The sequence below is a fragment of the Ruminococcus sp. AM43-6 genome, assembly GCF_003461785.1.
GTDB classification, from domain to species: Bacteria; Bacillota; Clostridia; order Oscillospirales; family Ruminococcaceae; genus Hominimerdicola; species Hominimerdicola aceti.
In genome coordinates this window covers 288,358-346,028 of record NZ_QTXU01000001.1, presented here as the reverse complement: position 1 = coordinate 346,028, position 57,671 = coordinate 288,358, and the positions used below count along the sequence as shown (strand labels likewise).

Sequence of the window (57,671 nt, the reverse complement as noted above, 5' to 3'; positions counted from 1 at the left end):
ATTTTGAGCAAAATGGTTTATTATTAATAAGCACCCTTTTGGAAAGGTAATGATGTAATGAGCGATAAAATTAAGGAATTGCTTGCTAAAGACAGCTTTGATATCAATGATCTTGCGGATATCGTGGTAATTCTCAGAAGCGAGAACGGCTGCCCGTGGGATAAGGTCCAGACCCATAAGTCTATCAAGAAAGATTTTCTTGAAGAAGTCTATGAGGTCATGGAAGCAATTGACTGTGACTCTCCTGAAATGATGAGAGAAGAACTTGGCGACGTTCTTTTGCAGGTGGTTTTCCATACAGTTATCGAGACTGAAAACAACAATTTCAGACTTGACGATGTGATAACCGATATCTGTAAAAAGCTTATCATCAGACACCCACACGTTTTCGGAAGCGTAGAAGCTGACAACGTTGAAACAGTGCTTAAAAATTGGGACACTATCAAGAAAGAAACCAAGGGACAGGAAACTTATTCCGATACCCTTAAAAGCGTCCCAAAGAACTTTCCTGCACTTATGAGAGCTCAGAAGTTAAGCAAACGTGCCGCAAGAGCAGGTGTCGAGTATGACAATGCTCATGATATCAGCGCACTTGAAAATGCTGTTAAGGCTCTTGAAAACAGTGCTGACAGTGATAAAGCCGTAGCTGCAAAACAGCTTGGTGAGATAATGTTCACTTGTGCTTCACTTGCAAGAAAGCTTGACCTTGACGCTGAAGAAGTGCTGACGGATACAAATAATAATTATATCGAAAAGTTTGAGAAAACAGAAAATGCTGTAAGGCAAAACGGGCAGGATATGACCGCCCTGAGCATAAATGAGCTTGACGCTTATTGGCGAGAGCAAAATGAATGAATAACTTTATTCGTTAAAAATAATTTGGAGGTAAAAACAATGACAAAGGCAGAACTGATCAATCTTATCGCAGAAAAGGGCGATTATTCAAAGAAGGACGCTGAGAAGGCACTTACAACTGTTATTGATTCTGTATCAGAGACACTTGCTAACGGCGAGAAGATCTCACTGGTAGGTTTCGGTACGTTCGAGGTTAGAGAGAGAGCTGAAAAGACAGCTATCAATCCTCGTACAAAGGAGCAGATCACTGTTGCAGCTAAGAAAGTTCCTGCATTCAAGGCAGGCAAGGCTCTTAAGGACGCTGTAAACAAGTAATCTAAAGCTTATGCCACTCAGACCTAGCCTGCGGGTTAGGTCTTTTTTACTACAAAGGAGGAAAATATGCGGCTTGATAAATACCTGAAAGTCACAAGACTTATTAAACGACGTACCATTGCAAACGAAGCTTGCGATGCAGGCAAGGTGCTTGTGAACGATAAGATTGCAAGAGCTTCATATGACGTGAAAGTTGGCGACATTATCACCATAAATATGGGTCAGAAGCCTGTCAAGGTGGAAGTTCTCAATGTCACCGAGTATGTAAAAAAAGAAGAAGCAACCGAGAATTATCGTGTTATCAGCTAAAAAAAAGAGGACCGCTCAATGCGATCCTCTTAATTTTTTATCTATTATGCATTTGCGCTCAGATCATAATCTGACAGATCAATATCAGAGAGATCGTAGTCATCATAATCATCATAATCACCATAGTCATCATAATCCGACTCAAGATCACCCTCTGCATTTACAAGCATATTGTAGACCTCGTCACCAAGAACTTTCTTTACATTAGCAACAAATCCATCACTGTCACAGCCTGCAAGGTATGTATTCATCTGATCGTCATTTGTGACGTCATAGATCTTGTCACCTGACGGAACAGTGATGTCAGAAGCCTCTGTCTTATTTCCTGTAACTGACATTGTAACAAACTGCTTGCCGTTCATGCCAAACTCAACAGAAAGGTCAAGCTTGTCAGCAGTTGAAGCAGAAGCAAGCTCTACCCAGCCTGATACAGCCTGAGAATCAGATGTACCATTCACATCAAATCTGATAGTACCTGAGAATGCGTCACCCTCTTCTTTAAGGTCTTTGAGAGTCACCTCAGCTTCCATTGTGTCAAAGTTTATGCTCGGTGAAACTGCCATGGTAGGCTCAAGGGAAAGTCCACCGTCAGCAGAAGTCTTGTCAGCGTCTATATCTGAATCAGCTGCAGTTTCCATTTTCATTGTGAACTTGCCATTTGTAACACCGTCAACAGTATTTGCAGAACCCTTGAATGATGCACTGCCCTCACTGCCCATGTTAAGGCTAAAATCAACAGCCACAACGTCGTCCTTAAGAATGGTGTAAAGAGTTGCACCCTCGCCGTCTTTTTCAAAGCTAAAGCCCGCAAGGTCGTCACCGCTGTAGTAAGCGTCAAATTTTACAGTTTCGTCAAGATTATCGCTTGCAAAAAGTGAATCCATAGAATCAGCATACTGTGAGATTATCTCATCATATGACATACCAAGCTCTTCAGCAACACCTGACTTGCTGAACATATCTTTAAGCGTAGCGTCGTCCTTAGCCTTGTCAAGAACAGCCTTAAGAGCAGCCTTTACATCATTGCCTGAGATAGTGTATTCCTTAGTTGTATAGCTGTACTCGTTTCCGTCAATGTCACCAGTCTTTTTCTCGCCGTCAACAGGCTTAGGGAAAGAGTCCTCCATAACCTTCTTGTATTCCTCCAGATCCTTTTCAAGTGCGTCAGTATCAAAATCAACATCAGCGCCCTCAGCAGAATCAAAGAGAGAATCAAGGTCAATGCCCTGTGAAGAAAGCTCACTGCCTACCTTGTCTTTAAGGCTGTCAACGTTAACCATAAGATAAGCGTCAGAAAGCTCAGGTATCTGAACATAAGCCGACTTGTTATCTCTGGAATATATAGCATTAGCAGACACAAGATTATTTCCGCCATATGTTAGCGAAACATCTGCTGCAGTGTTGCTTCCCTTCTGCTTTGTAACAGTTGTCACAGAAATAGGCTGTAAGCTGACACCTGCCTGCTCTGTGAAGCCCTCACCGAATGAAACAGTAGCCGTTGCGTTGTAGGCAAAATCAAGTTCGCCCTTGATAGCCTTTTCAGCCGTGCCAAGAGTGTTGTTTATATTATCTGCCACCTGAGTAAGCTTAGCCTTTCCGCCCTCAGTTTTACCATCATTACTGTCTTTATTTACAAAATAATAGCCAAGACCTGAGCCAACTATGCTAAGACCCAAAACGCCTGCCAATACAGGTGTAAGCACTTTATTTTTTACCATTTTATTTCCTCCTTAAAGAAACTCATGTTTCTGTTCGTATTTAAAATATAACATACTTTTAACAATTTGTCAATAGACTAACATATTACAAATCAGCTACAAATGTCCCTAAAATAACAAAAAGAGAGGCACAAGGCCTCTCTTCATCATATTCTCTTATCAGCCAAATTCAAATCCGCCAGCCCTCACTCTGTCGATAAAGTCCCCGAGGATATCAGTATTGGTTTTCGATACCGAGTGAAGCAAATAAATAGCCCCCGGGTGAGCCGAATTCACAAGCTTTTCAAGTGCCTGCCCTTCATCAGGCTGATCGTTCACGTCCCAATCAGCGTAAGCAAAGCTCCAAAGCTCAGTCTTATAACCGCAATTTGCCGTCACTCCAAGAGAGAACTCCGAAAACTCGCCCATAGGCGGTCTGAACACTGTCATGGTATAATCATAGTTATCCTCCATATACTTATGGAAATCCTTTATCTCCGACTCACATTCCGCCTGTCCAAGCGTCGGCATAGAATAATGGTGTACCGAATGATTTCCCACAATATGCCCCTCGTCTATCATACGCTTCACAAGCTCAGGATTTTTCTCTGCATAATCCTGCAAAAGAAAAAACGTCGCCTTGACCTTTTTCTCTTTCAGCACATCGAGAATCTTTTCAGTGTATCCGTTCTCATAACCCTGATCAAAGGTCAGATATATCTTGTCATCATTATTTATAGCCTTTGCGTTAAGCTTGCCGTATTGTGCATTAAAATCAAGCGCACCAGTCGTCCTGTTCTTTTCATCCACAAGAACGCCTTGACCATATCCGACCTTGTCATGTGAAAGCCCCAAAAGATCTATCTTTTCCTTTGCGGTTTTCTTTCCCACAGCCACAGGCTCAATGACCGCCGAGCTTGTTCCCTCTGACGAATTTTCCTCACGCATTATCACTGTCCTGCCACAAGCACTGAGTGCAACAACTGCACAAATAAGTGCCATGCAATTTCTTATCTTCATATGAAGCCCTCCGTTTTCTTATCATCTTATACTATTATGTTCAGAAAACGGCTTTATACAAAAATACGTTTCAGGTAAATTCTGACGTAAAACAAAAAAGGCGGTAAAAACTACCGCCTTTAAATATCAGTTATGACTCAAGATAGGACTTCACCAATGCCTGCAAAAGTTCATCTCTGTCAATATGACGAATAAGACTTCTGGCATTATTGTATGTTGTTATGTAGGTCGGGTCCTCAGAAAGAATATAACCTACGATCTGATTAATAGGATTATAGCCCTTCTCTTTCAGAGCGTCATATATAATTGTAAGTGTCTTTTTCAGCTCAGCCTCCTTGTCGTGCTGTACTGAAAATTCCATAGTTTGTTCGTGCATTATGCTCAGCCCCTTTGCAATGTATTAATATCAGCAATACGCCTGATATTATTATACTCCATTTGTTTCAAAATAACAAGTCAAAAAGCAAAATTTATGCACATTATACAAATCAAGCACTATATTTTTTACATTCTGAGTTCAGCACCGATAGCCTTGAGAGCTTCAAGAACTTTCTTCATAGCCTTGTCAGCCTGCTCGTCAGTAAGCGTGCCGTCATGTGAACGCATTGAAATGGAGTATGAAACAGACTTCTTGCCCTTTTCGATCTGCTCGCCCTTGTAAACGTCAAAAAGCGTTACCTTTTCAAGTATCGAGCCAACAGCCTTGCTTATAGTCTTTTCAAGAAGAGCCGCAGGGATATCGTCATCACAAACGATAGACAGATCTCTTGTTGTAGCAGGATACTTAGGCAGTGGCTTATATGTCTTCTGAGCAACACAGCTTGCCATAAGCTCAGGAACATTTATCTTGCCCACATAAGCTCTTGCATCAATGCCGTAGTTCTCCAGAACTCTCGGATGAAGCTCGCCAAAAATGCCGATCTCCTCACCATTTACTTTAACAACAGCAACCCTGCCTGGGTGGAAAGCGTAGAACTCGTCAAAGCTACATTCAGCAGTAGCCTTTTCAAATTCAACTTTCTGTGCGCCAAGCTTAGAAAGCAGACCCTCAACAACGCCCTTGATGTCATAGAAATCAGCCTTCGTCTCAGTGTCATAGAAACCAAAACCTAGTCTTTCAGGCTCGTTAGGAAGCACCTCTCCCTCAACAGGTATATACTCGTTTCCTCTCTCGAAGATATAGCACTCAGGGTTGCGGTAGCTGTAGTTTCTTGCAAGCACTTCACATACAGACGGAATGATAGTCGTTCTCATAACGCTGGTGTCCTCGCCAAGAGGGTTTGTGATAACAACTGTCTTTCTCAGTTTTGAGTCAGCAGGAAGATTTATCTTGTCAAAATACTTAGGCGATATGAATGAGAATGTAGATATCTCGTTAAGACCCATAGCGAGCATAGATCTCTGTATATGTCTGTCAAACTTCTGCGCCTCGGTGAGCTTAGCCTGTGCAACGCCTCTAACGATAGTGTTTGGAATCTTGTTGTAGCCGTAAAGTCTAGCAACTTCCTCTGCCACGTCAGCCTTGCAGGCAATGTCCACTCTGTACCATGGCGAAACTACCTTGCCGTCCTTTATCTCAAAGCCAAGCCTTGTGAGATATTCAACCATGTCGCTCTCAGGTATTTCAGTACCAAGGAACTTATTTATCCACTCAGGATCAAAATCAACCGTCTTAGGTGTCTCGTCCTCGTAATTCTCGTCAATATAAGTCTTTACGACCTCACCAGCACCAAGCTCTTCAACAAGCTGGAAAGCTCTCATAAGAGCCTCATAGCACTCATGTGGGTCAAGACCCTTTTCATATCTTGCAGATGCGTCAGTTCTCATGCCAAGCTTCTTGGCTGTTGTTCTTACGCTTGCACCGTCAAAGCAAGCTGACTCAAATACAACAGTAGTTGTGTCGTCCATGATTCCGCTGTATTCGCCGCCCATAACGCCTGCTACTGCAACTGGCTTTTCAGCGTCAGCAATGACCAACATCTCTTCGGAAAGCTCTCTTACCTCGCCGTCAAGAGTTGTGATAGTTTCTCCTGCCTTAGCGTTTCTGATGTTGATAGATGCGTCCTTGACATATTTAAGGTCAAAAGCGTGCATTGGTCTGCCGTATTCAAGCATAACATAGTTTGTGATATCAACAAAGTTGTTGATAGGTCTAACGCCGCAGCCTCTCAGCCTTTCTCTCATCCAACGAGGTGAAGGACCTATCTTTACATTCTTTACGATACCGGCCATATATCTCTTGCAAAGATCAGTGTTGTGTATCTTTACCTTGAGCATATCGTTGATATCCCCGTCAATGCCCTTGAACTCAGGCTTCTTGACCTTCAGCTCTGTGCCGAAAGTAGCCGCAGTTTCTCTTGCAAGACCGATAACAGAAAGGCAGTCAGGTCTGTTTGAAGTTATCTCGAACTCAACAGTTGTGTCATTGTATCCAATAGCCTCATGTATATCCTTGCCTACAGTCTTGTCGCAGTCATCGCCAAGAATGAAAATGCCGTCCTCTATAGCATATGGGAAATCGTGAACAGAAAGTCCAAGCTCGCCCAGAGAGCAAAGCATACCATTAGAAGCAACGCCTCTCAGCTTGCCCTTTGTTATCTTCACCTGCTTGCCCTCATGAAGTACAGATGACTTGTGCTTTGCAACAGGAACAAAATCGCCCTCATGAACGTTCTGAGCGCCTGTAACTATCTGAACAGGCTCGTCCTCTCCCACGTCTACCTGAGTGATGAACATATGGTCAGAATCAGGGTGACGCTCCATAGAAACTACCTTGCCCACAACAACGTTAGAAATATCTTCGCCCTCCTGCTCAAAGCACTCTACCTTTGAGCCTGAAAGCGTCAGAGCGGAAACAAAATCCTTTATCGGCATATCGCAGTCTACATAGTCTGCAAGCCATTTCATTGACAAATCCATTTATTATTCCTCCGTAATCTTATCATTTACCGCAGTTTTGTATCTTCTCGTCCAAGTCCTTTAAAAACAGCGGTCTATAAATATAGAAATCCTTCCACCGCTTTATGTTCACAGTATATTTTATCCCGAAATTATCAGTTATCTCAGCTTTCATGCTGTCATTGACACCATTTGTGCTGTGAACTATGGTCTTGAACTCTCTAATATCCGTATATTTTATAAGCAGTTTAGCCTTAGGCACATACATATATCTGTCAAGTAGATAAAAGGTCTTGTATTTGAACTCGCTTCCCTCTATCTCGCTTTCCAAAGCCAGCATATCCTGAGCGTCAAATTGCTCCAGCCTTGCAAGGTTCCCTCTGTATTGTTTTACCTGCCTTTTAAATCCTCTTATTCCGATAAAAAGCAGGATACCCAGAAAAATCATCAGAAACCCACATAGCATGAGCATATCCCATGCACTCTGCTGTTCTTTTACAAGCATGACCGATAACCCACCGCCAACGCCTACTATCAGCGCCATAAGTGTGCTGATAGCCGCCGACGTTACAAGCTTAGCCTTTGACGGCACAAGCTTTCTGTAAAGCCTGCTCTTGCTCATAACTTCATTCATCAGAACTGCTCTAAAAATCTCATATCGTTCTCATAAAGCAGACGCATATCGTTGATGTTGTATCTGCCCATTGTTATTCTTTCAAGACCGATACCAAATGCAAATCCGCTGTAAACCTCAGGGTCAATGCCACAGCCCTCAAGTACCTTAGGGTGTACCATGCCTGCGCCGAGAAGCTCTACCCAACCCTCCTGCTTGCACATTGAACAGCCCTTGCCGTGACAGTTGAAGCACATAAGATCGACCTCAGCAGAAGGCTCTGTGTATGGGAAGTGGTGCGGACGAAGTCTTATCTGAGTATCCTCGCCGTAAAGACGCTTCATAAGAAGCTCCAGCGTACCTTTAAGGTCAGCCATAGTGATGCCCTTGTCAATAACAAGACCCTCTATCTGGTGGAACAGCGGTGAATGTGTAGCGTCCACTGTGTCAGAACGGTAAACTCTGCCCGGTGAAATGATTCTGATAGGCGGCTTTCTCTTCTCCATAGTTCTTATCTGAACGGAAGAAGTCTGTGTTCTAAGAACAACGTTCTCATTGATGTAGAATGTATCCTGCGTATCTCTTGCAGGGTGAGATTTAGGCATATTCAACGCCTCAAAGCAGTAATGGTCTGTCTCTACCTCAGGGCCGTCAACGATGTCAAAGCCCATACCAAGGAACACTTCCTCTACCTCTTCAAGAGTAGCGTTCAGAGGGTGAGGTCTGCCTATTCTTGTTTTCTTGCCCGGAAGCGTAACGTCTATAGCTTCCTCTGTAAGCCTTACCTGCTCCATTTTGCTTTTAAGTTCTTCCTTACGCTTGTTGAGAGCATTCTCGATATCAGCTCTTACCTTGTTTGCAAGCTGACCGATAACAGGTCTTTCCTCTGCGGAAAGCTTACCCATTTGCTTAAGTATGGAAGTTATCTCTCCCTTTTTGCCAAGAAATCTTACTCTGAAATCTTCCAACAGCTTGGCGTCATCAATATGTGAAAGTTCTTCTTTCGCACGCTCGTCAATGCTTTTCAACTGTTCTTTCATTACTTATCCTCCTATAAAAATAAGCCCTGCCCCGACTAAACAGGACAAGACTTTGAAATTCTTGTTTATACCACCTATCAGTAAAGAGCCAACACTCTTCCGTCCTTAACGCAGACAAACGTTCACGCTTACTAAAGACTATCTCTCATTCGGCATGACCACTCGCAAGTGAACTTCATTTTGTCAGGATATAAAGCCGCTTTCAGAAAACGCACACACGCCGCAGCTTCTCTCTGAAGACCCTTAGCAAAACTACTCTCTCGGTCATAGTGTTTCAAGTGTATTGATATAATAATATGTTATCACATTCCGCACCACATTTCAAGGGCTTAACAAAAAGTTTACAACTACAGCCCATGCTTATGAAGCCTGTCCCACTTCATATCCTCCTCAGAGTAATAATCGTCCTCCTCGTCCTCTATCTTGTTGTATTCCTTGTGTGGATAACCTATCTTCTCATAAAAATCATTGATAAGCACAACCTTGCCCTTAGTGTCCTGAAAGCTCAGAGCTATCATACCGTCCTCAGGCACAAAAGCTTTCTCCCTGCCCTCTTTGTCCTTTACCACAAAGCTTGACTTCTCCACATTTTTCAGCACGCAAACGAGTCTGCCCTTGTTTGTCTGATAAGACTTCTCTACTTCCTCATAGTAAAGGCATATGTGCAGATAGCTTTTAGAAAGCCCCATGCGTTGAGAGTGTTCAATGTGATCCTCATATATCCTCGTGTAAACATCAGCGTCCCGTGAAAGCGAGTAATACCAGTACATAAGCCCGCCCACAGAACAATTGCAAGCCCCCAGCAGTATAAGCAGAACCTTTGCAAAGACCGCACTTGCAAACACCGCACCAATTATGATGATAACGACCCCAAGCAGGATATTCTTATACATATTCCTCTGCATTTTCCTGTGTTCTTCAATATCATGTGCCGCCTTGACCTGCCTCTCCGCCCTTGACAGCTTCGGAGGATATTCATAAACCGCCTGCAAAACATTCACCTCACAATTAGGATAACCATATGATACAAAAAATGCACAACACCCATAAGAGCATTGTACATTTTCTTATCAGTTTTCAGTTTTATTATACACCCACAGTGTACAAAAGTCAACACATTTTACACTTATAGTGTTATCCGTTCTGTTTAGTATAAGAAATAGATAGCCCAACAAGGTTTTGAGTTTATTCTGTGTCCGTTAGGACAAGTTTCTATATAAACCACATAATAAACATCGTTTCTTTCTTTATATTCAAAATCCAACTTTCTTTTGAACAAATCAGTCACTTCGTCTATGTTGGTTTCTCCAAAAGGAATAGTATACACGTCGTCATAACTAGACTCTTCTGGTGTACAATCTTTTGCATAATAATCAAAAAATTCTTCTAGCGTATTATACTCAATGCCATACTTCCAAAATTCCGTGTAATGTTCCTTTACATAAGTCGCTTTACTCTTTGAATACTCCTGCAATTCCTTTTGCATAGCATCAATATCTGCCTGTGTTATCTTATCACTTTTCTTAGTTGTCGCCGTCACGACCCCCGAATACTTGCCATAGTGATTATTATTCGTCTTTTTGTCGTCCTGCTTGCAAGCCCTTATCTTGAACTGATACTTTGTCGCAGGCGCAAGCTTCTTCACAGTGTAGCTTGTCCCTGTGGTCTTGCCTATCTCTTTCCATTTGCCTTTTATGTTCTGATAAATGCGGTAATTTGTACAGCCTATCTTCGTCCAAGAAAGCTTAACGCTGTCAGTGCCAACACTGCTTACCTTTAGCCCCTTGCAAGCCTGCGGATTGGTCGCCGTGTTCCAGTTTGCGGAATATTCTCCGTAAACTTTCTTGCCCTTTACAGTCTTGAATGCCCTTACTTTAAAATTCTCTCTCGTTGCATTAGGCAGCTTCTTAACTGTGTAGCTCGTACCCTTGCAATCCCCAAGCTTGTTGTACTTGCCGTTTTTTCGCATATAAACAGTGTAACCGCTCACACCCTTTACCTTGCTCCAGTTGAGCTGTATCTCACTGTTTGAAAGCGTCTTAGATTTAAGCCCCGTTACCTTGCCAACACTCGCCGCTTCCGCAACGATAGCCGTCTGTGAGAATATCCCCATATTCTCCGCCGCAGGTACAACAGCCCCCGTGCCCATAAGCATTGCCGCCATAACAACAGCCGCCGTTTTCTTCATACCATTCTTCATAAAAAGCACCTCTCCCGATTCTCTATAATTTCCCATATGTCATGGTAATATTATATAATACCATAAAGCCAAATATTTGTCAATACTTTTACAAAAAAATATAACATTTCGTAGGGGCGAACACTGTTCGCCCGTCGAAGCAACAAACCATATGCCACATCTTTACCCAATAAAAAAGCACAGCCCTCATTAAAAAGAGCTGTGCTATTTTTTTTTACATCACCTAGATGTAGGAAACAGCGCAATTCCTGTTTCACAGAAATGCGACGTCCCACATATCACCATATCTAAGTCTTAAAATCAGCTATTCTTCTTGCTGTCATTCTCTCTTATCTCAACACGGCGTATCTTACCGCTGATAGTCTTAGGCAGCTCGTCCACGAACTCAACTATTCTAGGATACTTGTAAGGCGCAGTTGATTGCTTAACATAGTTCTGAAGCTCCTTGGCAAGCTCAGGAGAAGCAGTGTAGCCCTTTGCAAGCACGATAGTAGCCTTTACTACCTTGCCTCTGATAGCGTCATCAGCCGCCGTGATAGCACACTCCAGTACAGAAGGGTGTTCCATAAGGATACTCTCTATCTCGAAAGGTCCTATACGATAACCCGAAGCCTTGATAAGGTCGTCCGTTCTTCCAACATACCAGTAGTAGCCGTCATCGTCCATGTAAGCCGTGTCGCCTGTGTGGTACATACCAAATCTCCAAGCGTTGTCCGTTGCCTCAGGGTTTCTGTAATACTCCTTGAACAGCGCAGGGTTTTCGCCCCTCTTAGCGTAAACAACGATCTCGCCTGTCTCGCCTACCTTAACAGGCTTGCCCTCGTTGTCAACTATACCGATATTGTAAAGGGGTGTAGGCTTACCCATGGAGCCCGGCTTTGGCTCCATGCCGTAAAGATTGCCCACAAGCACAGCGCCCTCTGTCTGACCGAAGCCCTCCATAAGCTTAAGACCTGTGTACTCATACCACTTGTTGAATACCTCAGGGTTAAGAGCCTCACCGGCGATACAGCTATATTTCAGTGAAGAAAGGTCATAGTTTTCAAGACCTTCCTTGATGAAAAATCTGTACATTGTCGGAGGTGCGCAGAAAGAAGTCAGCTTGTAATCCTGAATTACTTTCAGCACGTTTGCAGGAATAAATCTGTCAAAGTCATATACAAAAGTTGTTGCACCGCAGATAAACTGACCGAACATCTTGCCCCATGCACACTTTGCCCAGCCTGTCTCTGAAACAGTAAGGTGCAGTGAGTTCTCGTCAAGGTGGTGCCAGTGCTTAGCAGTGATAATGTGTGCCGCAGCCAGTGAATACTTGTGCAGTACCATTTTAGGATAACCGGTAGTACCGGAGCTGAAATACATGAGCATTGACTCAGTAACGTGTGTTTCGATCCTCTCAAAAGTCTTTGGATACTTGTCCATTTCGCTGAGAAAATCTATCCAACCCTCTTTAGCACCGTGAGTGATAAACTTCTCTTTCATGCCGCTGTACTGTTCAAGAGCTGAATCCACCTGATTAGGAACATCGTCCTCCGCAGTTGCCACGATGTAAGATATAGAAGCAGCGTCAAAACGGTAAACATAGTCTTTTTTCTTGAGCTGACAAGTTGCAGGCACAAGGATAGCGCCTATCTTCATAAGACCGTAAGCAAGGAACCAGAACTCATAATGACGTTTAAGAACAGCCATAACAAAATCGCCCTTCTTAACTCCGTGTGCCAGCATCATGTTAGCCACCTGACTGCTCTTTTCAGAAAGATCCTTGTAAGTGAAGATATGCTCCTCACCCTCCTCGTTGACCCACTGCATAGCCACCTTATCAGGCACGTTCTTAGCCAGCTCGTCTATAACGTCATATGAGAAGTTGAAGTTCTCAGGCAGGTCAAGCTTAAAGCTTTTAAGTCTGCCCTCGCTGTCAAGCTCCTCGTCAACAAACCTCTTGTAAAAATCAGCCATTACAAAACTCATATATGAAATCCTCCGTTTTAATTATATCCTGTTTATCTCATGACAAATGCTCACTATGTCCTGCGGAACCTCCGCAATATACTTCGCACCTGCATTTTCAAGTTCTTCTCTGCCCCTGAAGCCCCATTCACAGCCAATGCAGTCAAGACCCGCATTTTTTGCCGTCATAACATCAACATCAGAATCTCCGATAAGCATAGCTTCCTCAGCCTTGACCCCAAGCGTGCCAAGAATATTGTATATTATCTCAGGCGCAGGCTTTGTCGGAACACCGTCCTTTTTGCCCTCGATCAGGTCAAAATCTTTCTCACCGAAAATATTCTTTACAATGTAGTTCACAAAGCCGTCAGGCTTGTTTGAAGCCACCGCCGTCATAATGCCCTCATTGCGAAGCGTGTCAAGCACCTCGCAGATATGCTCATAAGGCTTGGTCTTGTTCACACATCTCTTGTTGTATTCCTCAGAGAACTCAGCATGATACTTTTTGATGTTCTCCTCGCTTCTCAGCTTCTCAGGCAAAGCCCGCTCAACAAGCTTCAAAGTACCATTTCCCACTAAATGCTTGTAGGTATCATAATCAAACACAGGAAACCCATATCTCTCAAGTACCGCATTCATGGCGTCCCCAAGATCATAAATAGAATTTACAAGCGTTCCGTCCAGATCAAAAATAAATAGCTTTTTCATAAAACCAGCTATAAAAAAAGCCTTTCCTCCCTCCGACTTTCCATAAACTTGTCGGTCACCATGCACTAATTTTTACACTTATCGCAAGTTTATACACATATCATAACTTTGTACACTTATCATAAGTTTGTACATCAATCGCAAATTTATACACTTGTCTAAAAATCACGAGATTTATTATACACTGATATTGTGGCTTGTTTATGAACATACACACCTGTAATTGTTAAATTAAAATTCACAAAGATATCTATGTGATACATATTTATGTGAATAAGAAAATTGTTTTAAGCAAATATAGTCTGTTCAGCGAATATTTTAAGCCCTATACATATTAAAATAACTCCCCCAACTATCCTTGCCTTGCTTTTGAGTTTTCCGCTGAATTTGTTACCAAGCATAAACCCACAGAACGATACGACCGCAGTAACAGCACATATAAACGCTGCCGACCTGACTATGCCCACACCAAGTGCCGCAAAGCTTATGCCCACAGCCAGTGCGTCAACCGAAGTCGCAAATCCCTGCACAAGCACCTCCCCGAAAGTAAGCCTGCCCCCTGTCTGGATCTCATCGTCCCCCGAACCGCATATCATGTTCAACCCTATGAATCCAAGCAGTATCAAAGCTATCCAGTGGTCGAACCTCTCTATGTACTCCGCAAAATTCATGCCCAGCGCATAGCCGATCGCAGGCATTATCCCCTGAAAAAGCCCGAATATGATACTGCACATCAATGCTCCCCTGACTCTCCCCTTTCTGACACAAAGCCCATTAGTCACCGATACCGCAAAAGCGTCCATAGAAAGTCCACACGCAGTAAGAAAAAGCTCAAAAATACTCATATAATCCCCCTGTATAATTTATAAAAACAGCTTCACATTCAATCTTGACTTCCCTTATATTTTTATCTGCACCCACACTTTTTACACCTGCTACCACACCTTTTCTGCAGGGGCGATTAGCGTTCGCCAGTCGAAGCAACAAAACCATGCTTTCATCAAATAAAATAGCCTCCACTCAACGAAAAAACGCCATCTCCGTAAAATACAAAATAACATCTTTGCATTTTCCGAAAACAGCGTCATACCGTTATATTTTGTTAATCCTCACACTTTGAAGCAAGAAGCGAGCTGTATTGATTTCTGAACTGCTCAAATCTGCCCTCGTCAAGAGCCTCTCTTATCTTCTCCGTGAGCGTGTTGTAGAAATACAGATTGTGCATAACTGCCAGCCTGCCGCCCAACTGCTCCTCAGACTTGAACAGATGACGAATATACGCCCTGCTGTGATTACGGCAAGCAGGACAATCGCAATGCTCGTCAATAGGTCTAGGGTCAGTTTCATACCTTTTATTAGTGATGTGCATAATGCCGTTCCATGTGAACAGCGTTCCGTGACGTGCATTTCTGCTTGGCATTACGCAATCAAAGAAGTCCACGCCTCTGTAAACAGCTTCGATTATGTTTGTCGGTGTGCCAACGCCCATAAGATATCTCGGCTTATCCTTTGGCATAAAAGGTTCGACCTTTTCTATAATGTTATACATTACCTCAGTCGGCTCACCCACCGCAAGACCGCCAATAGCAAAGCCCGAACAGTATTCCATTTCTCTTATGCGCTTCATATGCTCGATACGCAGATCCTCATAAGTACAGCCCTGATTGATACCGAACAGCATCTGATGCTTGTTTATAGTATTCTCAAGCCCGTTGAGCCTTTTCTGCTCAGCGATACATCTCTCAAGCCACCTTACCGTTCTGTCGCAGCTTGCCTTTGAATAGCTATGCTCAGCAGGATTTTCCACACACTCGTCAAACGCCATTGCAATAGTAGAAGCAAGATGCGATTGTATCTGCATACTCTCCTCAGGACCCATAAAAATCCTGCGACCGTCAACATGAGAGTTGAAGTACACGCCTTCCTCTTTGATTTTACGCAGCTTGGCCAAAGAAAATACCTGAAATCCACCGCTGTCTGTAAGAATAGGCTTGTCCCAGTTCATGAACTTATGAAGTCCGCCCATTTTGTATATAATGTCGTCACCCGGTCTGACGTGCAAATGATAGGTATTGCAAAGCTCCACCTGCGTTTTAAGCTCGTTTTTTAAATCAATGGAAGAAACTCCGCCCTTTATTGCCGCCGAAGTTCCCACGTTCATAAAAACAGGCGTCTGTATAGTTCCATGAACAGTTTCAAACTGCCCCCTGCGTGCAGCACCCTCTTGTTTAAGTAATGTAAACATAAATTCTCCTTTATCATTCTATTATATCAGACGGCAGCCAGCCGACTGTGGCCTTTTCCGTAATTACCAAAGACATTGTTTCATCTTCGTCAAAGACCGATACCCGCTCACCTTTTCTGACAGCAGGAAACGATGACAAAAACTGATATACATGAGGCTTTTCATCAAAAAAATATATTTCACGGTCAGGAATAAGACCCTCGCCCCCTGAATACTCATCTCTGACCTTTGTCATATATCCATTTTTCTCAATTATCGTTAAATTCTGCTTTTCCCAATCAATATAAACAGGTTTCATGTCACATGAAAAATCCTTTAAGACAGTTTTCTTTGGCACATCTGTATCCCAAATTATTCTATGAGAATAATTCTCGCCGCACTTATCAATGATAAACAAATTCATCTGACAAGCCTTCTTGATAGTCATTCCGCCGTCAATACATATCATTTTCTTTTTGCTGTCAATTATCGGAAGATTAGTCACATTTGAACGCTTATAATTGTATGTGGGATAATGCCCGAATACAAGCTGCTTTCCTGTTGGATTTTCTTTCCGTAAAAACCACGGAACAGTTATAGCATAAATATCATCTGTATTTCTCCAATCAGGACGGTTTTCAAGCCCTCCATGAACAAAAACATATTCCTCTGTTTCAAGGCACGTTGGAAGCTCTCTGATAAAAGATAACAGCTCGCCATACTTCTCTACAACTTTTTCTCTTATCTCAAGCCAGTTGCCCTCCCAGCAGTCAACATATCCCAGCGTATTAGCCATTTGCCTGAACGTGTTATGCTCATTGCGGTAAAACTGCTGCTGGAACCGCTTGAACTCATAGTGATAAGCCATTCTTGAACACATTATGTCATTATTGCCCATTAATAATATTGCCTTGTCACTTTTATCGCAAAGAGCCTTGACATATTCAAGGGTCTTTATATTGTCACTGCCATGTTCAAGTATGTCGCCGACTATCACAAGATAGTCATTTTGCGGATCATATTTTGCCTTTTTCAGCAGTCTATCAAAAAGCTGCCAATGGGTATGGATATCGCTGACAGCAAGAATCCTGCATTTTTCAGGCAGCGAAAGATCAATGATCTTATCCATTAATTCTCACCATTTCTAAGATCGTACATAGCCATACTTTCTCTTGTTCTGTACTCATGCTTTTCATAATATCCAATAAGCTCTCCCTCATCATTTCTGAGAGCTATCATGTAAACGTCCTTATTTTCCTTTTCGTTGCGGAAAGTATACACCTTGTTGTTGCCCTTGTCCTTTTTGAACCATGCAATGACCTGTTCTATCTTAGCATTAGAATCCCCGTTGTGACAGCCCTTTATTGATCTGCCCACAAGAGCCGCTCCTCCGCGCTTTTCATATCTTTTGACCGCTGTCGGGTTCATATATACTATCGTATGCTCAAGGTCACAAATAACCACAGGTGCATCGTCTGCGTCAATAACGCTCTTAAAAAAGTTATTTTCCATTTCCGTTCTCCTTTATGATATCATTCCTGCCCCTTATCCCTTTAAGCACCATATCCAGAGGCACACCAAATATTTTTATGCAAAGCACCAATACAATAGGTATCGCTGTAAGTGCCAGATAAAGCTCCCAACGTTCAGGAAAAGCCTTTGCAAGATATGCCTGATAACCATAGTATGTGAGCATATAAACAATAGTCCTGTGCCAGAAGTACACCTGCAAAGTCCTGGAACCGCACTTTGTTATCAGTGGAATCTTCACATCAAGCCCAATACCAAGCACCGCCAAACAAAGCAGTGCCGAGATACCCATAACAAGAAGCCTGCTCAAAAAAGTGCAATCCATGTCCGTTGCTTCAGATATGGAAAAATAAGAGTTTCTTCCCGTAAGAAGCATTCTCAGCGGATAAACAAGCTTTGTTTTTCCAAAGCAGAAATAAGTCCAAATGCCTATCACTCCCAAGGACAGCACCCTTACATACCACTTCTTCACAAAATCAGCCACCTTTTCAGGGTCAAGCACATATCCGCAGTAGTAAAACGGGAAAAACACCACTATCCTGGATAGCTCATATTCATCGCCCACGCTAGGGTCATACCCTGCCGCAAGTGCCGTCACCACAGCCGCCGTAAGCACCGCCCAAGGTCTGCTGTTTCTTAACAGATAGCAAAGCACCATAAACGCTGCCATTGCGAACATATACCAATATACACCGTCGCCGCCTAAAAGGTCAAAGAAAATCTCGCCATCACTGTTTTCCTTGTCAAAATCCGTCTGAAATCTCACCTGCGACCAATAATTCAGGCATTTCATTAACATTCCGATAACAACAAATCCAAGCGTCTTTCCAAGCACTTTCCTGCCGTCATCATGCCCCCTGTTGAAAAGTCCTGATATGAATATAAACAACGGCATATGAAAAGCATACAGAAACAGAAATGCGCCGCTAAAAACCTTTGCCTGCGGTACGCCTGTTTCACCGCCGCCGTCACCAAAAAGCTTGACAGTGCTGTCGTCTATCAAATGCCCCAAGACCACAAGCACTATAAGCAGAAATTTCAGATTGTCATATAAATACAGTCGTTTCTTCTCCCCTGACTTAACGTCATTCATATAGAAAAAACCTCCGTAAAACAAAGTTTGAAATGAGATATCATCGCCGCAGGCGATACCTTAATTCCTCACTCAGATATTATGAGCATACAATCACCAAAGCTGAAAAATCTGTATTTCTCCTCCACAGCTATCTTGTAAGCGTTCATAGTGTTCTCGTATCCCATAAATGCAGAAACAAGCATAATGAGCGTGCTTTCAGGCAGGTGAAAATTAGTAACAAGTCCGTCAAGCACCTTGAACTCAAAGCCCGGATAAATAAATATCTCCGTGTAACCGTCACATGGAACTATCTTTCCGTCATTGAATGCCGCCACGCTCTCCAGCGTCCTGCATGAAGTAGTACCCACCGCAATAACACGTCCGCCATTTTTCTTCGTTTCGTTTATCATGTCTGCGGTTTCACGGCTAAGCTCATAATGTTCCCTGTGCATCTTATGGTCAAGGACCTTGTCCTCCTTAACAGGTCTGAACGTGCCAAGACCAACGTGCAGAGTAACATACGCAATGTTCACACCCATTGCCTTTAAGTCCTCAAGCTGCTGCTCAGTGAAATGCAGACCGGCAGTCGGCGCAGCAGACGAGCCAAGCTCATGAGCATAAACCGTCTGGTATCTGTCCTTGTCCTTCAGCTTTTCAGTAATATAAGGCGGCAAAGGCATCTGACCTATCTCGTCAAGTGTGGCAAAGAAATTCTCCTCGCACTCAAATCGTGCGATACGGTTTCCGTCCTCCAACACATCAATTATCTCCGCTTTCAGCTTACCGCCGCCAAAAACAAATCTTGTGCCTATCTTGGCTTTTTTGCCGGGTCTGCAAAGAATCTCCCAGACCATGTTCTCTTTCTGCTCCACAAGCAAAAACTCAATGAACGAGCCTGTGTCCTCACGCTCGCCGTATATCCTCGCAGGAAGCACCTTTGAGTCGTTAAGCACAAGCAAGTCACCTTTTTTGAGATAATTGCATAGATTATAGAAATGGTCATGAACCACCTCTCCCGTCCGCCTGTTTATCTTCATCATTCTCGAAGCATTTCTAGGCTCGACAGGGGTCTGTGCAATAAGCTCCTGTGGCAGGTCATAATAAAAATCCGATCTTTTCATGTTGTTGATATCAAGCATTTTAAATATCTCCTATTTATAATAATATAATAATGTACATGAATAACTTTGTAGGGGACGGCGCCCCCGACGTCCCGATGTAAAATTCCCGACCCAATAGCCGTCACCGCTCTGTAAGTCTAATTAATTTCATATAAACTTATTAATTTACAGAAAATTAAAATATTTTTATCTATATGTATTGACAGAACGCTAAATATTTGTTATCATTAAACAGAACAGATAGAGGTGCAGTTGAAATGAGTATCATTTTTCGTGTGACCCCACACAACAGCGTCCCAACGCCTATGGTAAATGAGAAAGGTAAAACTGCCGAAGCGGAGTATCGGGAACACTCCTGCTGACTGTTAGTTTAATAGACTATCAGTTGTCATCATTACAAATGGTGGAGTGCTATCGGCATAAATTTTTATGTCAACATTCTTATTATATTGTATGATGAACTGGTTTTCAACCAGTTTTTTTATTATTTGTTTATTTTTTATGTTTTGTGCAAAATAACATTTGAACAGCGGCATATTTTAGTGTATAACGCCAAAGAAAATTGTTACCATGGCACAGGAAAAGGAGTTTTAATATGAAAAAGTACAATGTCGGTATCATCGGTGCAACAGGAATGGTAGGTCAGAGATTTTCTCTGCTTCTTGACAAACACCCATGGTTCAATGTAGTATGCGTTGCCGCTTCACCGCGTTCGGCAGGCAAAAAGCTCAAGGACGCAGTTGCAGGTAAGTGGAAGCTTTCAGAGCCTCTGCCGGAAGCTATCGGTGAGCTTACAGTTCTGAACGCCGAGGAGGACGTTGAGAAGATCGCTTCAATGGTAGATTTCGTATTCTGCGCAGTTGATATGAAGAAAGACGAGATAAGAGCCCTTGAAGAAAAGTATGCAAAGGCTGAATGCCCTGTTGTATCAAACAACTCCGCACACAGACATACTCCTGATGTTCCAATGGTCATTCCTGAGGTAAACCCTGAGCATATCGAGATAATCGCTTCACAGAGAAAAAGACTTGGTACAAAGAGAGGATTTATCGCAGTTAAGTCTAACTGCTCACTCCAGTCTTACGTTCCTGCTCTTGCTCCTCTCATGGATAAGTATAAGGTAACAAAGGCTCTTGCCTGCACATATCAGGCAATTTCAGGCGCAGGCAAGACATTTGAAAGCTTCCCTGAGATCCTTGACAACGTTATCCCTTATATCGGCGGCGAGGAAGAAAAGTCTGAGAAAGAGCCTCTTAAGATCTGGGGTCATATCGAGGGCGACGTTATCGTTGACGCAACAGCTCCGGCTATCACAACACAGTGCCTGAGAGTTCCTGTTTCCGACGGTCACACAGCGGCAGTTTTCGTATCATTTGAGAATAAACCTTCTAAGGAAGAGATCCTTCAGGCTTGGAAAGATTTCAGCGGTGTTCCACAGGAGCTTCAGCTTCCAAGCGCTCCAAAGCAGTTCCTTAACTACTTCACAGAGGACGATCGTCCACAGGCTAAGCTCGACAGAAACCTTGAGGGCGGCATGGCAGTTTCTATAGGCAGACTTAGAGAAGATTCACAGTATGACTATAAGTTCGTTTGCCTTTCACACAATACACTGAGAGGTGCGGCAGGCGGAGCAGTTCTGCTGGCTGAGCTTCTTGCAGCAAATGGCTATTTTGACTAATATAACACATATATACGCACGAAAGGAGTGCTGTTTATGAAAAAGACTATTTTCACAGGTGCAGGCGTTGCTATCGTTACACCTATGAACGCTGACGGCTCTATCAACTTTGACAAGCTGGGCGAGCTTATCGATTTCAACATCGATAACGGCACAGACGCTATCATAATCTGCGGAACAACAGGCGAAAGTGCTACCATGACAGATGAGGAGCATATCGAGTGTATCCGCTATGCTGTTGAAAAGACAAATCACAGAATTCCTGTTATCGCAGGCACAGGCTCAAACCATACAGAGTATGCCGTAAACCTTTCTAAGAAGGCTGAGGAGCTTGGTGCTGACGCTCTGCTTTGTGTTACACCTTATTATAATAAGACTTCACAGGCAGGACTTATCGCACACTTCTCCGCTATCGCAAAGGCTGTTACACTGCCTATCATTCTTTACAACGTACCGTCAAGAACAGGTGTGAACATTCTTCCTGAAACCTGCCGTGAGCTTGCAAAGATAGACAATATCGTTGCTATCAAGGCAGCAAGCGGAAACATCAGCCAGATAACACAGGTGGCAGCTCTCTGCGGCGATGACCTTGATATCTATTCAGGCAACGACGATCAGATAGTTCCTATCATGGCTCTGGGCGGAAAGGGTGTTATCTCAGTTCTTTCCAACTGTATGCCATTTGAAACACATGAGATCACACAGCTCTGCCTTGATGGAAAGTACGAGGAAGCAAGAGAAAAGGTATTCAAGACCCTTGGTTTTGCAAAGGCACTTTTCAGCGACGTAAACCCTATCCCTGTCAAGGAAGCTCTTAATCTTATGGGCTTTGAGGTCGGCGAGTGCCGTCTGCCGCTTGTAAGAATGAGCGATGATAAGATAGAAAAGCTGAAAGCGTCAATGAACGCTCTCGGACTTATCAAGTAAAAAAAAATACAAAGGGCGGAGAAATTCGCCCTTTATGTTTACCGTTATAAAATTGTACTAATGTAAGGGTTGGCGTCCCCGACAGCCCAAACGCTGTCTTTGACATTATCACTTACGTTTATCTACAAATCAAAAAGAAAAGGAATGATATAAATGACAAAGGTCGCAATATGCGGTGCCTGCGGAAAAATGGGCAGGTTCATATATGACGTTATATCAGAGCGTGACGACTGCACAGTAAGCGCAGGTATCGACAAATTTGGCGAGGCTTATGCAGACTTCCCTGTAGTAAAAGAGCCTGCCGACCTGCCTGAAAAGCCTGATGTAATAATCGACTTCTCACACCCTTCCGCACTGGACGGACTTCTCAGCTATTGCCTTTCAAACGGCACTGCCCTTGTAATAGCTACCACAGGCTATACAGAAGAGGATACAGCGAAGATACACAAGGCTTCCGAGCAGATACCTGTTTTCTTCACATTCAACATGACCCTTGGTATCAATCTTCTTGCAAATCTTGCAAAAACTGCCGCAAAAGTTCTTGGCGGTCAGTATGATATCGAGATAATCGAGAAGCACCATAACCAGAAGATAGACGCTCCGTCAGGCACTGCTATCATGCTTGCAGACGCAATAAACGAGGAGCTTGACAACAAGTATCACTATGTTTACGATCGTCATTCTGTAAGAGCAAAGAGAGAAAAGACCGAGATCGGTATGCACTCTGTCCGTGGCGGCACTATTGTCGGCGAGCATGAGATAATCTTTGCAGGCAGAGATGAAGTCATCTCCCTCAAGCACGAAGCTCATTCAAAGCAGGTTTTCGCTGTTGGTGCAGTGAATGCAGGCGTTTTCCTTTGTGGAAAGCCGGCAGGACTTTACGCAATGAGCAATCTTCTTGCTTCACTTTAATTAAATATCAGATACAGTAGGCGTCCTTGACGTCCTGCTCTTTCGGAGATTTTTTACACTCTCAGGCTGCTGTTTTATACGGCAGCCTTTTTTTATACAAAAAAATAGCCGTGCGTGATTTTTTCCGCACAGCCATTTCATTACATATTCTTATCAAGCTCCAAAGAAGTTTTCTCACGCTTTGTGAGCTTTTTCCATTGTGCTTTGTACTCTGCATAGACCATTTTCCACTCGGCTTCATCAGGAACATATCCACCGAAGCAGGTCTTTTCAAAAAGATCTATAAGACCGCCAAGCTCAACTCCACGCCTCTTAACAAGATATTCTCTTATCATTTCAGGCGTGTATCCCAATAGCTTGTCATTAGAAGCTATGGTCAAAAGCCTTACCACCCGCCTGTAAAGCCTTATGACCTTTTCTCCGTTATCTCTGAATTTAAGTGACAGTCGGAAAAATACCTCGATAATTCTATTAAGGAATACGAAAACCACAAGCACAAACGCTACACCGATAAACAGTGCGATCCTGCTGAAATAGCTTACAAAAGTTGAAACATCAAAGTTCGTACCATTTGCACTGTAGTCACGCTGATAGCCCGGAACTGTCGGGTCAAAAGTCATCCAGCCAATGCCTGTGATAAAGACCTCTACAAAAGCGTGAGCATGGCTATCTCTTACCACAAACTCTCCACGTTCATTCTTTTCATATGCTGCAAAGCCCTCAACATACCTTGCTGGAAGTCCCAGCATTCTCGCCATAAGCGTCATGCTTGTGGCATAGTTTGTGCAGTTTCCTCGCTTGCTCGTGAAAAGAAAATATGCGATAGACTCATCGTCAGGCTCATACTCATTGTCGTATACATAACCATTTTGTTCAAAATAATCCACAAGTGCCTGAGCTTTCTCATAATCATTTTTGCAGTTTTCCGTTATGCTCTTTGCAAGAGCCTCCATTTTTCCACCTTTATCGTCATATGCAGAAACGTCTGTGTACAACGCATATATCTTATAAATATTCACCGATTGATTTGATGTGACATCTCCGTTTGTCAAGCCGTAAGAAAGCAGCAGTTTGAACTGATTTTCGGTCATATCAAGATTTGCCGCAGCCTGTCTTTCGCTCTCCGTTTCAGGGATATACTCAAAGCTGATGCCAAGCTTATTTCCTGCGGTGTCATATGGTCTGTAGACCTCGCTGTGAGTTGTTTTGATATAAACGTTGTTCTCCCCTGGGGTTATCATCAGCGGAGCAGGGATATAACTAGGGGCAAAGCTGTCGCTGAACTGATTCATGACTGCCTTTTCACTGAACAGATCATCAGGAAACTGTGACTTGTCCACGCCAAGATCCTTGGTGTAATCCTTATCTGCAAGTGACTTTGCTATGCTGTAAACATAGCTCGGTGAGTTCACCTCGTTGTCACCATAAAGATGAACATTTTTGTCAAAATCAAAATCATAGAAGCTATCGTCTGTTACCCACTTCTCGTTTCTGAAAAGGTCAAAGGATTGTCTGCGGAGGTAAATGACCTGTTCATCAGAGGTTGTGGTGAAGTTGAAAAGTATCTCGCCCGTTGCGTCTGCGCCAAATCTTGGGGAAGACTTATCACTAAGATTGTCATATGTGCCACTGCTTTTGATATTCACATCAAAGAAGTTGCTGTTTTTTTCAAGATAAGATGTCTTTGAGGAAGTCGGCATAAGCATTGCAAGCGCACCCACAAGGGTAACGAAAACCGCCGATGCCGCCACATAAGAGCCGTTTATAACAAGGTCATGCTTGCTCTCGTCTGAAACAAGTCTGCTGTGCACCATAAGTGCAATGAACACAGTGAGCATTATGGTTATGTCAAGAGTATCCATTGAGTCGGCACGCTTTCCGTAAATAAAAAACGGAAAAAGCACAACGAGCATCGTTCCAAAGCTTCTATAACGCACAATGGTGAAATAATAAAGCACCGAAATGATAAAGAAGCCTAGTCCCACAAACAGAAAGTAGAAATATTCATCTATCTGACCTATCTCCTGCCTGTTTACATAAAACCAATTGATAAATGATTTTCCAGAATGTTCAAATCCAGCACGAAGAAGCTGAAAGCCCAAAAACAGCACTGCCACCATAAGGGCGGTATAGACAAGACCTCGCAGGACTTTTTTCGGTTTCAGCCACTCAAAAAGAGCAAACAGCAGACATTCATAGACCACATATCCAAAAGTATAAAGTCTGACATTGTCTACAAGATAGGTTTTAAAGATTATGTTCATGACCACTGCTCCAAGGAGCAGCGGCAAAGCATATTTTGAAAGAATATTCACAAGGGTGGTTTTTATCTGAGCAGTTTTAGTATTCAAAAGCCACACCCCCTATGTCATTTTACGAAACTCGAAAGTTTCGTCTACAAGCCACATATTTTCTGTCTGCTTATCAAGACCGCTAAGACGTGTCACTACAAAAGAGCCGTTAAATTCTTCTATAAGAGAAGAAAATTCCCCCTGAGAAGTCGCCATGCAGGCTGTGAAGCAGATAGGAGCTGTCTTGCCTATCTCATGAGAAAAGGCAAAACGCTTTTCCTGCGGATATGGTGCTATTGCCGCAAGGTCGTTTTGAAGCTCTATTATATCACCTGCCTGCTTTATTTTCATGCTTTTCCAGCCGTCAAGATAATAATTATACTCACTCTCAAAGCCCTCCATGATAAGCATTGAAAGCATTGCAAGGCTCGCTTCGACTATATTATCAATATTCATAGCAAACATAGGGTCATGATTTTCGCTTGGTATATCAAGGAAAAACGCCTGACTTGAAGCCGTGACCTTTTCATCAAGGCGCACCATAAGCTCGTCACGCTTTGAAGAAAGCTTCCAGTTTATTCTTTTCAGCGGGTCGCCTATCTCATACTGTCTGTGGTCATAGCCCGGAACGCCTGTAAGACCAAGTGCATTTTCATCTGATTCGCTTTCGTTATCGTCAAATGAAGCGTTCTCGGAAGTTGCTTTAAGAAGCTCTGTTTGAGAGCCAGTGTCAGGGATATTCGGCATTATTTTTATTTTTCCCACGGCTTTTTCATAACGTGAACTGTCAAGGTGCAGGGTGATTATTCCAAGATAGTCATGCAAACGTATGCTTTTTATTTTCACTGTGCCAAGACCTGCATAACGTGTTTTCAGCTTAACGCTGACGCTTTGCTGTCTGCCGCCTGCCACGATAGTTTTAAATTCAAGTGGGCTTACAGCACCGATATTATCTGAACACTCTGCCGTTACCTCAACAACGCATGAGGGAATAATGCGTATTGCATTTAAAAGCATTATGTCAGCGTCAAACTCCTCGTTCTTTGCACTTATTTCTGTGGAAAGCTTTATGGCTGCCACAAGTTTACGCTTGGTAATGAGAAGTGCCGCAAGAGATATCACAAAGGCTATAGCTAAAAGATAAAGCACAAGCGTACCACCGCTTCCGTTTATATAAACTCTAAGCAGTATCGCCACAGCCACGCAGGTAAGATAACCTAAAAGATTTTTCATGGGGTCATATCCTCTATTTCTCTATTGCGTCAGGTGATTTTACTGTAAGAGCGATATTTTCAAGAGCTTCCCTTTCATTTTCAAAGGCGGATTTGCCTTTTGGAGAAAGCATAAGTCTATGTGCAAGAACGTCAGGCATAACAGCCTTGACATCATCTGGCATGACAAATCCTCTGCCCTGAACAAAGGCATAGGCTTTTGAAGCTTTGAGCAGTGCGATACTTCCACGGGGAGAAACGCCAAGCTTTACATAATCTGAATTTCTTGTTGCGGTAACAAGGCTCAGGATATATTTTCTCACGGAAAGCTCTGCGGTTACATTTTCAGCGTAGCCCATAAGCTCACGGACGTTTTCAAGGGTCATGACAGGCTGGATATTCTTTGCAAAGCCTGATCTTTCGGCTCTTGACATGATATCAAGCTCATCATCATATGAGGGATAGCCCATTGATATCTTCATAAGAAATCTATCCATTTGGGCTTCAGGCAAATGATAAGTGCCGTAAGTTTCCACTGGGTTTTGTGTGGCAAGCACCATAAATGGTGACGGAAGCTCATGAGTTTTACCGTCAATGGATATCTGATGTTCTTCCATGACTTCAAGCAAGCTTGACTGAGATTTTGGGGAGGCTCTGTTTATTTCGTCTGCCAAGAGGAAATTGCACATTGCCACACCCTCTTTATACTCAAGCTCATGAGTTTTCTGGTCTATCATAGAAAAGCCAACGATATCGGACGGCATAACGTCAGGGGTAAGCTGGATACGGTTATATTTGCCGTCTACTGACCTTGCAAGGGCTGATACAAGCTGAGTTTTGCCTACTCCAGGCACGTCCTCGATAAGAACATGACCGCCGCAAAGCATGGCTGTTATTATTTTAAGCACAGAGTCGGTCTTGCCGACGATAACTTTTTCGATATTATCTGTGAGAAGTTTTACCTTTTCGTTCAATTTTTTTATCCCCCTTTTTATCAGGTGTTCTGTTTGGTGTGAGCGATATCATTTTTCTTTTTAAAAGCACCACATTTTCGATACCTGTGGTATGCGGGAACATATCAACGGGCTGGATAAGCTGTGCTTTATAGCCTATTTTTGCAAGAAGCTTCAAATCACGCTCGAGAGTTTCTATTTTACAGGAAACGTAGACTATCTTTTCAGGTCTGAGTTTGCCCAAGGCTTCAACAAATTCTTCTGTTGTGCCTGCTCTTGGAGGGTCAAGGAAAACTGTATCACAGCTCTCACCTGCCTGCGCAAGCTTTGTCATGAACTCACCTGCGTCCTCATTATAAAACCTGATATTGTCAAGCTTATTGAGCTTGGCGTTTGAAACTGCGTCCTTTACGGCTTCGGCATTAAGCTCAACGCCTGCCACGTCTGCACCGCTTTTTGCAGCGATAAGACCGATAGTACCTGTTCCGCAATATGCGTCGATAACTTTATCGCCTTTTTTAAGCTCTGCGCAGGAAACTGCTTTGGAATATAGCTTTTCGGTCTGCTCGGGGTTTACCTGATAGAAAGAATGAGGTGAAATTCTGAACTTACAGCCGCACATCTCGTCGGTGATATAGCCTTTGCCGTACATTATAATATCACGGTCGCCCAAAGTAAGAGGAACTCTGCCTTTATTAACGTTTTGGACGATAGTGGTTATATACGGGTGTTTTTCAGTGATAGCTTTAACGAAATTTTTCTTTGCAGGAAATATGGGGGTAGCTGTAACTAGCACGAGCATTACCTCGCCTGTTGTTTGGGAGGTACGGATAAGGGTATGCTTAAGAAGGCCCTGGCCGCTTTCCTCGTTATATGGAAGGATACGAAAGTCAGCCATAAGCTCTTTAAGGGTAGCGACTATTTGCTGTGCTCTTATATCCTCCAAAAAGCAATCGTCAGTTATAACCATGCTATGGGTAGAGGACTGATATACTCCTGAGACGATACGCTTTGAGCTATTGACCTTATAGACAGTTTGGACTTTATTGCGATAATTATAGGGGTCGTCCATAGTTATTATCTGCTGAGGTCTGCAAAAACGGCTCAACATTCTATCGGCTTTTGCCTGCTTCCATTCTATTTGCTGGGCGTAGACCTTATCCAACTGACAGCCGCCGCAACGTTTAAAGCAGCTGCATTTTTTCTCGCCTGTTGACTTATCGATAGTGGTATGTTTATTCATCACATTTACTCTTTTCATTATGTATAAATTTTATTTTAAGTATACCATTTTATATGAATAATGTCAACAAAGGCGGTTATAACAATTAAATTTAGCAGTATGCTCATGGGGTATAGCTAAGGTGTGTCGGTATAAATATTCAATTTTCAAGCTTCAGACGGAGTGCAGGAAGTGCTTTTCTGTGCGATCAGAACCTCTCATCGTGTTCACCTAACTCACGTTGACAAAATGTTTCCTCATACACTGTCGCTCCGCAAGGTTTCCGATTTGTGGTGAAACCTCTTCTACTTATACACGAAAAGTGGGTATTTTGTTGCAGAAAAAATGCAACAATTGCAGAAATGTTGCCAAATTAAATTATAAATCATTTGTTTGCACAAATTTCGGGGTGTGAATTGGTGGATTTGACGAAAAGCACATGAAAAATGTATAGTATTTGGGTATAAAAATACCGCCCGACCTTAGTCACGCGGTTATTTGTATTATTCAATATCGATAAGTCCTGCGTTGAAACGAAAGTTGACTCACACGCTCACGTGGAGCGTGACTCGCCATTATCGTCATAGTAATACCGACTGTATGCATTTCAACTCACACGCTCACGTGGAGCGTGACAGAAAAAGTGCATATATGCCCGAAAGCATTCCTTGATTTCAACTCACACGCTCACGTGGAGCGTGACTCACCCGGGGTGTAGGTGTACTCAGGAAACTTTGTATTTCAACTCACACGCTCACGTGGAGCGTGACTGCACTGTAGCGGTGCTGTGCGTTGTATTCTTCATTTCAACTCACACGCTCACGTGGAGCGTGACAAAAATCGTTTCAGCAAATTCGTAAACATACCTATTTCAACTCACACGCTCACGTGGAGCGTGACGTCACACCGTCATATGTGGCGGTCACGTCTGCAATTTCAACTCACACGCTCACGTGGAGCGTGACAGAAGATTAATCTTCTTCCTGCATATCCTTTTCATTTCAACTCACACGCTCACGTGGAGCGTGACTTAGTCTTAATGACTATGTTCAATCAACAGTTAATTTCAACTCACACGCTCACGTGGAGCGTGACTGGCGGAGCAAAAGAGCATACATTATTTGAAAAATTTCAACTCACACGCTCACGTGGAGCGTGACCTTATAGTTTTACCTCGACCGCCTAAGCCGTTATAATTTCAACTCACACGCTCACGTGGAGCGTGACCCTCACTTTCTTCTTAATTCTCCGACTTCATACCATTTCAACTCACACGCTCACGTGGAGCGTGACAAGAAAGCTTTTCGGAATGGAAAGATTACATAGAATTTCAACTCACACGCTCACGTGGAGCGTGACCTTTGTCAGCGTATGGCTTCGGGTCACTCACGCTATTTCAACTCACACGCTCACGTGGAGCGTGACCCTATCCTCGTTGACGGTGTAAAGTTCTTCTGCATTTCAACTCACACGCTCACGTGGAGCGTGACCCATAACAGGCGTGAACGCAGTTCCCAAAGACGCATTTCAACTCACACGCTCACGTGGAGCGTGACGTCAACCCTGCAGAACGTGTGAAAATCTATTTAATTTCAACTCACACGCTCACGTGGAGCGTGACACAATGCTACCATTAAAAGGTAACAAGGAAATGAATTTCAACTCACACGCTCACGTGGAGCGTGACGCCCTACGGGGCTATAAGTGAGGTGATAAAAATATTTCAACTCACACGCTCACGTGGAGCGTGACTACTGACCGTTTAACATGGGGATTAATGAATAATATTTCAACTCACACGCTCACGTGGAGCGTGACCCGTAAGCTATAACAGAAAACAATATTCAAAAAATTTCAACTCACACGCTCACGTGGAGCGTGACGATAATCAACGTTATTGATATGCTGAACAACCTGATTTCAACTCACACGCTCACGTGGAGCGTGACTTTCCGAGATTGGCGGAATGGATAGAACAGGGAAATTTCAACTCACACGCTCACGTGGAGCGTGACTAGCCCTACGGGGCTACAAGTGAGGTGATAAAAAATATTTCAACTCACACGCTCACGTGGAGCGTGACATCAACAAATATCTTGCCACACCATTCACAAACAAAATTTCAACTCACACGCTCACGTGGAGCGTGACAATATCGGTCATATATCAATTGCAACGGGTGAGGATTTCAACTCACACGCTCACGTGGAGCGTGACGTGTACCGTTAAATATAACCCCATGTGTTTATACAATTTCAACTCACACGCTCACGTGGAGCGTGACAGCAGATATTATTCTAATCGGTGTATACTAAAAATTTCAACTCACACGCTCACGTGGAGCGTGACACCCCATTGAGAACTATTTCATGACAGAAAAAGGAATTTCAACTCACACGCTCACGTGGAGCGTGACCAGCTGTTTTATCGTCATGTCGGGGTTTATAGTCATTTCAACTCACACGCTCACGTGGAGCGTGACGAAACGAGTGGCAGAACATAACAATTTCGCAAGATTTCAACTCACACGCTCACGTGGAGCGTGACTATTTACGGTGCGTTATTTTTTGGTGAATATGACCATTTCAACTCACACGCTCACGTGGAGCGTGACTGGCGGGGGGACGGCAAGCCGCGCCCCCCGCAATAGATTTCAACTCACACGCTCACGTGGAGCGTGACTCTAATCTTTTATTCAGAATATACGATAAAAAAGATTTCAACTCACACGCTCACGTGGAGCGTGACCGCTTATGGCGAAAATGTGTAAGCAAGCTTTAAATTTCAACTCACACGCTCACGTGGAGCGTGACTTCTCGTTCCTGCACTGCCCTGTTCTCCGTTAATATTTCAACTCACACGCTCACGTGGAGCGTGACAGGGGGTATCTTGAGCGGCGTTCCCCTCTTTTTGATTTCAACTCACACGCTCACGTGGAGCGTGACCCGCCACATATTTTCAAGCCGTAGGTGTTACACATTTCAACTCACACGCTCACGTGGAGCGTGACGGGGAGCGCAACGCAGCGAGCCGCAATAGGAGCGATTTCAACTCACACGCTCACGTGGAGCGTGACGTCACGCCGTCATACGTGGCGGTCACGTCTGCAATTTCAACTCACACGCTCACGTGGAGCGTGACTCAAGGCGGTGCCTGCTGTTTTTGCAATGAAGATATTTCAACTCACACGCTCACGTGGAGCGTGACGATCCCGATGAAAACACTCAGAGCGAATAAGGGAATTTCAACTCACACGCTCACGTGGAGCGTGACGCTCATGTTTATTAGGAACATCAGGAGAAGATGATTTCAACTCACACGCTCACGTGGAGCGTGACGATCCGGAAGTCTGATATATAGTAGGATAAAGAGATTTCAACTCACACGCTCACGTGGAGCGTGACTATAATCAGCATAAGCCGTTGTGTCAATGCCATTAATTTCAACTCACACGCTCACGTGGAGCGTGACTATGGATATTATTTATCATGAATCTCTCCAGCGTATTTCAACTCACACGCTCACGTGGAGCGTGACTTCGGTGCATACTTCAATAATTCCGCTATATTTCATTTCAACTCACACGCTCACGTGGAGCGTGACCTTACAGTGCCAAACGTCAAGGGTGATAGGCTCATTTCAACTCACACGCTCACGTGGAGCGTGACTGCAATTTCAAACGGCTCAGAACCATTATAAACAATTTCAACTCACACGCTCACGTGGAGCGTGACTCCCCTATCAATTATTTAACGATTATTCATGAATATTTCAACTCACACGCTCACGTGGAGCGTGACTGTTAAAGGTTTCAAGAAAAATAGCGGTGTTATCATTTCAACTCACACGCTCACGTGGAGCGTGACAGTCGACGTCGTAGAGAAACAGTGGACGTCGTTAATTTCAACTCACACGCTCACGTGGAGCGTGACATGTGGTCTATTATAATCGGCAGGAAGAATTTGAATTTCAACTCACACGCTCACGTGGAGCGTGACGGCAGCGTGCAATGCACGATGATAGTATTACACATTTCAACTCACACGCTCACGTGGAGCGTGACTTGTACTTCATGAGCCTATTGAAGCCAATAGTCATTTCAACTCACACGCTCACGTGGAGCGTGACCGCCTTATCAAGCGTTCTAACAGTGTTCACGGTCATTTCAACTCACACGCTCACGTGGAGCGTGACTTGAAGCAAGTCAGATACTCAACAGGATAATGAATTTCAACTCACACGCTCACGTGGAGCGTGACCTGTCTATATTCAGCTATCCGCTACGGACGGAAATTTCAACTCACACGCTCACGTGGAGCGTGACGTGTGAAGTGATCTATGACCGTCTTGTAACTCTATTTCAACTCACACGCTCACGTGGAGCGTGACGAGCATGGTCACGCAAAAAAAGGCGGTAAGGGCAATTTCAACTCACACGCTCACGTGGAGCGTGACTAAACCCTGAACCATATATGCGAATGCTGTTGGATTTCAACTCACACGCTCACGTGGAGCGTGACAGGGGGAGAAATATGAAATTTCCTCAACGTGGGAAATTTCAACTCACACGCTCACGTGGAGCGTGACGCCTTTGTTTGCCTTGACAAGTTTTGCCACCGAATTTCAACTCACACGCTCACGTGGAGCGTGACAGAACGCTATCAATCCGCCCACACTGGAGACGAATTTCAACTCACACGCTCACGTGGAGCGTGACCTCGTTCGATTGTAACCGAATTTTTCGGGGTGGTATTTCAACTCACACGCTCACGTGGAGCGTGACCTAAGACCAGCGGATTGAATAATTTTATCAAACAATTTCAACTCACACGCTCACGTGGAGCGTGACCAAACGCTTTTATCAGCTCGTCTGAAACGTGCCATTTCAACTCACACGCTCACGTGGAGCGTGACGATTTGGTGCGTGCCTGCATTCGCCCCAAAGTCATTTCAACTCACACGCTCACGTGGAGCGTGACGTCCTATCTCAGCGCTTCCCAGCAATGCCTTTGCAATTTCAACTCACACGCTCACGTGGAGCGTGACGTACGGCAAGCGTATGTGTGAGCTGCGACAACAGCATTTCAACTCACACGCTCACGTGGAGCGTGACTACTGCTCAGGGGTTATCTTCCCCCTGTCAGCAATTTCAACTCACACGCTCACGTGGAGCGTGACAATGTGCTATACTGTATAATAGCCCGATAGGGCATTTCAACTCACACGCTCACGTGGAGCGTGACCAACTATCCACTGGAATTTGACGACGAGCAGAAAATTTCAACTCACACGCTCACGTGGAGCGTGACACACAACATTGAAAAGCGAGGGTTTAGCATAAACATTTCAACTCACACGCTCACGTGGAGCGTGACGGGTAGCAGGCTGGCGATTCAGTTTGACATCGCAATTTCAACTCACACGCTCACGTGGAGCGTGACGCTAGACCCGAATAACGTCACGTTGGTCAAGCAAATTTCAACTCACACGCTCACGTGGAGCGTGACTATCCGCAAAGTTAGGCGGCAACAAGCTAGATGATTTCAACTCACACGCTCACGTGGAGCGTGACGTATATTCAATCTCAGCCAGATGTCAGAATTGACATTTCAACTCACACGCTCACGTGGAGCGTGACTACGATGATGCCGAAATTTACCATTATAAGGCAAATTTCAACTCACACGCTCACGTGGAGCGTGACGCGCTATGAGGTGTAAGGTTCTCGCTCACGCGAAAATTTCAACTCACACGCTCACGTGGAGCGTGACGACAGATTTTGTCAAAGGCAGAGATAATCAAAAAATTTCAACTCACACGCTCACGTGGAGCGTGACGGCACGGCATAGTGGGGTTTAGCAAAGAATGTCAATTTCAACTCACACGCTCACGTGGAGCGTGACTGTACCAAGACAACCGACAAGCAACTGACAAGCATTTCAACTCACACGCTCACGTGGAGCGTGACCTTTTTCAGAATTGCACTGCAATCATCAGCGTCAATTTCAACTCACACGCTCACGTGGAGCGTGACCTTGACGTTCTCTGCGATACCGCAAGAGTGTCAGATTTCAACTCACACGCTCACGTGGAGCGTGACCAGGTGAAACCGACGCAGAGGACGTTGATCCGAATTTCAACTCACACGCTCACGTGGAGCGTGACCAACAAAGCTGTTATGCACTACCTTAAAGAAAACATTTCAACTCACACGCTCACGTGGAGCGTGACATCAAATTTAAACCTGGAATGAAGTTTAAATACATTTCAACTCACACGCTCACGTGGAGCGTGACGCAAGAAACGTAGAACTGTCAAGATTGGTGGTCTGATTTCAACTCACACGCTCACGTGGAGCGTGACACGTTGCGGCTGTTATTCCGTCAACAACCATGCAATTTCAACTCACACGCTCACGTGGAGCGTGACGCGGAACGTCTTTTCACTTTCAAACACGCAATGCATTTCAACTCACACGCTCACGTGGAGCGTGACTCTGCGGTGATGTCCCTAATTTGTTTGTCAAGCATTTCAACTCACACGCTCACGTGGAGCGTGACTTGAGACAGAGTTCATAAGCCTCAGCGACCATAAGCATTTCAACTCACACGCTCACGTGGAGCGTGACTTAACAGATTTGGAGGAAAAAGAAAAATGACATTTATTTCAACTCACACGCTCACGTGGAGCGTGACTTGCAACTAGAAAGAGAGGAAAAATAATGGAAAATTTCAACTCACACGCTCACGTGGAGCGTGACTTCGTGACCTATCAATTAAAGTGGTAGGAAATGATTTCAACTCACACGCTCACGTGGAGCGTGACTTTTTAATGGAAAAGAATGGAACACGGAAAAAAATTTCAACTCACACGCTCACGTGGAGCGTGACTAGATATTATCATATAATTTCGGCAGACGTTGAATTTCAACTCACACGCTCACGTGGAGCGTGACTTCCTGCTCGTCATCTCCGTCAAGTGCGTTGAGATTTCAACTCACACGCTCACGTGGAGCGTGACTTGTCCGTCCGTCTGCCATTTGTGCGCGCTGCGGATTTCAACTCACACGCTCACGTGGAGCGTGACTGTGTTGTGTATATGGCGTTTCTGTGGCTTTCAATTTCAACTCACACGCTCACGTGGAGCGTGACGTGCAAGTCTGCTTTAAAAGGGAAGAGGTATGATAATTTCAACTCACACGCTCACGTGGAGCGTGACGACGCATTAAAGGTTCTTGAAGATAGCGAAATCAATTTCAACTCACACGCTCACGTGGAGCGTGACATTCGTATGGGATTTTTCGTTCCTCGACGAAGATATTTCAACTCACACGCTCACGTGGAGCGTGACGGAAATCGTGACAACTACAGACCAAGGTATTGTCATTTCAACTCACACGCTCACGTGGAGCGTGACAATGTGCGCAAGGTTGATGTCACACAACATCGCAATTTCAACTCACACGCTCACGTGGAGCGTGACCATACCGCAGAACGTAATCGAAAAAATGAAAGCTATTTCAACTCACACGCTCACGTGGAGCGTGACAGGCAGGCGGTCAAGGGCTATTTTACCAGAATAATTTCAACTCACACGCTCACGTGGAGCGTGACGGGTGTGTGGTGGGTAAACATACCATAATAAAAAATTTCAACTCACACGCTCACGTGGAGCGTGACTTCCCGAAATAATCGGTGCTATCATAGACGGATTCATTTCAACTCACACGCTCACGTGGAGCGTGACCGAGGGACACGCCAAAGTATGCTGAGATCTTCAAATTTCAACTCACACGCTCACGTGGAGCGTGACTGCTAGATAACATGGTATACTATAATCACAGGCATTTCAACTCACACGCTCACGTGGAGCGTGACTAATGCAGGTGAGATTGTCAGTGCAGGCACGGAAATTTCAACTCACACGCTCACGTGGAGCGTGACGGGCGAACCCCGAAGAAATCTTTGCAGAGTATTGCATTTCAACTCACACGCTCACGTGGAGCGTGACCTGACCGCTCTCACTCTGCCTGAGCCGTGCGATAAATTTCAACTCACACGCTCACGTGGAGCGTGACACTTGATGTTGTGTATATCTGGTGCTTGCTCAACGTGATGCGGACTTATTTTTTTATTTAATTGGTATCGGTTTGATTTTGTTCACTGTTCATTCACATATAGCATGGCATTTTCATGCGAACTTACTAGGGATTTGTGGATCACTTGGGGTACGCTGGTCAAAATATTAGGACGCCTTCGGGGTCATAGGTCTCTTTGGTGCCGTAGTGTTCTATTCTATGCTTCCAATTGTTTCCTAAGTAATATATCCGCAGACTATCATGCTTTGGGTCTATTATTTTCAGAAGTTTATCTTTCACTTTCAGAAAAGTGCCGTAGTCAACGTCTATTTCAAACACGCTGTTCTGCACTCGCTGACCATAATTTTGACACTCTTTGGCTACTTTTCTAAGCCTTGTTTTACCCTTATTATCTGTTGTTGATACATCATAGCTTACTAAGGTCATCATTTATATCACCTCTATTTCAGCAAATAGTTCGGGTACTCATCTAGCTCGCCACGAATATATTTTGCGAGAAGCGAGCTTTGCACATATGGGAGTAGCCCTTGCTGTATCTTTTCGCCCAGATATGGGTGGACTATGCTTGTGCGCTTACGCTCCTGCCATGCGGTGAGGACTTTTTTCTTGCCCTCTTTGGAGAGGTATACTGCGCCACTGACCTGAGTTTCAAAGTCCTCGGGCTTTATCATTTTCAAGTTTATCATGGTAAGCACAAGTCGCTCCACCACGCAACGAAATTCCTCTACAAGGTCGCAGGACAGGCTGCTTCTGCCTGAACGCAGGGCGTGGTAAAAGCCGAGGCAGCTATCAAGTCCTACGCTTTCAAGGGCTGATGTATATGATGAAATTGCGATAGTATACAGAAACGAGAGCATGGCGTTTACTCTGTCGATGGGTGGGCGTTTGGTGCGGTTGGCAAGGTAAAAATCTTCTTTTTGGTGGAGTATCAGTCGGTCAAATATATCAAAATATGCCTTTGCACAGCTTCCCTCTATACCCATGATGATATCTTTATCGGCAGTTTCATAGACGGTCTTTATGCCGTTTTCAAGATATTTTATACAATCTGTAAGCGCTCCGTCACTGTTTATATCCGGGTTATCGTGGAGCGAACGTCTGATAAGATAGCGTGTATTTGAAAGCTTTGCGGCGACAGTATTCCTGATAAGGTCGAGCTGAGGAATAGAAAAAAGCTCAAACTGCTCTTTTCGCAGATAGACGTTGCCCTTTGTTTTGCCCTGAACTCTTGCGAGAAATTTACCTTGAGGAGAAATAAAATTTACGGCTATGCCATACTCTGCGCACTTGCCCATAAGCGCAGGTGAACAGCCCGAATAGCTAAAAATATAGATATCCTCTATATTAGTAAAAGGCACACGGAACTTCTCGCTGTCCTCTGCCCTGCACACTATGTTTTCACCGTCAAGTGTGAGGTAGGCAGTTTCTTCGAGAATATAAAGTGAATTGAGCAGTTTACGCATTGTTTTCGCCTCCGTTCATGGAGAAAATCGTATTTTTCACGCTATATTTCTTCACTTTTGGAAAGCACATATCCGACAGTGAACAGCCTGAACATTTCTGACCTTTTACACGCTTTGGAATAATATCCGCTGCAAGTATCTCACGCATTTTTCCAAGATAGTCGCAAAGCATTTTATCATACTCTGCGCCCTGAGTATCAAAGGGCAATTCTGATCGTCTGCGCACATCTGCATAGTACAGAAAACATCGGCTATTGCAATGAAATACGTTATCCACGCAAAGCTTCTGCGCATAGACTTGTATAGCGTCGGTCTGATTGAACTCCCCTGCTTTGGGTCTGGTGGGTTTATACTCCACAATTTCCACACGGAATGTGCCGTCCAGGGTATCTATATAGTCGCCGCATTTGTCACGGACGAACTCGATACAATCTACAACTCCGAAAATATTGTACTTAGGGTCATCATTATACACTGACACGTCACTTCGGACGATCTTATGCTTATTTTCAAAGTTGCGCTCGCCGCTGTGGACGTTCTCATGGAGGAGGTTTGCTTTGACGACAAAGGCGTTTTCAGCCCAGTCGTCATTAACTTCTAAAAGAGCAAACCTGCGTGGACAATACATATAATGCTGTATGTCACGGATATTGATAGTTACATCTTCGCTCATCAGAGCTTTTCAATAAGGGTAACGCCCTCAGGCATATCCTTATCTATGGAGATATCATAGTCTGAGTAATGTCTTGGAGTTGTCACGCCGTCTTTGAGCTTAACTGACACCTTGTCAAAGAGGATATGTGCAGGGGCATTGCCCAGGGCGGAGTCATGCTTGAACACGATAAGCTTACGCATACAGAGCTTTCCTCTTGCGGCGCTTCTGTCATGCTCGAACATATTGATGATAGATGTCCAAAGAAGCTCAAGGTCGTCCTCACTAAAGCCTGTTATCTTCTGAGCGAGCATTGCGGAAACATAGCCCTCGCCACGATAAAGCGCATATGGGATTATGCTCTTTTTGCCCATTTCGGTATCTCCAGTTTTCTTTCTCTCTTCTGTTGTTTTCGCTTGCCTTGTGATAGAAATATTTTGTGCAAAAACAGGGTCGATACTTCTTGCAAAGTTGAGCTGGACAGGTCCTCTTACAATGCCGCATGGATCGTCGCCCGTACTCATTACTGCGCCGAACGTTCTTACGTCAAAGTAGTTCTGACAGATATAGTCACGAGCCTGACGCTGTATGTCAGCAGGAGTTTCCTTTCCGCTTCCCTTTAAACCTAGCTCTTTATAAGCTTCGGTGAACTTTGTATTGAGGGCTCTGTCTGCCTTGATGAGGATATTGTAGCCTGCTTCGCCCTCTTTGGTAAGCTCCACAAAGTTTCTTATCTTTCTTTTAAGGCACACGTCTGTAACGATGCCAAGGCTTGTTTCAGGGTCTGTTCTAGGCATATTGCCTGCGTCAGGGTCGCCGTTTGGGTTGCCGTTCTCAACGTCAAAAAGCATTACAAATTCATATCTGTTCTTGATTGCGTTTTCCATAATATTTCGTCCTTTCTTTATTCTTCTGATTTTGCTTCGGGTTTAACTTCAGAATTTTCTGCTGGCTTATCTTTTGACTTTTTTGTGTAAAGATCTCTGTACTGCTGTGCATAACCTACAATAAATCTGCCCTGATCGTCATTTGAAAGAGTCTGAGGGAACTCACCATTCAGATCATCTATTATCTCAAGGCACTTATCATTGTAGTAATTACGAAGTTTAGGATTCTCAAACTTTTTCAAATGATTTTGTGAAAGCGAATAGAGTTTAGGAAATACAGTTGCAGGTCTTGAACAAGCTGATGAGAAATAAGTATCTTTGATAGTTGTGTTAATTGTTGCCTTTGAAGAATCCTGCTGGATCTTTTCAAGCACTGCGAAAAGTCTTCCGCAGAGATAAGCCTGATTTTTGTTTTCAAGGTCTAATGACATTTTGATCTCCTCCTTATTTTGTTTACGGTTTATGCAGCCTTTTATCAAGCCTGCCCTTGTATCATTGAGTTTTATAAAATGGTTGTTCTCCTCGTCACTGTCGGTCTTGACCCTTGTTATTACTGTGGAAAGCAGTTCGTCAGGGTATCTTGTACCTTTGAGTATTGCTTCAAAAAGTGCGGCGGTGAGAGGTGACGGAACTTTTTCTTTAGACGATTTTGGTGAGATAAGCTCACGCTTGATACGCTCAATGCTTACTTGATGCTGACCCTCAGTAAATGAAATATCCTGCTGATGTTTGAGTACATTGTCAAATATCCTGCCGAACTTATCATGGAAGATGAACTTCTGGGATATTCTTGAACTGTTTGGGGTAAAGCCTGCAACGTAAAATTCTACGTTAGGGTCATATGGCATATCGGCTGTCCTGCCCTGTTTAAGCTGGGTCATGACAGTGTTTATGTTTCGGTCGGCTTCGGTCACAACGGTTTTATTTAATTCGTCCTCAAATCCGCTGAACATACCGGCAAACATATTGCATTCTTCTGCATCATTCTTCTTCATTGCGAAATAGACTATTGTCATATCGTCAAAAGTCTTGTAATGGCTTCTGTCAGCAAGCAGAGAATTAAACGCAGAGGTATACATTTTCATGGCTTTCTCGGAAACATTGCTGTTGTAGGACTGCTTCTTGCCATAGGATTCAAAGGCAGATTCTTTCATGCCAACAAGGACACAGCCTGAGGACATTCCACCTTTGATACCCTTTATCTTATCATGGATACGGGCTTGCGGGAGCTTCTCACCAAGAATGGAACAGGTGGATAGTTCGGTATCGTCACTGTCGCTGTCGGCGTTGAGCTGGGCGAGATAATCCTCATAGGCGGCTTTGAATTTGCTGTCATTGTGAAGTTTTATTTCAGGAGAGCCGTCAAGTCCAAACTCATAGTAGGAGCTTGAATACTCCTTGCCTAGGGCAAGAAGGTGTGGGTTTTGGGTCTCCTGCTCAGGTTCCCATGTACGTATAAAGTTAAGATAGGCTTTGCAAATAGGCGAGTCGATATTCTCAAAGAACTTCTCATTCCATTCGCAAAAGCATTTGTGTGATTTTGCCGCTTTGTTGGTAGCGTCTGTAGGGGTCAAAGTTCCTTTATCATAGTTCAGACCGAATATGTAGAGTGGTCTGTGTTCGATCGTGTTTTTGTCTATGCCCGGTTTCTGCGTTCTTACAGGAAGCTGTTCCATTACTGGATCATAGACTGTTTTTGTCTTTTTATTTTTCAGAGGGATAATTCGGGGTACTCTCAAATCGTTTATTGCGGCTATCTTGCCCTCGGGGGTAAGAAGAATTTCAAAGTGTATGGCTTGCTTACAATAGCCTGCAGGAGTTTTATTCTCCTGCAAAGCACTGTAATCGCACAAGGCTTTTATCAGCATTTAATCTCCTCCCTGTATTTTGCAACATCGATAACACCATCTATCATATGCGGACGGTAGAAAACTGCGTCGGCCTTGTCAGAAAACTTAGGGTCATTCCAATCATTATTGACAGGCTTGCCTCCGTCCTCAAACTTCATGCCGTAAAGCATAAAGTCAAGGTCTTTATCGCCCATATTTTGCGGTGCTATCTGTGTAAGATCAAAGTCGTCAACAAGTTCAATACTCTTTATTGCAAATTCACGGCAGCCAAGGCATGGCTGTCTGAAATGCTGGCCGTTTCTGAGACGTCTGAGCATTATGTTATAATGCTTCTCATCAGATTCGTCGGGGTGGTCTGATTTAAGATAGGTACGTTCAAAGCTGAACTCTATCCCGTATTTCACATTTTTCAGCACCATTGCCGCTCGCTGACTTCGTATCTCCGAGGTGTACATCTCCGCCGAGCCTCCACCTTTCATTTGCTGTTTCACTGATGATAACAGCAGCTTATCTTTGACCTCATTTCGTCGGATATTGGTAAACTCGATAGGGTTGAACACCACTATTTTGTTTATCTGATAGCGCACGGCAGGCTTCCAATATACTGATTTGATAAGTCCCTCCAGTGCGCTTGGGGTGGGTACGTCGTAACTTACCCTCTCAACTTTCATTTCAGGTCGCGAAAAGCAAGCGTAGTCACCTGTCACGATGATCTTAAAACCATAGCTCATTTTTACATCACTCCTTTTAAACTTATATTAGTATTAGGTACATTGTTTTTTTGCTCTACATATATGATACTCCATTATGAATAAAATGTCAATAGTTTTCATGTATAAAAAAAGTGTCGGATTTTCGGCATATTTCACAATTCTTTGTTCAGTGGTTTGTGGTATAAAAACGTTGACTTTTTAAACTTATGTTTGTATAATATATTTGTCTATGCCTTACGCATATGTGAGTTGAAAAATATTCGTATTCGGTACGATATGGAATGCAGCAAGTGGCAGACTGTCTTGGTGGCAGCCTGCCATTTGTTTTAGATGAAATAATCCTGCATTGCGGCTTCGGTGGTCAAACCTGTTTCATTATTATAATAGCTTTGATTTTCAAGAATGAATATGCCTGTGCCGTGATCGTTAAGCACACCCTGAGAATAGAGATCTTTGAAAACATTCATATAGACGGACACTGAATATTTCTGCAATGCTCTTCTTACTGACATATCACCATTACGCAAGGTTTCAACAAGTTCATGGCAAGTCTGGTCGTTAGGATCGTCGATAACGATAGAGATGGTGTCGGCGGAGATGTATTCAAACTGCATTGCGTAGCTTCGGAATGGTATGCTATATGGTGACATCAAGCCTTGGCGGTCGAATGAGTTGCTTTGTTCGTTATATTTCGCAATAGAGTTTTCAGCTATACGACTTTGGTTGAAGTCGAAAATGCCATCGTAATATTCTTTAATACAATCATAGGAAGTTATGTCTTGGTACTTTTCCAGCAAACCTTTAGTCTTGTTAATTCTCATGGCAAGGTCGCTTCCCTTGCGGTATGTTTCGTCAATGTCAAAAACGTACACATAGCCCTTGGCATCTTTACCCTCACGATTACATCTGCCCCCTGCCTGCAAAATACTGTCTAATCCTGAAAGCTGGCGGAAAACTGTGTTAAAGTCAAGGTCAACGCCTGCTTCTACAAGTGAAGTTGAAACTACTGTGATATGCTCGCCCTTTTTAAGCTTATTTCTTACTACTTCTATGACACGGCTTCTGTGGGCTGGGGTCATATTGGCGGAAAGGTGATATTTTTCACCTTGAACAAGGTTGTAAAGCTCTGCCGCTGTTTTCTTGGTATTCACAACGATCAGAGCATTTTTACACCGAGAGGCATTTTCTGCAATGGTTTCAAGAGTGGTTCTGCCCATGTCTTTATATTCGCATTTCTTGAAATACTTAAAATTAGTTCGGTCGGTAACAAGCTTATTATAGTTCACATCAGGCAGGAACTTATCAAAAAGCTTAGAATAATCGGGCATTGTGGCGGAGAGAAAAAGGGCTTCGCTGTTAAGATACTTTGTTATATAGCCCACAGCTTTAAGGCAGGGACGAAGAAGTTCTGTTGGAATAAGGTGTATTTCATCAAAAACTATTACGCTGTCACGGAGATTGTGGAGCTTTCGCAGTGCTGAGCCTTTATAATGGTATATGGATTGGAAAAATTGCACGCTTGTGGTGATTATAAGTGGTGCGTCCCAATTTTCGCAGGTCTTCTTGAGCTTCTCTGCGGTTTTCTTTTCTTCCTCTGTGCCGCCGTCACAGGAATAGTTTGAATGGTGCTGTAGGACAGGGAGAACGTCACGAAACATCTCCTCGAAATCTTTGGCTGTTTGTTCTATAATGCTTGTGTATGGGATAACGTATATGATATGCTTTTTGCCGCTTTCAACGGCTTTTTCAAGGGCTATTTTAAGACTGCAAAGGGTCTTGCCACTGCCTGTTGGCATATCAAGGACGGATATGTGGCTGCCTTTTGTACAATGGTCTATAGCTTGCTTTTGTATACTGCTTCGCGCCTGCTGTAATTTGGTTTCAGAACGCATATTTTTCATGCGCTCATTAAGAATAGAAAGTGCCTTTTTAAAATCACCGCTCATGCCACGTTCAACATTTTTATTGCAAAATATTTCGGTATCAAGAAAGTCTGCGTCTGTCAGGCAAGAGAACACGTACTTGGTGAAAAAGGCGTAACGCTCGATAAGCTCGGTGGGGTCTTTTGCAGAAAGCAGTTCATTGTACAGCGGCGTTCTTTCTTCCTGAGTTAGGGTGGCAAATTCTATTTCAGTGGCGTATGCGCTGTAGTCACTTTCGCCCGTGTATTCATTTTCTCTTTTTAAAGTGCCGCTGAAAGTCGGGCTGTCGGAGTTGTCCGCAACTGTGCCGCCGTCCATAAGTCCTGTGTGGTGTCCTGCGATGCAATACTCCATAAGGGGTGCGAAACAATCGTTTTTATCTGCAAACTTTTTATACTCTAGTGCTCCGCAGGCGGCGTGGCTGAATTTTACTTTGTCATCATCAAGCCGTTTCTGAAAGTTTAAAGCGTATTTGCCTATATCGTGATACAGGCTCGCTTTTTTCGCAAGGGGTTTCAAAAGATCTACTGAAAATTTTTCTGCTTTTTCACTTACTCCTGTGAGGTGGGCTTTTACAGTTTGCCTTTCACCGTCCTCACGGGTGTGTGCGTAATATTTCATGGTCATTCCTCCCTTTTCAGATATACAAATTTATCTATGTTTTTATTATATCATACAATTTAATACTTGTGGGGAAAATTTTCGTACACATAAACAAATATTTGTACAAATTGTTATATTTTTATTATAATACATTATAATATATAGGTCAACATAAAGCATTCGACATTTTGAAAATTTGGCTTGATTATTATTTAAAAATGTGTTAAAATTAAACTATAAGTAAATTTGTATTTTTTTAAGATGTTATGAGAGGAATTTATATGAAGTACAGACTTTTATGCAATAAGATCACAGTAGTGGCTCTTTCGGCGATGTTGTCGCTGAGTGCTGTATCATGCGGTAAGCTTGACGCGAGCAAGCTTGACGGAAACGCTTTGACAGTGACCGAAACCGAGAGCAAAGCGGAAGTCAAAAAAACTGATGACAGCTCCAGTAAAAACGATGTCAAGGTGAATGAAGAAGAAAAGGAACAGCCAAGCTACACCTGCTCGCTGGTTTGCGTGGGCGACAACCTTATACACGACAACATTTATAATGAGGCGCTAAAGCTTGGCGGTGGTGAAAAATATGATTTCACGCAGGCTTATGAACACGTTACAAAGTACATAGAAGGCACTGATGTGGCTATAATCAATCAGGAAACGCTTGTTACAGACAGCGTTGAACCACAAAGCTATCCTATGTTCGCATCACCAACGGCTGTGGGCGACAAAATAGTTGACATGGGCTTCAATGTGGTTTCTATGTCAAACAATCATGTTCTCGATCAGGGGGAATCGGGGCTTATAAGCTCTCTTGATTACTGGGACACTAAGGACGTTGTACACTACGGTGCTTACCGTTCACAGGAGGACGCTGACACTATCAAGACCATGGAAGTCAATGGAATAAAGTTCGCTTTTCTGGGATACATGGAGCACACCAACGGCAATTATCTCAGCGGTGATGGTGCTCAGGTTATATATCTTGATGAAGAGGACAAGATAAAGGCTCAGATAGAAGAGGCTGACAAAATGGCGGACGTTGTTGTGGTTTCATGTCATTACGGCACAGAGATACAGAACGAGCTTAACGAACAGCAGACGGAGATAACGCCTAAGCTTGTGGAGTGGGGTGCTGACCTGATAATAGGCACGCAGGCGCACACTATCAGCACTTGCGGATATCTTGACAAGCCTGAGGGCGGACAGGCGTTCGTTTACTATGGTTTGGGCAACTTTATTTCGACTATGTATGACACAAAATCGCTTGTGGGACTTATCGGCAAGCTCAATGTTGTTAAAGACCCTGACACCAATGAGGTGACATTCGAGAACGTTAAAGCGATACCGATAATATCGCACTTTGAGGGTGATTCATACTATGGCGATTGGTACAACTGCACTGTTTATCCTTATGCGGAATACACTGACGAGCTGTTTGCCAAGAATTATGTTGAGGGCTTCACTCGTGAGAGTGTGGAGCAATGCTTGTCTTACATACCTGATGAGTTTCTCAGTATTGAGTAGTCGGGGCAATATGTAGGGGATGGCGCCCTCGACGTCCCGTTTGCAAAGTTGATAAAGAATATGATGTTTCTGCGGACGACTTTTATGCCGTCCGCTTTTTTTTGGTATTGTGTAAAGGTTTACATACATCTTAATAAATTTATATAATGTAAACATCAATTCATGAAATGTTTACATTAAAATATGCTCAATCCATTAAAATACTTGCACATATCACTTTTTTACTATTGCAATTTAGGCAAATATGCTATAAAATATACATAAAGGGGAAGAAACGGACTTCCCGATAAAATTTTCATTTTTTTATATTCTGAAAACTATTTTAAATTTACAGGAGGGTTTATTACATGAAATTTGCTGACGGTTTCTGGCTCAACCAGAGAGGCTACGAAGTAAACTATGCAAATCAGGCTTTCGAGATCGAAGAGATCGAAAACGGATTCCTCGTTGTGGCAACACCTTTCGTTGTATACAACAGAGCTATGATGCTCGGAAGTGCTAACCTTGAGATCGCTTACACTTCAACTCAGGAGAACTGCGTAAAGGTAAGCATCACACATCACAAGGGTCATGTTGACAATGGTCCGCACTTTGTTCTCGAGGACAAGGGCTTCAAGCCACAGGTAACTGTTACAGACAAGGAAGCCGTACTTGTTACAGGCGACACAAAGCTCGTTGTTTCTAAGGAAAACTGGAGCTTCACATACTATTATAAGGATAAGAAGCTCACAAGCGGCGGTTGGAGATCAACAGGCGTTATTTTCGAGAGTGCTTACAAGCAGCAGGCAAGACTTCAGACACAGCTTGACGACACATTCTGGAGCTACCCTGCCGATCCTACAAGAACATACATCAGAGAGCAGTTTGACACTTCTGTTGGCGAATATTTCTACGGCTTCGGCGAAAAGTTCACAACATTCACAAAGAACGGTCAGAACGTTGAGATTTGGAACGCTGATGGAGGCACTTGCTCAGATCAGTCTTACAAGTCTATCCCATTCTATCTTTCTTCAAAGGGCTACGGCGTATTCGTAAACAGCACTGACAAGGTTTCATATGAGGTTTGCTCTGACACTGTTTCTAAGGTATCCATGACAGTTCCAGGAGAGAGCCTTGAATACTATGTATTCGGCGGTTCTAACCTCACTGACGTACTCAAGGGCTACACTGACCTTACAGGCAAGCCTTCACTGCCACCTGCATTCTCATTTGGTCTGTGGCTCACAACTTCATTCACAACAACATATGATGAGGAGACTATCACATCATTTATTGATGGCATGGCTGAGAGAGATATTCCTCTTCAGGTATTCCACTTTGACTGCTTCTGGATGAAGGGCTTTGAGTGGTGTAACTTTGAGTGGGACAAGTCACAGTTCCCTGACCCACCTGCAATGCTCAAGAGATTGCACGAGAACAAGGGCCTTAAGACTTGCGTATGGATCAACCCATATGTTGGTCAGCGTTCAAAGCTTTTTGATGAGGGTATGAAGAACGGCTACTTCATCAAGAAAACTGACGGCTCTGTATTCCAGTGTGATGAGTGGCAGCCTGGTATGGCTATTGTTGACTTCACTAATCCTGAGGCTTGCAAGTGGTATGCAGGATATCTGAGGAAGCTCTGCGAAATGGGTGTTGACACATTCAAGACAGACTTTGGTGAGAGAATACCTACAAGAGATGTTGTTTACTATGACGGCTCTGACCCTATCAAGATGCACAACTTCTACACATATCTTTATAATGAGTGCGTATTCAATGTACTGAAAGAATATTTTGGAGAGAACAAGGCTTGTCTGTTCGCACGTTCTGCTACAGCAGGCGGTCAGAAGTTCCCTGTTCACTGGGGCGGAGATTGCTCAGGCAACTACAACTCAATGGCTGAGGTTGTAAGAGGCTGTCTGTCACTTTGTATCTCAGGCTTCGGTTACACTTCACATGACATGGCAGGCTTTGAAGCTACTGCTACACCTGACATTTACAAGAGATGGGCTGCGTTCGGTATGTTCTCATCACATTCAAGACTGCATGGTAACCAGTCATACAGAGTGCCATGGCTTTTCGACGAGGAGTCCTGCGACGTTCTGCGCTTCTTCACAAAGCTCAAGGGCAAACTCATGCCTTATCTGTGGGCTCAGGCAATCAAGACACACGAGGTCGGCGTACCTGTAATGAGAGCAATGGTCATCGACTTTGCTGACGACCCAACTTGCCTGACGCTTGACAGACAGTATATGTTCGGCGACAACATTCTTGTTGCTCCTATCCTTAATGACGAGGGTATCGCTGAATACTATGTTCCAGAGGGCAAGTGGACAGATATTATCACCGGCAAGGTTCTTGAGGGCGGCAAGTGGTATAAGCACAAGTGCTCATACTTTGAGATACCTGCTCTTGCTAAGCCAAACAGCATTATTGCATACGGCAACTTTGAAAGACAGATCGAGTATGATTATCTTGAGGGTACAACATTCACTATCTACGAGCTTGAGGACGGCAAGAGTGCAGTTTGCCCTATTTATGACACTGAGGCAAACAAGGTATTCGAGCTGACAGCTACAAGACACGGCAACAAGATCGAGTGCGAATACACTGACACAAAAGCAAGCTTCAAGATCGCTGTGGCTAACACAGACAAGACTGTTGAAATTGCTCCTAACTTCAGCGGCAAGGTCATCATTGAACTCTAATGACTAAATAAAATCATCGCTCCGAGAGATCGGGGCGATTTTTTTTGCGTTCACACATAAAATCAGGGCAAATGAGGGTAAAAATTCTGTATATTTGCTCTTGAAGAAAATATGAGATCGGGGTATAATATAGATAGTACGATTTGAGGAGTAATTTTATGAAGTCAAGAATACGAAGTGCTATACCGAAAAAGATAATCGGCATAAATATCAGTTCGCAAAAGCGTGATATCATTGAAGATATTGCTAAAAGCGAAAATGCGGTGGCTGTTTTCTTTGACAATGAGATAATGGGACAGCAGGTTGGATATCTTTGCGGTTTCAAGGGCTTTGTCAGGTCTGAAAAAGAGGGCGAAGACATCATGGACGAATGCCTTATTTTTTCGGGCATTGACGGCAGGAGCCTTGACCCTATACTGAAAAAGCTTAGGGAAAAAGAAGCTACGGTGAAGTTAAAAGCCATTGTCACGGCACACAATCAAAGCTGGAACGTTGGCGAGCTTATAAAAGAGCTTAGGCGTGAACACATTTACATGAACGGAGGTGACAGAGATGAAAAGTAAATACAAGGCTATTATTTACATTATTCTGTCGGCTTTTTCGTTTGCATTCATGTTCGCATTTGTGCGGCTTTCGGGTGATCTGCCGACGGTTCAAAAGACCTTTTTCAGAAACTTTGTGGCGTTGTTTTTCGCTATCGGAGTTTTGAAAAAGAACCACATACACTTTCACATTGAGGGCAAGAAGAACAATGCGGTCATTTTTGTGAGGGCGCTTGCTGGCACGCTAGGAATGCTTGGAAACTTCTATGCCATAGATCATCTTGTGCTGTCTGACGCTTCCATGCTAAACAAAATGTCACCGTTTTTCGTTATCATTTTCTCTTTTATTTTCCTTAAAGAGCGGCTGACTTTCTTTCAGGGTTTCACTGTAATTTGTGCATTTATAGGAAGCTTGTTTATCATCAAGCCGAGTTTTCAGAATGTGGACTTCCTCCCTGCCCTTATCGGTTTTCTAGGAGGAATGGGAGCGGGACTTGCTTACGCTTGCGTAAGATACTTAGGACAGCATGGAGTAAATGGTGCGGTGATAGTTGCATACTTCTCGGGATTTTCCTGCTTGTTTACCCTGCCATTTCTAATATTAGATTTCCACCCTATGACGATTTTCCAAATACTTTGTTTATTGGGAGCTGGCGCAGGTGCGGCAGGCGGACAGTTTGCTATAACTGCGGCTTACACTCACGCTCCTGCAAGGGAGATATCGGTTTATGATTACTCGCAGTTGATTTTTACCACGATTTTGGGATATTTCCTTTTTGGAGATATTCCTGATGGCTGGAGCTTTCTTGGATATTTCATTATCATTGCAATGGCTGTGCTTGTTTTTCTTTACAACAATGTTTGGCACAATGACAGCGAGGTCAAGGGCTGACAAAAAGGTAAACAAAAAAGAGCGTTTTTACTTTCTCGGTAAAAACGCTCTTTATTATTTATATTGTGGTTTAAGCTCCGCCTGCGATAAATCTCTTGAGATCCTGTGGGTTTACGCACTTTTCAAGCGCAACGTCCATGGAGATCGTTCTCGAACGAACGAGCTTTGCAAGCTCCTGATCCATGGTCTGCATTCCTGTTGCTTTACCTGTCTGCATAGCTGAACCGATAAGATGCACCTTATCGTCACGGATCATAGCTTTGATAGAGTCTGTTGCGTTGAGTATCTCACAGCAAGCTACACGGCTTGTACCGTCGAATGTACGGCAAAGTGTCTGAGTACAGATACCTACAAGAACGGAAGCAAGCTGAGTTCTGATCTGATGCTGCTGGTGAGCAGGGAAAACGTCGATGATACGGTCGATAGTTGACGGTGCGGACGTTGTATGAAGTGTACTCATAACAAGATGTCCTGTTTCAGCGGCGGTAACAGCAGCTTCGATAGTCTCGAAGTCACGCATTTCTCCTACGAGGATAATGTCCGGGTCCTCACGGAGAGCAGCACGGAGAGCAAGTGAGAAGCTCGGTACGTCAGGTCCAATCTCTCTCTGGTTTACCATACATCTCTTATGAGCGTGCATATACTCGATAGGGTCCTCAATAGTGATGATATGAGCTGATTTATGGATATTTACATGGTCGATCATTGCGGCAAGAGTTGTTGACTTACCTGAACCGGTAGGACCGGTTACAAGCACAAGTCCACGAGGTCTCATTGAGAACTCTGCAAGGATAGGTGGCAGGTCAAGGTCGGTAAGGGTCGGGATATCGTTTCTCAAAAGACGGAGAGCGATGGCCGTGTTTCCTCTCTGACGATACACGTTTACACGGTGACGGAAACCTCTTGAAGATACATATGTAAAGTCGGTATCAATATGGTCTTTGATAGACTGACGCTGCTTATCTGTACACATATCCTCGCATATTTTGAGAATTTCGATCTCGGTCATATCAGGATATGAGGAAAGCTTTCTCAGGTTACCGCCCTGTCTAACTATCGGCGGAATACCTACGGTGAAGTGCAGGTCGGAACAGCCAAGGGCTCTTGCTTCATCAAGAATTTTGTTAATGTCGATTGCCATTAGAATTTACCTCCATATATTTCTTTTTTATACAGCATATGTTACACGGATAAGTTCGTCCATTGAGGTCTTGCCTTGCTGAACAAGCTCTGAAACGTTGTCACGAAGCAGGTGACAGCCCTCTTTCTTTGCAAGCTCCTGAATTTCGTCAGCTTTTGCTCCCCTTGTGATAAGAGCCTGCATAGACGGTGTTGCGAGAAGGATCTCATGGATAGCGGTTCTTCCCTTATATCCTGTGTTATTGCACTTTGGACAGCCACATGGGTCGTACACCTGTACTGAATGGTCAAGACCCATAAGCTCATTTTCTTCCTCAGTTGACATTCTAGGCTTTTTGCACTCAGGGCAAAGCACCTTTGTAAGACGCTGAGCAACGATACCGATAAGTGAGGTTGCGACCATGTATGCCTCAACGCCCATATCCACAAGTCTTGTTACAGTAGAAGCGGCGTCATTGGTATGAAGTGTTGACAGAACAAGGTGTCCTGTAATAGCGGCACGGATAGCGATTTCAGCAGTTTCAGTATCACGCATTTCTCCGACCATTATGATGTCAGGGTCCTGACGGAGGATAGAACGAAGTGCTGCACCGAATGTCATGCCTGCCTTTTCGTTTATCTGGCACTGATTTACGCCATCGATCTTTTTCTCGACTGGGTCTTCGACGGTAATAACATTGTTATTAGGCTTTGAGATCTCACCAAGTGCGGCATAAAGTGTGGTAGATTTACCTGAACCTGTAGGGCCTGTTACAAGGACAACACCCTGTGGCACTTTAAGGCAAGACTCAAATCTCTTATAGTTATACTCGGTCATACCCAGGTCGGTTATTTTTCTAAGTGACATATCGCCCGTTGCGAGGATACGGAGAACGACTTTCTCACCGTATACCATTGGAAGGTTAGATACACGGAGGTCAAGAGTTGTGCCGTCAACGACCTGTGACATACGACCGTCCTGTGGGATACGCTTTTCGGCAATATTCATGCCGCTCAAGATCTTGAAACGGGTAACAAGCGAAGTATGAAGTGCAGCGGAAAGAGTCATAAGCTCGATAAGGTCGCCGTTTACACGGATACGGATAACGGTTTTATCCTTGAATGGCTCGATATGTATATCCGTTGCATCCTGACGCTGGGCGTTCTCAACGATAGCGGTAGCAAGTTTAACGATAGGAGCGTTCTCGATTCTCTCCTCGGAGATATCCTTGAGTTCTTCAAGGTTAAGCTCTTCCTCTTTTTGCTTTGTAGCTTCGTCAACAACGGAGTTAACCTGACCTTCTGAGTACATCTTACCGATAGCACGGTTGATAGATGACTTTGTGGCAAGGACAGGTGTTATGCTGCAGCCTGTGATAACACGGAGATCCTCGAAAATATAGAAGTTGATAGGGTCATTAGTTGCAACGGTCATACGCTTGCCTATTTTGCTGACTGCGATGACGTTATACTTTCTTGCAGTTGCCTCAGGTATCTTCTTGACTATATCAGGCATAAGCTCTGTATTATCAAGGTCGATATAAGACACATTCAGTCGCTCGGCGAGGACCTGACAGAACTGAACATCGGTAACGAGCTTCATGTCAATAATGACATCACCAAAAAGTCTTCCCTTTTGCTCCTTCTGTTTGGCAAGGACTTCCTGAAGCTGTTCTTCAGTTATAAGACCTTTCTGTACCAGATACTGACCGATAGGGCCGTTTCTCATATATATTACTCCAATCCTCCGCATTGATTTAGGGATCCGACGCTGCGGAAACGTCTGCTGCGGTGCAAAAACCGCAAAAAAATCATATTATCTATTGTAATCTTCATGAAAGTATGATAAAATTAATATATTAACTAATGAATCCAAAGGAGGATCACTGTGGATAATTTAACCTTATCATACATAATCATTTATGTATTTGTGTTCATCTTCGGAGCGTGCATAGGCAGTTTTCTTAACGTCTGCATATACCGATTGCCGAAAAATGAAAGTCTTATCAAGCGAAATTCTCACTGTATGACCTGCGGAGAGCCGATCAAACGGCGTGACCTTATACCGATAGTAAGCTGGTGCATACTTCGTGGAAAGTGTCGAAGCTGCGGTGCAAAGATATCGGCAAGATACACTATAGTTGAAACGCTGAACGCACTGCTCTACTTATGGGTATTCTACCATTTTAATGGAATTTTCAATCCGCTTCGTGCAGCACTTGTCTGTCTGTTATTCTCTGCTCTTATCGTTGTATTCTTCATGGACTGGGACACTCAGCTTATCAACACATATGTTGTGATATTCATAGGTTTGCTTGGTGTTGCGGAATACATCTTCTGCAAAGATCAGACGGGACTTACGCTTAAATCACACTTGATCGGATTTTTCATTGTGAGCGTGCCTTTGCTTATTATTTGTCTTATCACACACGAGAAAGCAATGGGCATGGGAGATGTATATCTCATGGCAGCCGCAGGGTTGTTTCTCGGAATGCAGGGTGCTTTGGTAGCTCTTCTTATCGGACTGATAACAGGCTCGATCGGCGGACTTATCCAGAAGCACCGCAGCGGTGATTCAGTATTTGCATTTGGTCCATATCTCTCCATAGGAATTGCTATTGCAGCCTTGTACTCAGAGCAGATCGGTTCATGGTACATGGACTTTACCGGTCTTAACGAGATGATGAACGAAGCAATGCTGATAATAAGATAATTGCAAATTCCGCAGTCTGATACTGCGGAATTTTTTTGCTCAAAAAATCCTCTTAATAGAAGTTTTCTGTTAAGGGGATTTTTTCAGCAATCAGACCCGTGGAGGGGTCTGATTGAGAAAAGAAATTACTGTACCTTAGATATTGTAATATCAGATGGGTTCAGAGAATACTTTGAAAGATCCTCAGTATACTTTGGATCGTTGTACTTCTTAAAATACAACGTAACTGTGACGGTTCCACCCGCTGGAATAAATACACAGTTTGATGGGTTATTCAAATCATTGTTCGTTGTAAATCCGCAAACCTTATCATTTGGAATTTTCAATCTCCAATCCGCCTGCATCTGATCAAATGCAAAACCAACATTAGCACTTAAAGACCAGATCTTTACAACATCAGAACCATTATTCTGTATTGTTATATCATAGTCTATCTCACCATCATTGATTTTTCTTGCGATACTGCTGATAACGTACAAATCATTTGTCGGTTTTGAAATGAAGGTTGCCTCAAAAACAGTATCTGATGTTATAACCTTAGTAGATATATCATCATTTGTTCCTTCTACGACCCAACCGCCAAATATCTTATTAGCGTCTGACGAAACAGGGGTAGCTCCTGGATAATTTGCATACTGTCCATCAGAAACATAAATAGTTGAAGCATTTATTAAAGAACCGTTTAATTTAAACTCAACCTTATGCTTGTTCTGTACAACTGGAACGAAAACAACTGAGCTATCTGTAATAGAAACATCAGTAAGACCCTTTGAGTTATCTGATTTGTATACCCACTTAACAAAATCCTGTTTTATAGTATCCATATCAGTTGGAATTCCCGGGTCATTTGCAAAGTCGCCATCATAGACTTTTGTTGTTGTAAATGTAGAACCGTTGATATTCTCAAACGTTACATTAAATTGGGCTTTCGGTGCAACAGGCGGATAAACACAGGAGAATACCATATCCTTATTTATTGTTACGCCTGTTGTAAAATCAGCAACGTTATTCTTGCTGTCTACCCAATAAGGCGTGCCATAACCTGTTCTTGATGGCATAGAAGGTGGAGTTTTATAAACTGTACCCGCCTTGACAGACTTAGTATCTATCTGTTTACCACGAAGCGTTGAATCAGGGTCGCTTGCAGAGTAGATAAACTTTACACTGTATGTTTTTGAACTTGAAACTGTTGTCTTATCGTAGAAAATATAAGTATATGTGTTTGAAGCGTCAAGGCTGTAATACTTTTCCTGCTGAGCTGTGCAACCTGCAGGAGCAGTAGTTGCCTGAGGATATGTGACATAAGCAGGATGTACAGAGAAATCTTTATAGTCATGAACTTTGTATGAATCGTCTTTTTTTATGTTAATATTTGTGAGATTTACTGCTGCGTCCTTTTTATACTTTGTTTTCGTAAAAGTATAGCTTCCGTTCTCATATGTTGGCTGATAGGCTGTAAGAGAAACGTCGAGAGTACGCATTTCCTCAATATTGCTGATACTTGCACCGATATCAAACTTATAATTGTCGTAAAAATCAACGCCTCTTGCAACAGCAGAATTATTAAAGTTTAAGCCCTCTGTATTTACATTACCTACATTGATGATACAGCCTTTTGCACCCATTCTCTTTGCAGCTGTATCCGTGTCGCTGCCTGAATAGTTTTTCAGACTATAGCCACGAAGATTATTATTGTCAATAACGATACAATTTGAATAGGTCACACCGCTTCCACCGATAGTACCAGAGGTTGAAACATCAGGCACACCAATATAATTTTTAAGCACAAGAACATTGGTCGAATATCTAAGCTCATCATCAAGATAGTCTATAAGACCTGAACCTATGATATTGCTTTCCATTGTTGCATCAGCGTCATGATAAACGTTATTTGCAGGTTTGATCATATTAAGGATAGCTCCGAGGATCACGCCGAAAATCGTTACCACAACGATAAGCTCAACAAGGGTAAAACCCTTGCGGTTTTTATTCATTTTCAAGATCCTCCCTCCTTATGGTGTTGGTTGTGCAGCGTCATATTCAGCCTGATTTTTGTAATCGGAACCACCCATATAATGGATAACTACATAACCTGTAGCTTTACCTGACGCATCTTTTTCAAGATAATGGTCAAAGGTCGCATCTGTGATCTTAAATGCAGCTGCATCGGCTGTTGGAGCGTTGCTGTAAAGATCAGATGACTGTGAGAAGCCGAAATAATCGCTTCCTGTTACGCCTGAAAGCACAACGCCAAACTGCTGATTTCCGCCGTCACCGATAGGGATAAGAAGTGAATTTCCTGATGAGTTATTATTTACATCAAAGAACTTTCCGCCTGTAAGCTCAGGAGTGAGAGCATAGAAATTCATATCTGTCCCTGAATTGTTATAAAATTTCACCCAATATACGCTTTTTTCAGGATTAGGTGTAATATTTACGTCCTTACCTTGAAGAAATTTGAGCTGATAGCCTGCATCCTCATCAATATTATTAAGCTTTGCTTTAAAACCATAGGCTGTAGTATTGAACTTTATGCCGCTTCCAAAGTCTGCCTCAAGGGCAAACTCATTTGTAGTTTTGCCGCTTGAAGAAAACTTATTTACCTTCAGCTCGTTCATATTGACGGTCTTGTTATCATTATACTGCTCGGCATTTACTGCCTGAGTATACATTTCATTGTTGCGGTAGTAGTTTTCAAGATTCTGTCTTTTTGCCGCTACAGCAACTGTAACAAGCATAGCTGACATACCTGACAAAAGTGCCATTGCTATGATGACCTCTACAAGAGTCATACCCTTTTTATTTTTGCTGTTCTTTTTCATGAGTATACTCCTTTCAATTAGTAGTGATCATATCTGTCAAGTTCGTATCCGTAAGCATAATCATCCTTGCCGCCCTTCGCATTCTGCATTACAGAAGTAGTTGAAGGCTTGGTGTATACATAGAACGCTGTATTGGCGTTACCAAAGCTGTTTGCGATAACTACGCCAACTGCACAGCACTGAACGGTCATTTTTCCGCCTGCTGAGTCTGTTACCACAAGTCCGCCAAGACCGCTTGTTGCGATATTAACGATAGCCTGTGGTGAATAGAATGAGCCCTGGAAGAAGCTTTGATCTGTAGCGTTAAGTGTTGTGTTCTCACCAAACAGGAAGATGATGCTGCTGTTTTTCGGTCTGTAAGAGCCTGCAACATCTACAGATGTAGGGTTGAGAACAAAGCCGCTCTGTGGTAAGCCAGGGTTACCCTTTG

The 57,671-nt window shown here is 43.5% G+C and carries 44 protein-coding genes, 1 CRISPR repeat array and 1 riboswitch (2 of these 46 only partly in view); of the genes, 12 read left to right on the top strand and 32 right to left on the bottom strand.

The window, feature by feature from the left end; genetic code table 11:
• The 4 genes from DW938_RS01570 to DW938_RS01555 form a co-directional block, all read left to right on the top strand.
• On the top strand, positions 1–7 hold the 3' portion of the coding sequence (locus tag DW938_RS01570; protein WP_118123702.1) for a polysaccharide biosynthesis protein. 1,715 nt of this gene lie to the left of the window's left edge; the window shows 7 of its 1,722 coding nt (coding positions 1,716–1,722); its start codon lies off the left edge, out of view; it ends in the stop codon at positions 5–7.
• 50 nt (positions 8–57) lie between these two features.
• The gene (mazG, locus tag DW938_RS01565) at positions 58–855 is read left to right on the top strand and encodes a nucleoside triphosphate pyrophosphohydrolase (protein ID WP_118123701.1); all 798 of its coding nucleotides are present in this window, start codon (positions 58–60) and stop codon (positions 853–855) included.
• A gap of 24 nt (positions 856–879) precedes the next feature.
• Positions 880–1,170, top strand: coding sequence for an HU family DNA-binding protein (locus DW938_RS01560; RefSeq protein ID WP_256319968.1), 291 nt, complete (start codon positions 880–882; stop codon positions 1,168–1,170).
• 66 nt (positions 1,171–1,236) lie between these two features.
• Entirely contained in the window at positions 1,237–1,479 is a 243-nt protein-coding gene (locus tag DW938_RS01555) for an RNA-binding S4 domain-containing protein (protein WP_118123700.1), read from the top strand.
• 44 nt (positions 1,480–1,523) lie between these two features.
• Here DW938_RS01555 and DW938_RS01550 read toward each other — a convergent pair whose 3' ends face one another.
• The 16 genes from DW938_RS01550 to queA all read right to left on the bottom strand — a co-directional run bounded on the left by DW938_RS01550 (position 1,524) and on the right by queA (position 19,570).
• Entirely contained in the window at positions 1,524–3,197 is a 1,674-nt protein-coding gene (locus tag DW938_RS01550; RefSeq protein WP_118123699.1) for a DUF6583 family protein, read from the bottom strand.
• Between the two features lie 159 nt (positions 3,198–3,356).
• Positions 3,357–4,196 carry a polysaccharide deacetylase family protein gene (locus DW938_RS01545; RefSeq protein WP_118123698.1) on the bottom strand — a complete coding sequence of 280 codons (840 nt, stop codon included), beginning with the start codon at positions 4,194–4,196 and terminating at the stop codon, positions 3,357–3,359.
• Positions 4,197–4,326: 130 nt separating this feature from the next.
• On the bottom strand, positions 4,327–4,572 hold the full coding sequence (locus DW938_RS01540; protein WP_022288225.1) for an IreB family regulatory phosphoprotein: 246 nt from the start codon (positions 4,570–4,572) through the stop codon (positions 4,327–4,329).
• Positions 4,573–4,700: 128 nt separating this feature from the next.
• Positions 4,701–7,115, bottom strand: coding sequence for a phenylalanine--tRNA ligase subunit beta (gene pheT / locus DW938_RS01535; protein WP_118123697.1), 2,415 nt, complete (start codon positions 7,113–7,115; stop codon positions 4,701–4,703).
• Between the two features lie 22 nt (positions 7,116–7,137).
• The gene (locus tag DW938_RS01530; protein ID WP_118123696.1) at positions 7,138–7,728 is read right to left on the bottom strand and encodes a hypothetical protein; all 591 of its coding nucleotides are present in this window, start codon (positions 7,726–7,728) and stop codon (positions 7,138–7,140) included.
• Entirely contained in the window at positions 7,728–8,747 is a 1,020-nt protein-coding gene (gene pheS, locus DW938_RS01525; protein ID WP_022288228.1) for a phenylalanine--tRNA ligase subunit alpha, read from the bottom strand. Before pheS ends, DW938_RS01530 begins: the two co-directional genes overlap by 1 nt.
• 347 nt (positions 8,748–9,094) lie before the next feature.
• On the bottom strand, positions 9,095–9,748 hold the full coding sequence (locus DW938_RS01520) for a hypothetical protein (protein WP_242992328.1): 654 nt from the start codon (positions 9,746–9,748) through the stop codon (positions 9,095–9,097).
• Positions 9,749–9,894: 146 nt separating this feature from the next.
• Positions 9,895–10,947 carry a fibronectin type III domain-containing protein gene (locus DW938_RS01515; RefSeq protein WP_181984340.1) on the bottom strand — a complete coding sequence of 351 codons (1,053 nt, stop codon included), beginning with the start codon at positions 10,945–10,947 and terminating at the stop codon, positions 9,895–9,897.
• A 300-nt stretch (positions 10,948–11,247) separates the two neighbouring features.
• The gene (locus DW938_RS01510; RefSeq protein ID WP_081856054.1) at positions 11,248–12,915 is read right to left on the bottom strand and encodes an AMP-binding protein; all 1,668 of its coding nucleotides are present in this window, start codon (positions 12,913–12,915) and stop codon (positions 11,248–11,250) included.
• A gap of 21 nt (positions 12,916–12,936) precedes the next feature.
• Positions 12,937–13,602 (bottom strand): HAD family hydrolase, encoded by a 666-nt coding sequence (locus DW938_RS01505; protein ID WP_118123693.1) that lies wholly within the window; start codon positions 13,600–13,602, stop codon positions 12,937–12,939.
• A 287-nt stretch (positions 13,603–13,889) separates the two neighbouring features.
• On the bottom strand, positions 13,890–14,447 hold the full coding sequence (locus tag DW938_RS01500) for a manganese efflux pump MntP family protein (protein ID WP_118123692.1): 558 nt from the start codon (positions 14,445–14,447) through the stop codon (positions 13,890–13,892).
• Positions 14,448–14,704: 257 nt separating this feature from the next.
• Positions 14,705–15,847, bottom strand: coding sequence for a tRNA guanosine(34) transglycosylase Tgt (gene tgt / locus DW938_RS01495; RefSeq protein WP_118123691.1), 1,143 nt, complete (start codon positions 15,845–15,847; stop codon positions 14,705–14,707).
• Positions 15,848–15,860: 13 nt separating this feature from the next.
• Positions 15,861–16,955, bottom strand: coding sequence for a metallophosphoesterase (locus tag DW938_RS01490; RefSeq protein ID WP_118123690.1), 1,095 nt, complete (start codon positions 16,953–16,955; stop codon positions 15,861–15,863).
• Positions 16,955–17,338 carry a PAS domain-containing protein gene (locus DW938_RS01485; protein WP_118123689.1) on the bottom strand — a complete coding sequence of 128 codons (384 nt, stop codon included), beginning with the start codon at positions 17,336–17,338 and terminating at the stop codon, positions 16,955–16,957. Before DW938_RS01485 ends, DW938_RS01490 begins: the two co-directional genes overlap by 1 nt.
• On the bottom strand, positions 17,328–18,449 hold the full coding sequence (locus DW938_RS01480) for an acyltransferase family protein (protein ID WP_118123688.1): 1,122 nt from the start codon (positions 18,447–18,449) through the stop codon (positions 17,328–17,330). Before DW938_RS01480 ends, DW938_RS01485 begins: the two co-directional genes overlap by 11 nt.
• A 68-nt stretch (positions 18,450–18,517) precedes the next feature.
• On the bottom strand, positions 18,518–19,570 hold the full coding sequence (gene queA / locus DW938_RS01475) for a tRNA preQ1(34) S-adenosylmethionine ribosyltransferase-isomerase QueA (RefSeq protein ID WP_118123687.1): 1,053 nt from the start codon (positions 19,568–19,570) through the stop codon (positions 18,518–18,520).
• A 215-nt stretch (positions 19,571–19,785) separates the two neighbouring features.
• Positions 19,786–19,974: riboswitch (Lysine riboswitch) on the top strand.
• A 173-nt stretch (positions 19,975–20,147) separates the two neighbouring features.
• Here queA and asd point away from each other — a divergent pair.
• The 3 genes from asd to dapB all read left to right on the top strand — a co-directional run bounded on the left by asd (position 20,148) and on the right by dapB (position 23,069).
• Positions 20,148–21,230, top strand: a complete 1,083-nt coding sequence (gene asd / locus DW938_RS01470) for an aspartate-semialdehyde dehydrogenase (protein ID WP_118123686.1) — start codon at positions 20,148–20,150, stop codon at positions 21,228–21,230.
• Between the two features lie 36 nt (positions 21,231–21,266).
• Positions 21,267–22,157 carry a 4-hydroxy-tetrahydrodipicolinate synthase gene (gene dapA / locus DW938_RS01465; RefSeq protein ID WP_046441406.1) on the top strand — a complete coding sequence of 297 codons (891 nt, stop codon included), beginning with the start codon at positions 21,267–21,269 and terminating at the stop codon, positions 22,155–22,157.
• Positions 22,158–22,310: 153 nt separating this feature from the next.
• Positions 22,311–23,069 carry a 4-hydroxy-tetrahydrodipicolinate reductase gene (dapB, locus tag DW938_RS01460; RefSeq protein ID WP_118123685.1) on the top strand — a complete coding sequence of 253 codons (759 nt, stop codon included), beginning with the start codon at positions 22,311–22,313 and terminating at the stop codon, positions 23,067–23,069.
• A 140-nt stretch (positions 23,070–23,209) separates the two neighbouring features.
• On the opposite strand, the gene DW938_RS01455 is transcribed toward dapB, so the two are convergent.
• From DW938_RS01455 to cas3, 11 genes are all read right to left on the bottom strand, one after another.
• Complete coding sequence (locus tag DW938_RS01455; RefSeq protein ID WP_118123684.1) at positions 23,210–25,420, bottom strand: transglutaminase-like domain-containing protein; 2,211 nt, start codon at positions 25,418–25,420, stop codon at positions 23,210–23,212.
• A 12-nt stretch (positions 25,421–25,432) separates the two neighbouring features.
• Complete coding sequence (locus tag DW938_RS01450) at positions 25,433–26,593, bottom strand: DUF58 domain-containing protein (protein ID WP_118123683.1); 1,161 nt, start codon at positions 26,591–26,593, stop codon at positions 25,433–25,435.
• 13 nt (positions 26,594–26,606) lie between these two features.
• Positions 26,607–27,545, bottom strand: a complete 939-nt coding sequence (locus DW938_RS01445; protein WP_117928188.1) for a MoxR family ATPase — start codon at positions 27,543–27,545, stop codon at positions 26,607–26,609.
• The gene (gene rlmD, locus DW938_RS01440) at positions 27,514–28,767 is read right to left on the bottom strand and encodes a 23S rRNA (uracil(1939)-C(5))-methyltransferase RlmD (RefSeq protein ID WP_118123682.1); all 1,254 of its coding nucleotides are present in this window, start codon (positions 28,765–28,767) and stop codon (positions 27,514–27,516) included. The genes DW938_RS01445 and rlmD overlap by 32 nt, the downstream gene beginning before the upstream one ends.
• Positions 28,768–29,283: 516 nt before the next feature.
• A CRISPR array of direct repeats spans positions 29,284–36,823; the repeat unit is 32 nt; unit sequence ATTTCAACTCACACGCTCACGTGGAGCGTGAC.
• 159 nt (positions 36,824–36,982) lie between these two features.
• Positions 36,983–37,273 carry a CRISPR-associated endonuclease Cas2 gene (gene cas2 / locus DW938_RS01435; RefSeq protein ID WP_117891629.1) on the bottom strand — a complete coding sequence of 97 codons (291 nt, stop codon included), beginning with the start codon at positions 37,271–37,273 and terminating at the stop codon, positions 36,983–36,985.
• An 11-nt stretch (positions 37,274–37,284) separates the two neighbouring features.
• On the bottom strand, positions 37,285–38,307 hold the full coding sequence (gene cas1c / locus DW938_RS01430) for a type I-C CRISPR-associated endonuclease Cas1c (protein ID WP_118123681.1): 1,023 nt from the start codon (positions 38,305–38,307) through the stop codon (positions 37,285–37,287).
• On the bottom strand, positions 38,300–38,980 hold the full coding sequence (cas4, locus tag DW938_RS01425) for a CRISPR-associated protein Cas4 (RefSeq protein ID WP_117876536.1): 681 nt from the start codon (positions 38,978–38,980) through the stop codon (positions 38,300–38,302). Before cas4 ends, cas1c begins: the two co-directional genes overlap by 8 nt.
• Positions 38,980–39,846 carry a type I-C CRISPR-associated protein Cas7/Csd2 gene (cas7c, locus tag DW938_RS01420; protein ID WP_118123680.1) on the bottom strand — a complete coding sequence of 289 codons (867 nt, stop codon included), beginning with the start codon at positions 39,844–39,846 and terminating at the stop codon, positions 38,980–38,982. Before cas7c ends, cas4 begins: the two co-directional genes overlap by 1 nt.
• Positions 39,847–39,863: 17 nt before the next feature.
• The gene (gene cas8c / locus DW938_RS01415; protein WP_118123679.1) at positions 39,864–41,714 is read right to left on the bottom strand and encodes a type I-C CRISPR-associated protein Cas8c/Csd1; all 1,851 of its coding nucleotides are present in this window, start codon (positions 41,712–41,714) and stop codon (positions 39,864–39,866) included.
• On the bottom strand, positions 41,708–42,427 hold the full coding sequence (cas5c, locus tag DW938_RS01410) for a type I-C CRISPR-associated protein Cas5c (protein WP_118123678.1): 720 nt from the start codon (positions 42,425–42,427) through the stop codon (positions 41,708–41,710). The genes cas8c and cas5c overlap by 7 nt, the downstream gene beginning before the upstream one ends.
• A gap of 308 nt (positions 42,428–42,735) precedes the next feature.
• Positions 42,736–44,952, bottom strand: a complete 2,217-nt coding sequence (gene cas3, locus DW938_RS01405; protein ID WP_181984339.1) for a CRISPR-associated helicase Cas3' — start codon at positions 44,950–44,952, stop codon at positions 42,736–42,738.
• 263 nt (positions 44,953–45,215) lie between these two features.
• On the opposite strand from cas3, the gene DW938_RS01400 reads away from it, so the two are divergent.
• From DW938_RS01400 to DW938_RS01385, 4 genes are all read left to right on the top strand, one after another.
• The gene (locus DW938_RS01400) at positions 45,216–46,463 is read left to right on the top strand and encodes a CapA family protein (protein WP_118123676.1); all 1,248 of its coding nucleotides are present in this window, start codon (positions 45,216–45,218) and stop codon (positions 46,461–46,463) included.
• A gap of 347 nt (positions 46,464–46,810) precedes the next feature.
• Positions 46,811–49,153, top strand: coding sequence for an alpha-xylosidase (gene yicI, locus DW938_RS01395; protein WP_118123675.1), 2,343 nt, complete (start codon positions 46,811–46,813; stop codon positions 49,151–49,153).
• 158 nt (positions 49,154–49,311) lie between these two features.
• Positions 49,312–49,716 carry a DUF3783 domain-containing protein gene (locus tag DW938_RS01390; RefSeq protein ID WP_118123674.1) on the top strand — a complete coding sequence of 135 codons (405 nt, stop codon included), beginning with the start codon at positions 49,312–49,314 and terminating at the stop codon, positions 49,714–49,716.
• On the top strand, positions 49,706–50,587 hold the full coding sequence (locus tag DW938_RS01385) for a DMT family transporter (protein WP_118123673.1): 882 nt from the start codon (positions 49,706–49,708) through the stop codon (positions 50,585–50,587). The genes DW938_RS01390 and DW938_RS01385 overlap by 11 nt, the downstream gene beginning before the upstream one ends.
• 70 nt (positions 50,588–50,657) lie before the next feature.
• Here DW938_RS01385 and DW938_RS01380 read toward each other — a convergent pair whose 3' ends face one another.
• Both DW938_RS01380 and DW938_RS01375 read right to left on the bottom strand, forming a co-directional pair.
• Complete coding sequence (locus tag DW938_RS01380) at positions 50,658–51,728, bottom strand: type IV pilus twitching motility protein PilT (protein ID WP_022286804.1); 1,071 nt, start codon at positions 51,726–51,728, stop codon at positions 50,658–50,660.
• Positions 51,729–51,755: 27 nt separating this feature from the next.
• Positions 51,756–53,435 carry a GspE/PulE family protein gene (locus tag DW938_RS01375; protein WP_117857762.1) on the bottom strand — a complete coding sequence of 560 codons (1,680 nt, stop codon included), beginning with the start codon at positions 53,433–53,435 and terminating at the stop codon, positions 51,756–51,758.
• Between the two features lie 159 nt (positions 53,436–53,594).
• Between DW938_RS01375 and DW938_RS01370 the strand changes: the two genes are divergently transcribed.
• Positions 53,595–54,419, top strand: coding sequence for an A24 family peptidase (locus tag DW938_RS01370; protein ID WP_118123672.1), 825 nt, complete (start codon positions 53,595–53,597; stop codon positions 54,417–54,419).
• Between the two features lie 125 nt (positions 54,420–54,544).
• Here the strand turns inward: DW938_RS01370 and DW938_RS01365 are convergent, their stop codons facing one another.
• The 3 genes in view from DW938_RS01365 to DW938_RS01355 are tightly spaced (at most 18 nt apart) and all read right to left on the bottom strand, a layout consistent with a single transcriptional unit that may run on beyond the window.
• Entirely contained in the window at positions 54,545–56,413 is a 1,869-nt protein-coding gene (locus tag DW938_RS01365) for a prepilin-type N-terminal cleavage/methylation domain-containing protein (RefSeq protein ID WP_207660685.1), read from the bottom strand.
• 18 nt (positions 56,414–56,431) lie between these two features.
• Positions 56,432–57,241: a type II secretion system protein gene (locus DW938_RS01360; protein WP_117923118.1), complete on the bottom strand. Its 810-nt coding sequence runs from the start codon at positions 57,239–57,241 to the stop codon at positions 56,432–56,434.
• A 17-nt stretch (positions 57,242–57,258) separates the two neighbouring features.
• Positions 57,259–57,671, bottom strand: partial view of a hypothetical protein gene (locus DW938_RS01355; protein WP_118123670.1) — the end only. 1,792 nt of this gene lie beyond the right edge of the window; the window shows 413 of its 2,205 coding nt (coding positions 1,793–2,205); its start codon lies off the right edge, out of view — the gene reads right to left on this strand; the stop codon is at positions 57,259–57,261.

Excerpts from the sequence above, each read along its gene's own strand:
- mazG (WP_118123701.1), top strand. The coding sequence starts at position 58 with ATGAGCGATAAAATTAAGGAATTGCTTGCTAAAGACAGCTTTGATATC.
- DW938_RS01555 (WP_118123700.1), top strand. The coding sequence starts at position 1,237 with ATGCGGCTTGATAAATACCTGAAAGTCACAAGACTTATTAAACGACGT.
- DW938_RS01550 (WP_118123699.1), bottom strand. The coding sequence starts at position 3,197 with ATGGTAAAAAATAAAGTGCTTACACCTGTATTGGCAGGCGTTTTGGGT.
- DW938_RS01545 (WP_118123698.1), bottom strand. The coding sequence starts at position 4,196 with ATGAAGATAAGAAATTGCATGGCACTTATTTGTGCAGTTGTTGCACTC.
- DW938_RS01540 (WP_022288225.1), bottom strand. The coding sequence starts at position 4,572 with ATGCACGAACAAACTATGGAATTTTCAGTACAGCACGACAAGGAGGCT.
- pheT (WP_118123697.1), bottom strand. The coding sequence starts at position 7,115 with ATGGATTTGTCAATGAAATGGCTTGCAGACTATGTAGACTGCGATATG.
- DW938_RS01530 (WP_118123696.1), bottom strand. The coding sequence starts at position 7,728 with ATGAATGAAGTTATGAGCAAGAGCAGGCTTTACAGAAAGCTTGTGCCG.
- pheS (WP_022288228.1), bottom strand. The coding sequence starts at position 8,747 with ATGAAAGAACAGTTGAAAAGCATTGACGAGCGTGCGAAAGAAGAACTT.
- DW938_RS01515 (WP_181984340.1), bottom strand. The coding sequence starts at position 10,947 with ATGAAGAATGGTATGAAGAAAACGGCGGCTGTTGTTATGGCGGCAATG.
- DW938_RS01510 (WP_081856054.1), bottom strand. The coding sequence starts at position 12,915 with ATGAGTTTTGTAATGGCTGATTTTTACAAGAGGTTTGTTGACGAGGAG.
- DW938_RS01505 (WP_118123693.1), bottom strand. The coding sequence starts at position 13,602 with ATGAAAAAGCTATTTATTTTTGATCTGGACGGAACGCTTGTAAATTCT.
- DW938_RS01500 (WP_118123692.1), bottom strand. The coding sequence starts at position 14,447 with ATGAGTATTTTTGAGCTTTTTCTTACTGCGTGTGGACTTTCTATGGAC.
- tgt (WP_118123691.1), bottom strand. The coding sequence starts at position 15,847 with ATGTTTACATTACTTAAACAAGAGGGTGCTGCACGCAGGGGGCAGTTT.
- DW938_RS01490 (WP_118123690.1), bottom strand. The coding sequence starts at position 16,955 with ATGGATAAGATCATTGATCTTTCGCTGCCTGAAAAATGCAGGATTCTT.
- DW938_RS01485 (WP_118123689.1), bottom strand. The coding sequence starts at position 17,338 with ATGGAAAATAACTTTTTTAAGAGCGTTATTGACGCAGACGATGCACCT.
- DW938_RS01480 (WP_118123688.1), bottom strand. The coding sequence starts at position 18,449 with ATGAATGACGTTAAGTCAGGGGAGAAGAAACGACTGTATTTATATGAC.
- queA (WP_118123687.1), bottom strand. The coding sequence starts at position 19,570 with ATGCTTGATATCAACAACATGAAAAGATCGGATTTTTATTATGACCTG.
- asd (WP_118123686.1), top strand. The coding sequence starts at position 20,148 with ATGAAAAAGTACAATGTCGGTATCATCGGTGCAACAGGAATGGTAGGT.
- dapA (WP_046441406.1), top strand. The coding sequence starts at position 21,267 with ATGAAAAAGACTATTTTCACAGGTGCAGGCGTTGCTATCGTTACACCT.
- dapB (WP_118123685.1), top strand. The coding sequence starts at position 22,311 with ATGACAAAGGTCGCAATATGCGGTGCCTGCGGAAAAATGGGCAGGTTC.
- DW938_RS01450 (WP_118123683.1), bottom strand. The coding sequence starts at position 26,593 with ATGAAAAATCTTTTAGGTTATCTTACCTGCGTGGCTGTGGCGATACTG.
- rlmD (WP_118123682.1), bottom strand. The coding sequence starts at position 28,767 with ATGAATAAACATACCACTATCGATAAGTCAACAGGCGAGAAAAAATGC.
- cas2 (WP_117891629.1), bottom strand. The coding sequence starts at position 37,273 with ATGATGACCTTAGTAAGCTATGATGTATCAACAACAGATAATAAGGGT.
- cas1c (WP_118123681.1), bottom strand. The coding sequence starts at position 38,307 with ATGCGTAAACTGCTCAATTCACTTTATATTCTCGAAGAAACTGCCTAC.
- cas4 (WP_117876536.1), bottom strand. The coding sequence starts at position 38,980 with ATGAGCGAAGATGTAACTATCAATATCCGTGACATACAGCATTATATG.
- cas7c (WP_118123680.1), bottom strand. The coding sequence starts at position 39,846 with ATGGAAAACGCAATCAAGAACAGATATGAATTTGTAATGCTTTTTGAC.
- cas8c (WP_118123679.1), bottom strand. The coding sequence starts at position 41,714 with ATGCTGATAAAAGCCTTGTGCGATTACAGTGCTTTGCAGGAGAATAAA.
- cas5c (WP_118123678.1), bottom strand. The coding sequence starts at position 42,427 with ATGAGCTATGGTTTTAAGATCATCGTGACAGGTGACTACGCTTGCTTT.
- cas3 (WP_181984339.1), bottom strand. The coding sequence starts at position 44,952 with ATGAAATATTACGCACACACCCGTGAGGACGGTGAAAGGCAAACTGTA.
- DW938_RS01400 (WP_118123676.1), top strand. The coding sequence starts at position 45,216 with ATGAAGTACAGACTTTTATGCAATAAGATCACAGTAGTGGCTCTTTCG.
- yicI (WP_118123675.1), top strand. The coding sequence starts at position 46,811 with ATGAAATTTGCTGACGGTTTCTGGCTCAACCAGAGAGGCTACGAAGTA.
- DW938_RS01390 (WP_118123674.1), top strand. The coding sequence starts at position 49,312 with ATGAAGTCAAGAATACGAAGTGCTATACCGAAAAAGATAATCGGCATA.
- DW938_RS01385 (WP_118123673.1), top strand. The coding sequence starts at position 49,706 with ATGAAAAGTAAATACAAGGCTATTATTTACATTATTCTGTCGGCTTTT.
- DW938_RS01380 (WP_022286804.1), bottom strand. The coding sequence starts at position 51,728 with ATGGCAATCGACATTAACAAAATTCTTGATGAAGCAAGAGCCCTTGGC.
- DW938_RS01375 (WP_117857762.1), bottom strand. The coding sequence starts at position 53,435 with ATGAGAAACGGCCCTATCGGTCAGTATCTGGTACAGAAAGGTCTTATA.
- DW938_RS01365 (WP_207660685.1), bottom strand. The coding sequence starts at position 56,413 with ATGAATAAAAACCGCAAGGGTTTTACCCTTGTTGAGCTTATCGTTGTG.
- DW938_RS01360 (WP_117923118.1), bottom strand. The coding sequence starts at position 57,241 with ATGAAAAAGAACAGCAAAAATAAAAAGGGTATGACTCTTGTAGAGGTC.